Annotated in this window: 40 protein-coding genes and 1 pseudogene (1 of these 41 only partly in view); 30 read left to right on the top strand and 11 right to left on the bottom strand. The window is 41.8% G+C overall.

The window, feature by feature from the left end; genetic code table 11:
- Positions 1-673 precede the first annotated feature (673 nt).
- The 4 genes from MTBBW1_RS20190 (at position 674) to MTBBW1_RS20205 (ending at position 7,932) form a co-directional block, all read left to right on the top strand.
- The gene (locus MTBBW1_RS20190; protein ID WP_080806523.1) at positions 674-1,477 is read left to right on the top strand and encodes a hypothetical protein; all 804 of its coding nucleotides are present in this window, start codon (positions 674-676) and stop codon (positions 1,475-1,477) included.
- A gap of 12 nt (positions 1,478-1,489) precedes the next feature.
- Positions 1,490-5,983 carry a response regulator gene (locus MTBBW1_RS30065; RefSeq protein ID WP_080806525.1) on the top strand — a complete coding sequence of 1,498 codons (4,494 nt, stop codon included), beginning with the start codon at positions 1,490-1,492 and terminating at the stop codon, positions 5,981-5,983.
- A gap of 159 nt (positions 5,984-6,142) precedes the next feature.
- Positions 6,143-6,937, top strand: a complete 795-nt coding sequence (locus tag MTBBW1_RS20200; protein WP_080806528.1) for a cytidylate kinase-like family protein — start codon at positions 6,143-6,145, stop codon at positions 6,935-6,937.
- 287 nt (positions 6,938-7,224) lie between these two features.
- Positions 7,225-7,932, top strand: a complete 708-nt coding sequence (locus MTBBW1_RS20205) for a PilZ domain-containing protein (RefSeq protein WP_080806531.1) — start codon at positions 7,225-7,227, stop codon at positions 7,930-7,932.
- Between the two features lie 129 nt (positions 7,933-8,061).
- Here the strand turns inward: MTBBW1_RS20205 and MTBBW1_RS20210 are convergent, their stop codons facing one another.
- The 4 genes from MTBBW1_RS20210 to MTBBW1_RS20225 all read right to left on the bottom strand — a co-directional run bounded on the left by MTBBW1_RS20210 (position 8,062) and on the right by MTBBW1_RS20225 (position 14,073).
- The gene (locus MTBBW1_RS20210; protein WP_186441558.1) at positions 8,062-9,693 is read right to left on the bottom strand and encodes a sigma-54-dependent Fis family transcriptional regulator; all 1,632 of its coding nucleotides are present in this window, start codon (positions 9,691-9,693) and stop codon (positions 8,062-8,064) included.
- Between the two features lie 308 nt (positions 9,694-10,001).
- Complete coding sequence (locus MTBBW1_RS20215; protein WP_080806535.1) at positions 10,002-11,387, bottom strand: right-handed parallel beta-helix repeat-containing protein; 1,386 nt, start codon at positions 11,385-11,387, stop codon at positions 10,002-10,004.
- Positions 11,388-11,471: 84 nt separating this feature from the next.
- A complete protein-coding gene (locus MTBBW1_RS20220; protein WP_080806538.1) occupies positions 11,472-12,746 on the bottom strand; it encodes a dockerin type I domain-containing protein in 1,275 nt (424 codons plus the stop codon).
- A gap of 226 nt (positions 12,747-12,972) precedes the next feature.
- Complete coding sequence (locus MTBBW1_RS20225; RefSeq protein WP_080806540.1) at positions 12,973-14,073, bottom strand: cohesin domain-containing protein; 1,101 nt, start codon at positions 14,071-14,073, stop codon at positions 12,973-12,975.
- Positions 14,074-15,023: 950 nt separating this feature from the next.
- Here MTBBW1_RS20225 and MTBBW1_RS20230 point away from each other — a divergent pair.
- Positions 15,024-16,895 (top strand): DNRLRE domain-containing protein, encoded by a 1,872-nt coding sequence (locus tag MTBBW1_RS20230; RefSeq protein WP_080806541.1) that lies wholly within the window; start codon positions 15,024-15,026, stop codon positions 16,893-16,895.
- A 65-nt stretch (positions 16,896-16,960) separates the two neighbouring features.
- Here the strand turns inward: MTBBW1_RS20230 and gyrB are convergent.
- From gyrB to rdgC, 4 genes and pseudogenes are all read right to left on the bottom strand, one after another.
- Positions 16,961-19,464 (bottom strand): annotated as a pseudogene (gyrB, locus tag MTBBW1_RS30070) (DNA topoisomerase (ATP-hydrolyzing) subunit B).
- A gap of 283 nt (positions 19,465-19,747) precedes the next feature.
- Positions 19,748-21,055 carry a DNA polymerase III subunit beta gene (dnaN, locus tag MTBBW1_RS20240; RefSeq protein ID WP_245809488.1) on the bottom strand — a complete coding sequence of 436 codons (1,308 nt, stop codon included), beginning with the start codon at positions 21,053-21,055 and terminating at the stop codon, positions 19,748-19,750.
- A gap of 559 nt (positions 21,056-21,614) precedes the next feature.
- The gene (locus tag MTBBW1_RS20245; RefSeq protein ID WP_080806543.1) at positions 21,615-22,148 is read right to left on the bottom strand and encodes a hypothetical protein; all 534 of its coding nucleotides are present in this window, start codon (positions 22,146-22,148) and stop codon (positions 21,615-21,617) included.
- Entirely contained in the window at positions 22,141-22,767 is a 627-nt protein-coding gene (rdgC, locus tag MTBBW1_RS20250; protein WP_080806545.1) for a recombination-associated protein RdgC, read from the bottom strand. The genes MTBBW1_RS20245 and rdgC overlap by 8 nt, the downstream gene beginning before the upstream one ends.
- A gap of 105 nt (positions 22,768-22,872) precedes the next feature.
- Between rdgC and MTBBW1_RS20255 the strand changes: the two genes are divergently transcribed.
- Together MTBBW1_RS20255 and galU are read left to right on the top strand one after the other, a co-directional pair.
- Entirely contained in the window at positions 22,873-26,721 is a 3,849-nt protein-coding gene (locus tag MTBBW1_RS20255) for a UvrD-helicase domain-containing protein (protein WP_080806547.1), read from the top strand.
- A 398-nt stretch (positions 26,722-27,119) separates the two neighbouring features.
- Entirely contained in the window at positions 27,120-27,998 is an 879-nt protein-coding gene (gene galU / locus MTBBW1_RS20260) for a UTP--glucose-1-phosphate uridylyltransferase GalU (protein WP_080806549.1), read from the top strand.
- A gap of 193 nt (positions 27,999-28,191) precedes the next feature.
- Here the strand turns inward: galU and MTBBW1_RS20265 are convergent, their stop codons facing one another.
- Positions 28,192-28,872, bottom strand: a complete 681-nt coding sequence (locus MTBBW1_RS20265) for a small multi-drug export protein (protein WP_080806551.1) — start codon at positions 28,870-28,872, stop codon at positions 28,192-28,194.
- 288 nt (positions 28,873-29,160) lie between these two features.
- Here MTBBW1_RS20265 and MTBBW1_RS20270 point away from each other — a divergent pair, with 288 nt between their 5' ends.
- From MTBBW1_RS20270 to MTBBW1_RS30440, 3 genes are all read left to right on the top strand, one after another.
- On the top strand, positions 29,161-29,541 hold the full coding sequence (locus tag MTBBW1_RS20270; protein WP_080806554.1) for a hypothetical protein: 381 nt from the start codon (positions 29,161-29,163) through the stop codon (positions 29,539-29,541).
- Positions 29,542-29,756: 215 nt separating this feature from the next.
- Positions 29,757-30,338: a lytic transglycosylase domain-containing protein gene (locus MTBBW1_RS20275; RefSeq protein ID WP_080806556.1), complete on the top strand. Its 582-nt coding sequence runs from the start codon at positions 29,757-29,759 to the stop codon at positions 30,336-30,338.
- Positions 30,339-30,473: 135 nt separating this feature from the next.
- Entirely contained in the window at positions 30,474-30,800 is a 327-nt protein-coding gene (locus tag MTBBW1_RS30440) for a Uma2 family endonuclease (RefSeq protein ID WP_080806558.1), read from the top strand.
- On the opposite strand, the gene MTBBW1_RS20285 is transcribed toward MTBBW1_RS30440, so the two are convergent.
- Positions 30,697-31,245, bottom strand: a complete 549-nt coding sequence (locus tag MTBBW1_RS20285; protein ID WP_245809489.1) for a metal-dependent transcriptional regulator — start codon at positions 31,243-31,245, stop codon at positions 30,697-30,699. The two genes, MTBBW1_RS30440 and MTBBW1_RS20285, sit on opposite strands and share 104 nt — an antisense overlap.
- 190 nt (positions 31,246-31,435) lie before the next feature.
- Here MTBBW1_RS20285 and MTBBW1_RS20290 point away from each other — a divergent pair, with 190 nt between their 5' ends.
- The 3 genes from MTBBW1_RS20290 to MTBBW1_RS28590 all read left to right on the top strand — a co-directional run bounded on the left by MTBBW1_RS20290 (position 31,436) and on the right by MTBBW1_RS28590 (position 34,495).
- Positions 31,436-31,672 (top strand): FeoA family protein, encoded by a 237-nt coding sequence (locus MTBBW1_RS20290; RefSeq protein WP_080806560.1) that lies wholly within the window; start codon positions 31,436-31,438, stop codon positions 31,670-31,672.
- 3 nt (positions 31,673-31,675) lie between these two features.
- Positions 31,676-33,964 (top strand): ferrous iron transport protein B, encoded by a 2,289-nt coding sequence (feoB, locus tag MTBBW1_RS20295; protein ID WP_080806562.1) that lies wholly within the window; start codon positions 31,676-31,678, stop codon positions 33,962-33,964.
- Positions 33,965-34,318: 354 nt separating this feature from the next.
- The gene (locus tag MTBBW1_RS28590) at positions 34,319-34,495 is read left to right on the top strand and encodes a hypothetical protein (RefSeq protein WP_186441560.1); all 177 of its coding nucleotides are present in this window, start codon (positions 34,319-34,321) and stop codon (positions 34,493-34,495) included.
- Here MTBBW1_RS28590 and MTBBW1_RS20300 read toward each other — a convergent pair.
- A complete protein-coding gene (locus tag MTBBW1_RS20300; RefSeq protein WP_080806564.1) occupies positions 34,473-34,766 on the bottom strand; it encodes a hypothetical protein in 294 nt (97 codons plus the stop codon). The genes MTBBW1_RS28590 and MTBBW1_RS20300 overlap by 23 nt on opposite strands.
- Positions 34,767-35,188: 422 nt before the next feature.
- On the opposite strand from MTBBW1_RS20300, the gene MTBBW1_RS20305 reads away from it, so the two are divergent.
- From MTBBW1_RS20305 to MTBBW1_RS20385, 17 genes are all read left to right on the top strand, one after another.
- Positions 35,189-35,593 carry a class II glutamine amidotransferase domain-containing protein gene (locus MTBBW1_RS20305; protein ID WP_245809490.1) on the top strand — a complete coding sequence of 135 codons (405 nt, stop codon included), beginning with the start codon at positions 35,189-35,191 and terminating at the stop codon, positions 35,591-35,593.
- A gap of 162 nt (positions 35,594-35,755) precedes the next feature.
- A complete protein-coding gene (locus MTBBW1_RS20310) occupies positions 35,756-35,968 on the top strand; it encodes a helix-turn-helix domain-containing protein (protein ID WP_080806567.1) in 213 nt (70 codons plus the stop codon).
- Positions 35,969-35,993: 25 nt separating this feature from the next.
- Positions 35,994-36,500 carry a BREX-3 system P-loop-containing protein BrxF gene (brxF, locus tag MTBBW1_RS20315; protein WP_080806569.1) on the top strand — a complete coding sequence of 169 codons (507 nt, stop codon included), beginning with the start codon at positions 35,994-35,996 and terminating at the stop codon, positions 36,498-36,500.
- 16 nt (positions 36,501-36,516) lie between these two features.
- Positions 36,517-40,257: a DUF6079 family protein gene (locus MTBBW1_RS20320; protein ID WP_080806571.1), complete on the top strand. Its 3,741-nt coding sequence runs from the start codon at positions 36,517-36,519 to the stop codon at positions 40,255-40,257.
- A gap of 4 nt (positions 40,258-40,261) precedes the next feature.
- A complete protein-coding gene (locus tag MTBBW1_RS20325) occupies positions 40,262-42,103 on the top strand; it encodes an RNA-binding domain-containing protein (RefSeq protein WP_087881809.1) in 1,842 nt (613 codons plus the stop codon).
- Between the two features lie 54 nt (positions 42,104-42,157).
- Positions 42,158-44,977: a DNA methyltransferase gene (locus tag MTBBW1_RS20330; protein ID WP_080806573.1), complete on the top strand. Its 2,820-nt coding sequence runs from the start codon at positions 42,158-42,160 to the stop codon at positions 44,975-44,977.
- Complete coding sequence (locus tag MTBBW1_RS20335) at positions 44,978-45,850, top strand: ATP-binding protein (RefSeq protein ID WP_080806576.1); 873 nt, start codon at positions 44,978-44,980, stop codon at positions 45,848-45,850. It begins immediately after the preceding gene.
- Between the two features lie 16 nt (positions 45,851-45,866).
- Complete coding sequence (locus MTBBW1_RS20340) at positions 45,867-46,223, top strand: STAS-like domain-containing protein (protein ID WP_080806578.1); 357 nt, start codon at positions 45,867-45,869, stop codon at positions 46,221-46,223.
- Positions 46,213-46,764 (top strand): type II toxin-antitoxin system VapC family toxin, encoded by a 552-nt coding sequence (locus MTBBW1_RS20345; RefSeq protein WP_080806580.1) that lies wholly within the window; start codon positions 46,213-46,215, stop codon positions 46,762-46,764. The genes MTBBW1_RS20340 and MTBBW1_RS20345 overlap by 11 nt, the downstream gene beginning before the upstream one ends.
- A 339-nt stretch (positions 46,765-47,103) precedes the next feature.
- Complete coding sequence (locus MTBBW1_RS20350) at positions 47,104-49,959, top strand: DNA methyltransferase (protein WP_080806585.1); 2,856 nt, start codon at positions 47,104-47,106, stop codon at positions 49,957-49,959.
- On the top strand, positions 49,959-51,251 hold the full coding sequence (locus MTBBW1_RS20355) for an AAA family ATPase (protein ID WP_080806588.1): 1,293 nt from the start codon (positions 49,959-49,961) through the stop codon (positions 51,249-51,251). Before MTBBW1_RS20350 ends, MTBBW1_RS20355 begins: the two co-directional genes overlap by 1 nt.
- A gap of 4 nt (positions 51,252-51,255) precedes the next feature.
- Entirely contained in the window at positions 51,256-51,918 is a 663-nt protein-coding gene (locus tag MTBBW1_RS20360; protein WP_080806590.1) for a DUF4276 family protein, read from the top strand.
- Entirely contained in the window at positions 51,918-53,666 is a 1,749-nt protein-coding gene (locus tag MTBBW1_RS20365) for an SNF2-related protein (RefSeq protein WP_222424119.1), read from the top strand. The genes MTBBW1_RS20360 and MTBBW1_RS20365 overlap by 1 nt, the downstream gene beginning before the upstream one ends.
- Positions 53,659-55,680 (top strand): BREX-3 system phosphatase PglZ, encoded by a 2,022-nt coding sequence (gene pglZ / locus MTBBW1_RS20370; RefSeq protein WP_080806592.1) that lies wholly within the window; start codon positions 53,659-53,661, stop codon positions 55,678-55,680. The genes MTBBW1_RS20365 and pglZ overlap by 8 nt, the downstream gene beginning before the upstream one ends.
- 3 nt (positions 55,681-55,683) lie before the next feature.
- On the top strand, positions 55,684-56,439 hold the full coding sequence (locus MTBBW1_RS20375; protein ID WP_080806594.1) for a hypothetical protein: 756 nt from the start codon (positions 55,684-55,686) through the stop codon (positions 56,437-56,439).
- A 16-nt stretch (positions 56,440-56,455) separates the two neighbouring features.
- Positions 56,456-57,274, top strand: a complete 819-nt coding sequence (locus tag MTBBW1_RS20380) for a Hachiman antiphage defense system protein HamA (protein WP_080806596.1) — start codon at positions 56,456-56,458, stop codon at positions 57,272-57,274.
- On the top strand, positions 57,264-57,671 hold the 5' portion of the coding sequence (locus tag MTBBW1_RS20385) for a hypothetical protein (RefSeq protein WP_222424120.1). It continues 165 nt past the right edge of the window; the window shows 408 of its 573 coding nt (coding positions 1-408); its start codon is at positions 57,264-57,266; its stop codon lies off the right edge, out of view. Before MTBBW1_RS20380 ends, MTBBW1_RS20385 begins: the two co-directional genes overlap by 11 nt.

Raw genomic sequence — 57,671 nt, forward strand, 5'->3', positions numbered from 1 at the left:
TGTTCCTTAAGATTCATAATTTTTAATACCGCATTAAGTTAGCCTCCCCCAAAGACAAAATTTGTATCTATTTCCACATTAAACCGTCATGGCCGGAGTCCGGCTACCCTCGATCATGAAAATAATGTATCTATTTCCACGGTAAAAACTGCTCTCTATTATCTATTATATCAATAAGTTACTCTTTATTATTCAGCACAATTAACTTTTTCAATTTTATCAGTAATATAGTATTCCTTTTTTCTTTGATAAGTAATAGAGTAATATAAACTGACATGGGGAGCGTTTCACCACCCCCGAGCATTGAAATAATGTATCCGTTTCCACAGTAAACGGACATGGCGGACGATTAGCCTTCCCCCCGATAATTGAAAAAGCGTATCTATTTCCACAGTAAGCGGACATGGCTGTCATCCAGCCACCCCCGAACATGAAAATTTGTATCCATTTTCACGGTAAAACTGGGGTTGCTTCTAATATCGGCCATTTGTCTGAATCAGGATAACCAGGATAAAAAAGATGTTCAAGATACTTGCTTAATCCTGCCTTATCCTGTTAATCCTGGGTATCCTGATTCAGACAGCCTCACAAAAATTAACATTGGCCGAAATTAGAACCACCCCCGTAAAACTATTAGTGAAAATATAGAAATATGATCAAGGAGGCCATGCCAATGAAAGAAATCAAGACAAAAAAACTCTGCTATTTAAGCATTGTTCAAATAATTTTTGCCATACTATTTTATGCAGAACCCTGCTCTTCATTTGAAGTTGCCTTAAGGATAACAGATCGCGAGATTGTGGAAAGCCTTGCAGAAGTGAAACAGGGACAGCAGGCAATGAACAGGAGAATTGATGACCTTATAACTAACATGAATAAGCGCTTTGAAGAGATGAATACAAACTTTAGCAGCCGGTTTGCAGCAATTGACAAGCGCTTTGAAGACATGAATGCAAACTTTAACAGCCGGTTTGCAGCAATCGACAAGCGCTTTGAAGACATGAATGCAAACTTTAACAGCCGGTTTGCAGCAATCGACAAGCGTTTTGAAGACATGAATGCAAACTTTAACAGCCGGTTTGAAGCGGCTGACAGACGCTTCGAAGACATGAATAAACGATTTGAAGAGATGAATGCAAACTTTAACAACAGATTTGAAGAGATGCACAACACCCTTCTTACCCTATATGCTTCCACAATGGCTCTTTTTGGGGGACTTATGGGATATATGATTTGGGACAGAAAAAAATCCCACCTTCCGCTTGAAAGAAAACTTAATGCAGTTGTTGAAGATATCTCTATAACAAAAACAAATACATCAAGTAGAATAACAAATATAGATATGGAGCTTCAACAGCACCTTGACATTGGAAATCCTTCAGGCCCTGTTATTCCAAGACTGCTGCAAGCCCTTCGTGAACTTGCCAGAACAGACGAAAAGCTTGCAGATGTGCTCAGAAGTTTTTCTTTATTATAAGGACATATTTTCATGTCTAATATTAATAAGACCCAAAAGCCTTCAAAGCAAAATTCTGAAAACCATAATCATAAAAATGATAAAATTGGTCTTTTATATGAAACTGTAGGGGCAGAATCCATTTCTGCCCCAGTTTCAATGTGCGTTGTGCCCACAGGGCATGGCAGTTATAAAAAAACTTCAACATACAATACTTTTAAATTTTTATTGATTCTGATTATTGTGCTTGCTGGATGCACAATGACATATCTCACCGTGGCATGGGTTGAAAAAGATATGAAGCACAAACTTATCCAGCAAGCCAGAATGGTGGCACAGGGTATAAATATTGAACGTTTAACGACCCTTTCCGGTACAGCAAGGGATATTGATACATCACACTACCTTAGAATCAAGGAGCAGCTTGCTGCTGTAGCTTCAGCAACTCCCCATTGTCGATACATTTATCTTATGGGACGCCACTCTGATAACACACTTTTTTTCTTTGTTGACAGTGAACCTGATGACTCTGAGAAGTGTTCTCCGGCAGGGGAAATATATGATAAAGCCCCAGAAAATGCACATCGCATTTTCTATGACAGCTCCGAAGATGTTGTAGGCCCTTACACAGATCAACGAGGTAAATGGGTGACAGCCCTAATACCTGTGTCAGAACCCAGAACCTCCGTGGTGATAGCCGTCCTCGGTATGGATATTGATGCCCGTATATGGCACAAAACGCTTCTTTTTTCAGCAGTTCCGCCTGTTTTGCTGACTATTATGCTACTGATTATATTTCTGCTCACTTCAATTTCTATGAAAAAACGCAGCAGAGAAAATAGATGTGTCAACAAAGAGAGTAACAGCATAATAACGTCTAAAGGAAAATCATTTTATATGCAACATCTTGAAGCTCTTATGTTGCTTGCTGCAGGAGTCTCATTCACAATCTTTTTTGCCTGGATATCATGGAAAACAGAGAGCATGAACCGCAATGAATTTTTCATGCAGCTTGCAGCAAACGAGACAGCATCTATTGCTGAAACAATGAAGGATATCAGGGATACTGAACTAAAAAGCCTTGCTGCCTTCTATTCCGGCAGCCAGAAGGTCACCTTTGATGAGTTCCGGAAATTCACTTCATTTCTGACAAAAAATCCTGCTGTAGCTGCGTGGGAGTGGGTTCCGGAAGTTCCGGAGTCCCAACGAACAGTTGTTGAAAAAGAGGTGGAAAAATCTGGATTTACTGGATTCAGAATATGGGAAAAGGATGAATATGGGCAAAAATTAATGGTACAAAGCCGCCCATTCTATTACCCGGTCATACATGTGGCACCACTTTCCGGAAACGGCCCTGCCCTTGGATATGATGTAGGATCTGAACCTGTCCGCAGGGCAGGACTTGAAAAAGCCATAGCCACGGGCTTGCCAACAGCCACCGACCCTGTAACTCTTGTCCAAGAGATATCCAATCAAAAAGGAATTCTTGTTTTTCAGTCTGTTCAAAAATACAAATATGAAAAAGATACAGAAAATATTAATGGCCTTGTCCTTGCTGTTCTGAGGATGACAACACTGCTGAAGTCAAATGCTTCAGGAAATGGAATATCAATGAAACTATCCCTGCTTGACAGGGAAGCAGAACCAGAATCCCTTGCTGTTACATGGGATGATGGGAAGCCTGATACTTATGCATCGTCAAATCTTTACGCAGTGCGGCCTGTAATGGCTTTTGGCAAGGTCTTCTGGGTCACTGCATATCCAGATCATACATTCATTGATGCATATCCAATAAATGGATGGTGGATTACCATTTTAACGGGATTTGCTCTGACTTCAGCCATTGCAGTTCTGCTCCAGACCATAATACGCCGCAAAGAGAGACTTGAATACCTTGTTTTTGAAAGAACCCAAGAACTGCAAAAAAATGAAGCCCTTCAACGGATGCTGCTTGATACCCTTCCTGCTGGAGTGGTAATTATTGATTCAAAAACCCGTATCATTGAAAGGGCAAACAAGTATGTTGCAACCATGTTTGGTGGATCTTTGGAAAATCTAATAGGCAAAAGATGTCATTCACTTTTATGCCCTGCCAACGAAAATGCCTGTCCTGTAGATGATCTGGGACAGACAATTGATAACTCCGAGCGGGAGATGATCAGGAAAGATGGTACACGACTTCCAATACTCAAAACTGTCACTCCAATAATTCTTGAAAATAAGGAAAAATTTCTGGAATGCTTTGTGGATATATCAAAACTCAAGGAGATCCAGGAAGAGTTGCTGCAGTCAAACAGTCAGCTTGAACAGGCAACCGAACGTGCCAACATCATGGCTGTGGAAGCTGAAATGGCAAGTATTGCAAAAAGCGAGTTCCTTGCAAACATGAGTCACGAGATCCGAACCCCCATGAACGGGGTAATAGGTATGACTGGGCTTCTGCTGGATACAGAACTCAACCCTGAACAGCGTCGTTATACAGAGACAGTAAGAGCAAGCGGAGAGGCACTGCTTGCCATTATCAACGATATTCTTGATTTTTCCAAGATTGAGGCTGGCAAGCTGGAACTTGAGATAATGGATTTTGACCTTCTTGAAATGCTTGATGACTTTACAGCCACCCTTGCTGTTCGTGCTGATGAAAAGGGATTGGAGCTTATCTGTGCTCCTGATCCTTCAACCCCTGTTCTACTGAAGGGAGATCCTGGCAGGCTGCGCCAGATACTTACAAATCTTGTTGGAAATGCCATCAAATTTACCCAATCCGGAGAAGTAGTTGTAAGGGTTTCTCTTTTATCTGGCACAAAAGATTTATTTCTGGCTGATTCTAAAAACATCTCCACTGAACCTTCGTTGCCGAATTCAACTATATCCCAGGACCATGAAAATGGTGATAAAAATTTTAACGATAAAGAAGATAGATGGGTCTATGAAACAGATGATCCTCCTTCATCCCTGGATGACATTGAAGATAGAGTTTTGCTCAAATTTTCCGTGCAGGATACAGGCATAGGTATTCCAGAGGATAAAATAAATCTTCTCTTTGAAAAATTTACTCAGGCAGATACCTCAACAACGCGTCAATATGGAGGCACAGGCCTTGGCCTTGCAATATCAAAGCAGTTATCGGAAATGATGGGAGGAGAGATAGGAGTAAACAGCATTGAGGGTAAAGGTTCTGAATTCTGGTTTACAGCATCTCTTGAAAAACAGCCACGGGAGGCAGGTCAAAAAAAATATACCCGGGATGAACATTTTTCAGAAGAAAACCTTAAAAATATTCGGGTTTTGATAGTTGACGATAATGCAACCAATCGTGAGATTTTGCATATAAGAGTTGCATCCTGGGGTATGCTGCCATTTAATGTTGACAGTGGGCCATCAGCACTGCAAGCAATATATCAGGCTCTATCGGAAAAAGATCCTTTCGGACTTGCCATTATAGATATGCAGATGCCTGACATGGATGGCGAGACCCTTGGAAGGGCAATAAGAGCAGACAAATCACTTGGGGATCTCAAGATGATCATGCTGACTTCCATTGGAGCAAAAGAAGATACACGTTACTTTGAAAATATAGGTTTTTCTGCCTATGCCACCAAACCTGTGCGCCATAATGAATTAAAATCCATGATATGCAGGGTACTTGACAAACAAGTGAAGTCCCATACAGCCAAAAATATGGCTGAACTGCCCCGAGACAGTAATTTAATTCGGAAAAAATTTGACAATATTACAGCACGTATTCTCCTTGCTGAGGACAACATAACCAACCAGCAGGTTGCCATGGGTATTCTAAAAAAACTCGGTTTAAGGGCAGATGCAGTTGCAAACGGGGAGGAGGCTATAAAGGCCCTTGAATCCATTGACTACGACATTGTTCTGATGGATGTACAGATGCCGGTGATGGATGGAATAAAAGCCACGCAGATTATACGAAACAGGAAATCTATGGTTATAAATCATAAAATCCCCATTATTGCCATGACAGCCCACGCAATGCAGGGAGATCGTGAAAAATGCCTGGATGCCGGCATGGATGATTATCTTTCAAAACCTGTTGATCCCCATGCAATGGTTGAAGTTCTGTCAAAATTTCTTCCGGAAAAAAGATCGTCGTCATATGCCGTATCTTCAAATACAATATCCAATATAACCCCTGATTCTTTTATACCCCATGATTCTTTTACAACAGATGAACTTGAAATATTTGATAAAGCTTCCATGATGGATCGTATGATGGATGACCAGAATTTGGTAGATACGGTATTAACGATTTTTTTTGAAGATATCCCTACTCATATCAACACAATAAAAAAACTTGTGGATAGAGGCGATTTGGCTGAAATAGCAAAATATGCACACACAATCAAAGGATCATCTGCAAATATTTCTGCCAATGCAATGAGTGCTGTAGCTCATGAACTTGAAAAAGCCTCTTCTGCCGAAGATCTATCTGAATTAAAAAAATTAACTGCAAAACTGGAATTTGAGCTGGAACGTTTAAGGAATCTACTTGGTAACTGATTAAAATATACCTGGCAACTGATAAAAATGTACCTGGTAACTGATTAAAATGTACTTGGTAACTGATTAATATCCCCCATTGCGGATTTGTGGGGATATAAAGGATGCCTTGTTTTCTTCACTTTTTACGAAACCATCAACTTTTGAAAAGGAGTAATCATGCCTATTGTTACGATATCCAGGGGAAGCTATAACAGGGGCAGAGCAGTGGCTGAAAAACTTGCTCAAAAGATAGGATATACCTGTATCTCCCGTGATGAGGTTATTGAAAATCTGGATGAATTTCATCTGCAGGAGATAAAGCTGGTGCGTGGTCTCAATGATGCTTTTTCAGTGCTGGATCGTTTTCCAAATGGTAAAAAAAGATTTGTGAGTGCCATACGTGCAGCCTTGTTACAGCGTTTCATGGCAGGGAATGTGGTATATCACGGTCTTGTGGGTCATCACTTTGTGAAAACAATATCACATGTGCTAAAGGTGCGGATTATTGCCGATACAGAGAGTCGTGTTGCAGATGAAATGAACAGAGAAGATATCTCGGCTGAAAAAGCAAGGTTTATTCTTAAAAGTGATGACGAAGAGCGCCGGAAATGGTGTATGTTCCTTTACGGAATTGATCTTTTTGATGCAGAAATCTATAATCTTGTAATCAGAGTTGGCCACCTTTCTGAAGATGATGCTGTTGATATTATTACCAATGCAGTAAAACTTCCTTCATTTCAGGAGACAGCACAGTCCAGGGCAGAGCTTGCTGATTCGGCGCTATCAAGCATCGTAACCTATGCGCTTTTTGATTTTCCAAGCGCCTCGGTCTCAGCCCGTGACGGTCACGTCAAGGTGGTACTGAAAGTTCCTGAAGATCAGTGTTCTGTAATAAAAGAGAGAATAGAGGCTAAACTTTCAGCTATTGACGCTGTCAAAGAGCAGTCTATTATTATTGACCCATATTACTAAGTACTCAAAATCGACATCTTATTTCTTTTTGACCAGTTATTGAATTTGTCTAAACCAGGATGAAAAGGATGCTCAGGATAAATAATCCTGCCTTATCCTGTTAATCTTGGGTATCCTGATTCAGACAGTGTTGACAAGGCTCAAAAGATTATAGCTGTCGGTTTTGAGTAAGTAATGGATTAAAAACAACTTACCCATTTAAGAATACATATCCTTTTAATCACGGAAGATGTGATTGTTAAATGGAAGTGTTATTTCGTGCTAATTCCTAAAACTAAAGCATAACCATGTCTATAAATCTTTATGAAAAAAATGACTCCATTTTTGTATGCCACAATTGCGGCTTTAAGCAAGTGACAATTAAAACAACTCCCCCTCCTAAACATGAAAAATCCATTTTCAAATCCAATTTCATATCAATAACCATGACTATGAATGTTTATGAAAAAAAGAATCCTGTTTTTACATGCCCCAATTGTGGCTCTAAACAGTTTACAGATAAAGAGCCCGTAATTTACAAACATGAAGAGTCTATTTTTAAATGTCCTCACTGCCATTTTGAACAAACATTTAATATCGCTCCATTTATAGAAAAAGGCAAAAAAAATATAAGTGTAAAGTGCAGATGCAAGGAAGTCTCTGAAATAACGATAGAATCAAGCAAAGATCCCAACAAAGAGCTAAGAAAAGACTTCAGAAAAGAAGTTTCATTAAAGGGGTCATGCCTGATTGAGAAAACAAACAAAAAATGCGAAATTGTTCTTGTCAGAAATATTTCCCGAAGCGGGCTTCGTATGGATTATTTCATTATGGATAAAAAGTGTATGGCAGAACTGGAACCCGAAGATATTGTAACAATTGAGTTTGAGCTGGATGATTCCAAAAGACACCTTGTTAAAAAAAGATGCATAGTTCGTTTTAAAATGGAAGGTTATATTGGAGTTGAATTTATTGATGACGAGTACGCAAGAGAGATTGGCATGTTTTTGTGGTAAATATATTTGGGTATTATTTATATCTCATGAAAATCATTTTACATTGTTTTAAAAAAGAAGCCCTCAAAATAAAATTTCTTACCTGAAGAGTAAATAAACTGGTAAATGAAGCATACCTAAAATATGATGTTATTTGGAATGGTTTTTAATTTGATATCGTTTGAGCTTTTTGTATAACCCCTGACGTGTAATGCCAAGAAGCCTGGATGTCTGGGCAAGATTACCACCTGCTTCCTTAAGAGCTTTTCCTATAAGACTTGTTTCAAGTATTTTTACCTGTTCCGGAATGGAAAGAGTTGATGGTTCCCTGCATTGTATCTGCGCTTCACAGGATTTCTGAAGTTCGGGAGAGCATTTATCTATAAATATCATTTCCCCTGATGGAGTCAAAGCTATTAATCTTTCAACTTCTCTTCTGAGCTGGCGGATATTTCCAGGCCAGTGAAAAGCTTCAAACAGATTAAGCACCTCTGGAGAAAATCCTGCAAGTTTCTTATTGAACTTTTTGCTTAATTCTTCAAGAAATGACATGGCAAGGGGAATTATATCCTCTTTTCTCTCCCTGAGAGGCGGAATCTGTATTTCAACAGAAAAAAGCCTGAAAAAGAGATCCTCCCTGAATCGTCCTTTTTTTATCTCTGTTCTTAAATCCTTGTTGGTAGCACATATTATGCGAAGATCATATTTAATGACCTTGTTACCCCCAAGCCTGCACCCCTCGCCCTCCTGAATGGCACGAAGGAACTTTGGTTGAATGATAGCAGGCATGTCAGCCACTTCATCAAGAAGAAGAGTTCCTCCGTTGGCCTCTTCAAATCTTCCTTTTTTTCTTTGATCCGCTCCTGTAAATGCCCCTTTTTCATAACCGAAAAATTCACTCTCCATGAGATTTTCAGGAATTGCAGCACAATTTACTGCGACAAGTGATTTATCCCTTCGTTCGCTTCCCTTGTGTATGAGACGGGCAATAAGCTCCTTTCCGGTTCCGTTTTCACCCTGAAGAAGTACATTTACAGGAGTGTTGCAGACAAGTTTCACCATCTCCAGAACATCTTTCATGGCCGAACTTTCAGCAATAAAAGGGGTATCACGGAAATATTCTTTATCAAAACGCTCAACTTCAAAATTGAGCTGGCTTGATATTCTGATGATCTCCTGGTTGAGAATAATGCTTTCTATGGACATGGAAAGAAAGTGTGCCACCTGCTCAAGCATTTCAAGATCCTGCTGGGAAAAAGAGTCCCATTCAGATTCCTTTTCCAAAATATCTTTCTGATCATCTTTGAAAGCTTTTTTTCGTCCTTTTTTGTTAAGTATCTGAATTGCACCTGTTACCCCATAACCTGCAAGGCTTTTTATGGGTACACACACCGTATTTCTTGTAATAAAGCCTGTCTGGGCATCCACCTCTGTATGAAAACCGTGTTGTTTATCAAGATTATTTCTGATAATCGGTACACCTGTTGAGATAACTTCACCTGCAATGCTTCCCTTTCTTGGTGGCTGAATCTGCTTTTTATCAAGACCTGTTCCAAGCATGGAGCAAATTTTATCAGTGCCCATCTCTATTATGTATATTGTACAGCGTTCAGTGCGCATAACCCTGGGGAGTATATCAATATAGAAACCAAGCAGATCTTCATAATTATCAACTGTCCATGCATTGGCAACACGATCCATTCTGACTCGTATTTCGGTCAGACGTTTACGGATCAACACTGATTCAATCAAGTACGATCTTTCATCTTCTGAGATAGACATATTTTCCATTCTGATAAGAAGGGTTAAGTTTTTTTAAACTTTTCAAAATCGACATATTATTGCTTTTTCAGAAGTTATTGCAGTTGTCTGAACCAGGATATCCAGGATGGATAGGATGCTCAGGATAGATAATCCTGCCTTATCCTGTTAATCTTGGATATCCTGATTCAGACAGTGTTGACAAAGCTCAAAAGATAATAGGTGTCGATTTTGAGAAACTTACATGGCTAATACCCGCCACAATCTAAGGAATGAAAGTCATTCCGGCTTGTTCAGTTAAGGAACTCTATCTAAGAAAGGGCTGAATTTCAATAAATTTTTAAATTTGCAGGTAAAGGTAATCCTCCATGAAGCACTTCATTGATTCCAATATCAGTATAGGCTCCATTTGGGCGAACTGTTCCCCAGAAATCATTTGGAACATTGTAGGGTGCATTATCAAGGATGTTTAAGCCTGCATTTATGGCAGGAGAATCCTTCTGTAACTGAAAACCTGATACAATATCCTCCATCAAACCTGTTCCAACATCGGGAACTGTGGGTAAAACAAATCCGGGATTTTCGAAAATACTGTTTTGCTCAATAAGGATATCAACATCATTTTGGTTTTCTGAGGTCTCAACCTGATAGTATATATTGTAATCACTCTGAAAATTTTCAGGAATATAGCTGTAGGCACCATCAGACCACCGCCCTCTGTCCTGATAGACAGGTTTTCCATTGCTTTGCATGAAAATATTATTTATGACATAACAATCTTCGTTTCTGTCAAACCCGCCTGGCTGGGCTGAATAGAACTGAATCATGCAGCGATTTCCCTTATAGTTATAGAAAACATTATTATAAACATGGGCATTTTTTGCACCTGTAAAACCAAAGGCAGCATCGCCTGTACACCCTGCAAAAATATTGTTTCTGGCAATGAAATTTTCACACGAAGGAAATACTGAAGGGCTTGCAGCACCGCATCCAACAGAGACATTTCCGTTGGGTTCCCCTGCAGAAGGTCCAAAGAGATTATTCTCCCAGAGGATATTTTTTGAACCTCCCTTGGCATATATAAGATAATCCCCTTTACGCTCCTGTGTATGGTAAATCCAGCATCCCCTGACAGTAACCCCGTTGGGTGCCGGATCTCCATAGATATCAATGCATTCCTGAAAAGATGTTCCATCTGTACGATGTGCAGGGTTAAATATAATACAGTTTTCAATCAATACATTGTCTGCCCCGACCTTGATGACATCGCAATCGTATGGAGCATTGTAAACCTTGCAGTTTTTTATCCATACATTGTTTGACCATAGCGGCCTTATCAGACCATCTCCGGCAGAACCCTGATTCCAGTCACCATAAATCTCGAACCCATCAATACCGCTGTTATTGTTTGTCAGGCGGACAGCGCTCTTATCACCGCTGTAAATGACAGCCATGTGTATGCCGTCCTCACTTACAAGTTCTGTACCTTCCTTTGGAGTCAGCCATGATTCAGCATAAATACCTGCCCTTACATGGATGGTGTCTCCGCTTGCAGAGCTTTCAATGGCGTGTTTTATTGTCTGATATGGAGAGCCTGATTTTCCTGTATTGCTGTTATCTCCATCTATTGCAACATAGATGTCCCTTGCATAACAGGGGTATGAACATATACATATAATAGCACATATTTGTATAATTATTTTTTGCACGTTCATTGCAATATGCTCCTTAAAAAATCATCCAAGAAAAAATTGCTGACGAATTTTCCCCAGGTACTTGTAAACCTTAATATTTACTATTTATGTTCCAAGTATGGCGTTTATTATGGATATAACATCAAGGATATCAAGTGTGCTGTCGCTGTTCATATCGGCATTGATAAAACCGTCTCCGGTTAGATCATTTATACCTGTAATGTGGTTGATACAGGTTGTAATATCAAGAATATTTACAATGTTATCAAGATTGGCATCACCCGGCATAAGAGGAGGAGTGCCTGAAGGTGTCAGAACAAAGCCTCTTTTTATTCCATTTTCTGTGCCATATCCAACTATCTGGCCTATTTCATTTATATATCTTGCAAATTCCAGAACAGCACCGGATCCAGCCGGAATCATATCATTAAGGTCGCTTAAGCTTCCGTCTGCCTCAAGGATAAATGCGTGATATAAAGGTTCATCAGCATCTGAATCCCACATAGCCCCTACCATGCTTCCGTCGCTGTTTATTCCATATATTTCGCCATATGGAAATGCTGCTGTCATAATAACGGGAGCAGGAACTGCTGTGGAACCGCTCCATATATATGGCAGTGACTTATTTGTTGCTGAAATAACGTGTCCTCCTATCAGACAACTGTCATTAATAACAGTTGCATACCACTCTCCGGATGAAAGTGAAGTGTTTATTTCAAGGGCAACCATGCCATCTGTGCTGCTGTAAATAAATGGACGGTAATTCCATGAGCTGTCATGGGCAATACCTACCACATCGCCATAGTTGTTTATAGAGTAGGCAATACTGTAGCCGTTACCATATGCTCCTGAATTGTTAAGGGTTCCAAGATCCTGAAATCCTGATACAGTATCATATAAAAATGCATGAAAAACATATCCAAGGGAGGTTTCTGGAATATCTGCCATTCCAACAACCCTTCCGGAATCATCCATTCCATAGGCACTGCTGCTGTCGCCGGTGACATTTCCATCATGTATATCAACAAGACTTCCTGTCTCGCTGTCCCATATAATGGCATGTTTATTGTTATCTGCATCTGTTGAGTAGCCGCTGACAAGCCCTTCATCGTTTATGTGCCAGGTGCTGCTTTTGGTTGCATCGGAAATTGGAGGCAATCTGTTGAGAGTTGTTCCGTCCCAGACAAAAGCCTGAATTTTCCCTGAAGAGTCATCCATTCTGCCGACAACCTTGCCGCTGTTGTTGATGCCGTATGCCCGTGTGCTTTCGTAACCTGTATCAGGCTGAATAAACTGAAGTTCATATGTCTGGGCAAAAGCCGTTCCTGCTACCATAAGAAATACAAGGCTTAAAATACTCCTCTTCATGATATTTTTCATTTTTGTTTCCTTTATCTATACTGTTACTGTTAATAACAGTCTGTCCGAAATCACTTGTTAATTCTCTACCCCTCTCCCGACATTCTCCCGACATTGAGTACTTTGGGGACAGATTTTAAATCTGTCCCCGTTGTTGTGTCCCCGTTGTTGAAAAGTGTTCTTGAATGTTGAAAAGCGTTCTTTAAAAGGGAAAATTATATCGCGATTATTCCTTAATGCAAACTTCTTAATCGACAAAACCAAAATTGGTTACCTGAAAAAGAAGATCATCCTCGTCTGCATAAAGATAATCAAAATCAATCCATATCTGCATTGTTCCAAAAAGTGTCTCAAAATTAACCCTTGGAATTTGAAGCTCAAGTGCATCATTGAGAGAGGCTGACTGGCATGATGTATCAAGGTCTTCATCATCAATAATGCCGAAGTTGCTTACCATGAAAACGATGCTGTCCTCAAATTCAGGAACATATTCAAATTCCACCCACAGACCGAAAGCTCCGAAAAGTGTCTGATAAAGAAGCTGTGGTACCTGAAGTAGAAGGTCATCTGTCAAAACCGCAGGGTCACAAAGACTTGCGGAAGTTACAGTTACATTAAGGCTTACTTGATCTCCGTTACTATCTATAACATTGATGATTGTGCTTCCACCGGCAATGCCGTTAACGGTTATCTGCCCTTCTGAAGCAAGCGAAGATGGCTGTACAGACGCTACACTGCTGTTGTTGCTTATAATTGAATAAGGTGCAGTTCCTCCGGAAATCATTGCTGTTTTTGAACTTCCCTGGGCAATGGAAAGAGATGCAGGATTTAAAGAAAGATCAGCCGGAGAATCTCCCTGGACTGTAACAAAACCTGTTGTTACACCGACCGTAACTGACTGGGCATCAATATTTGGAACCATAACCTGCTCAAGTGATATTTCGTAAGCTCCCTGTGCTGCGCCATCCTTTATTCTGAAGCTTAATTCAACGAGGTCACCATCTGCAATGACATTTCGGTTCATTCCCACAATAAGACAGCGTACTGTATCACTTGCTGGAGAAGATGAGCTTAAATCTTTATCCGCAGCATCTGCTGCACTGCCAATGGTTGCAGATTGAAATGTAAGTTTAGAATCATCAAATATTACATCAAACTGGGCACCGGCAACATTGTTGCTGCCTCCACCCTGCAATGAAACTGATACGACAATATCGTCTCCAGGGAAACCACTTACATTTTCTACAACAAGATCTGTTGCATATGCTGAAGCAGATATGCAAAACATCATAATAAAGATAAAAGATATAATTCCCATGAACGATCTGTAATTTCTGCCCTCTTTCATTATTAAATCCTCCTGTTTTTCGTTATTTCCTGAACGGAAGTTTTACCTGCTCCTTAATGGAGACAGGCTCTTGTCCCCTAATAGAATAGAAACTTAAATTTTGTCTCTTCATGGAAAAAGAGATCTTGTCTTCCCATGAAAACAGAATTTTGTCTCCCCATGGAAACAAGAATTGACAATTAACTGGTTCAACATGGGATATGATGAAGAGCAAAGAGTGTGCCGATGAAAAATATCCGTGAATGAATTTATAAAAAAGAAGTTAACAGGAAAATTCCATATTCAAATTAATTTTTACAATGGAGAGCTATTAGTTCGCAACATACTGTTTTTAATATCAATTTTTTCTATTATAGTTCTAAAATAAAAGCATTATAAAATTAATAATATAAATTTATTTTTCATACCCACCATTTTTGATTACATGATTTTTTTACAATACCCATTGAAATCAGTAAACTAACTTTACAGGTAAGTATTTTGTGTTTACATCTATTTTCAAATATTGGGCCAGCTCGTCATTTAACAATGCCTTAGTTCTCCTTTTAACAATGCCTTAGTTTATACTTTTAACAACGACTTAGTTCGTCTTTTAAAAACGACTTAGTTTGTACTTTAAACAAAGCCTTAAACAGTATTTTGAGTTATAGTGATTTTCCATATCAAAAACAGTGGATCAAAAAAATATGTAAATCATGTTTACCCCATAATCTACCATTAAATGCCTCTACTTATCTTTAGACTCCCGTAAAACTCCCATTAATAACAAATTATGATTAAAAAATAACATGGCATATCCTTTGCTGTTAACTCATTCTGTCTCTTGATGCTTCACCTTAAAAGAAGAGAAAAGACCTATTGCTTTATCAATAAGCAGTTAATTTTACATTTAGACTTAAGTTTTGATAAAGCTCCATGCACTTTAATTTCATCGTAAAAAGGAGAAAAAAATGAAAAAAATTGCAACACTCTTAACCATGTGCTTTTTTTCGGTACTCTTCATTATCTCAAATGTTCAGGCAGTTGTTCCTGAAGCCACCATAATTGACCACACATACACCCCAATAGAGCAAATACCGGAATCAGCTATCCTGAACGCAAAACAGAACCTTCATATTGCCTATGGCCATACATCCCATGGCAGCCAGTTAACAACCGGAATGTCAGCCCTTGTGGGTTTCATGAACAATCTGGGATATCCCCAGAACCTTTATGCATATAATTCAGGGGGATCCGGCGGAGCCCTTGACTTAAGGGATTCACCCTTTTCCGGAGCATCTGATCTTGGCAATCCCAACAGGAGTGCATGGGCAACAGCAACAAGAAACTACCTTGATGCAAATCCAGATATAAATGTAATTATATGGTCATGGTGCGGACAGGTAAGCGGCTCTGAATCAGATATTGATCTCTATCTTGATCTTATGAATACCCTGGAAGGAGAGTATCCGGATGTTCGATTTGTATATATGACAGGTCACCTTGACGGCAGTGGAGAGACAGGGACTGTACATCAGCGGAACGAGCAGATACGTGATTACTGCATGTTAAACGGAAAGACTCTTTTTGATTTTGCAGATATTGAAAGTTACGATCCTGACGGTCAGATAAACTACATGTCGCTGATGGCAAATGACAACTGTGACTACGACAGTGACGGCAACGGTTCAAGGGATAGCAACTGGGCACAGGAGTGGCAGAATTCACACGTTGAGGATGTTGAATGGTATTCATGCACTTCCGCCCATTCACAGCCTTTAAATGCAAACCAGAAGGCATATGCAGCCTGGAATCTCTGGGCCAGAATCGCAGGCTGGGACGGCGGAGCTGTAGAAGAGGATTATGAGGCACCTTCTGTACCGGAAATTCTTTCGATTGAAGCAATTTCAGCAACCCAGATTGATCTTTCATGGTCAGCATCAACAGATAACATAAGGGTTGCAGGATATCGCATATACAGGGACGGTAACCTGATCACAGCAGTCAGCTCCGGATATACTGAATACCAGGATACAGACCTTGAACCATCAACCCTTTATACTTATCGTGTTTCAGCATTTGACTCTTCAGGAAACGAATCCGGCCTTTCTGATTCTGCATCTGCGACCACACTTGAAACTTCCCAGGAAACCTTTACTATTAAACTTGAAGGAATAGATGCAATTGACGATGCATTTCTTCTGTCACGCTGCCCTGACACCAATTTTGGAACAACCAAATACACTTCGGGCCCATACGATTTTATTATAAAATTCAATCTGCCTTCAGAGATTCTTTTTAAAAACATAATTGAAGCAAAAGCTTACTTTTATGTTTACAGTCAGTCAGGATATGCCGAGGATCAATATCTTAATTTTTATAAAGTAAACTCTGACTGGGCTGAAAACACAGTTACCTGGAACAATTCCGTTAATAATTATGACAGTTCCGCAACTGTTGCGCAGGTTCTCCACCCAAGCGGCTCTCCAAGCCATGAATATTATCCCCCTGCTGATATTACAGAACAGGTACAGCGCTGGGCAGACGGAATTGACGAAAATTATGGCCTTCGTCTTAAAAATGAAGGTCAGACTTTCATACACCTGAAAGCAAGCGAATATTCTGTGGGACCATATATTGAGATAACCTATTCGGAAATTGAAGAGAATAACATGGATATAAACGGCGATGGAACTGTTGATGTGCTGGATATCATGGCATGTATCAATGTGGTTCTTGGCACAGAGACTTCGCCTGACATTGTGGCTGCTGCAGATGTTAACAATGATGGAAGTGTGAGTATTATTGATGTGATGGAAATCATTGACACTATTCTAGGATAAAAGCTGCTTTTTCCCTGTCCATTGCTGGACAGGGAAAAAATAATACAAAACAGAGAACTAAAAAATCAATAATCAAGAGATGACACCTCAAGTGCATTTGTCTGGATGAAATTTCGTCTTGGTTCAACCTCTTCGCCCATGAGCAGCGTAAAAATATCATCTGCCTGTTCGGCATCTTCAATATTAACCTGAAGCATTATTCTCTTCTCCGGATCCATGGTGGTCTCCCAGAGCTGATCAGGGTTCATCTCACCAAGGCCCTTATAGCGCTGTATGGATATACCCTTTTTCGCTTCTCCCATTATATAGTGAAAAAAAGATGACGTATCTTCGAACAGTATCTCCTTTTCTGTGGAACCTGTAAGAAAAACCTTAAAAGGAGGTTTGTTCATCTCCTGAATTTTGTCATAATTTTTCAGCATAACCTTATAATCAGATGTGGAAATAAGATTTTTACCCACCTTGAAAAGCATTTTACTGTAGGATGAACGGGTTCTGTAAGAGTCAGAATCCTTTATTTCAGGCTTTCTGCCTTCACTGACATCCATTTCGTAAATCTCAAATTCTGAATTATATTCAAGATCACCAGTTAAATAGCCTGCTTCATCAAGCCTATCTTTAAGTGAAAACATCTTCTCCCTGTCCTGAAGAAAAAATTTATCCCTCAGATCCATGCCGATCATGATCAAAAGAAGATCAATATCATACTCTTTTCTGCGAAGACGCTCAACAGCATTGTAATAGTCAGAAAGATCCTTGAGAAAGGTGTAAAGAATATCATCATCAAGGGGGGTATCCCTTCCTTCAATATATACATCCTTTTGCTCGCAAACTCTTCTTACAAGATAATCCCTGTATTCAGATTCATCTTTGAGATAGATACCGCTTTTTCCCTTTCCAACCCGGAAAAGCGGAGGCTGGGCAATATAGAGATATCCCCTGCTTATAAGATCTGGCATCTGACGATAAAAAAAGGTCAACAAAAGGGTTCTTATGTGGGAACCGTCAACATCTGCATCGGTCATGATCACTACCTTATGGTAGCGAATTTTTTCAATATCGTACTCTTCCTTGCCCGCACCTGTACCAAGAACAGTGAATATATTTTTTATTTCGTCGCTTCTGAGAATCTTGTCAAACCTGGCTTTTTCAACATTGAGGATTTTACCTTTAAGGGGCAAAATAGCCTGAAATCTTCTGTCACGCCCCTGCTTGGCACTGCCGCCTGCAGAGTCACCCTCAACAAGAAAAAGCTCTCTCTCTTTTGGATCAGCAAACTGGCATTCTGCAAGTTTACCAGGCAGTGTGGAATCAATTAAGGTTCCTTTTTTCTTGCAAGTTCCCTGGCCCTTTTTGCAGCATCCCTTGCCCTTGCAGCATCAACGGCCTTCATCAGTATCTTTTTTGCAGTAGCAGGATTTTCTTCAAGGAAAATTGCTATCTTTTCGTTAACCAGAGATTCAACAATACCCTTAACTTCGCTGTTGCCAAGCTTTGTTTTTGTCTGTCCCTCAAACTGAGGATCCATAACCTTGACACTTACGATTGCCGTTAATCCCTCACGTACATCATCGCCACTGATCTTGACAGCCTGCTTGTTTTTGGGAAGGTTGCCTGATGCAGCATAACTATTAAGGCTTCGTGTTAAAGCACCCTTGAATCCTGAAAGATGAAAACCACCTTCAATGGTATTGATGTTATTTGCAAAAGAGTACAATTTTTCCTTAAAAGTTTCGTTGTATTGAATGGCAACTTCCACATTGACATCATTTTTTTCACCCTCAATCAGAATTGGATCATGCAATGGGGTCAGATTGCGATTAAGATATTCAACAAATGATATAAGGCCGCCTTCATAGCAGAACTCATCTTTTTCTGCTGAACGTTCATCCTCAATCATAATTTTGACGCCTTTGTTCAGGAAAGCAAGTTCCCTCATACGGCGCGATAGTTTTTCATACTCAAAGTCGTTTTCATTCATGACAGTATAATCAGGGATAAAAGTGATTCTGGTGCCACGTTTATCAGTTGGTTCTTCTTTAACTGTCAATTCGCACTGCTTTACTCCTTTTGAATATCTCTGGTAGTAAATCTTGCCATCCTTGAACACCTCCATCTCAAGAGACTCTGAAAGTGCATTTACAACAGAAATTCCAACTCCGTGAAGACCTCCTGAAACCTTGTAGGAGTCCTTATCAAACTTTCCGCCGGCATGGAGTTTTGTCATAACCACCTCGGCGGCAGGCATATTCTCTGTCTCGTGCATTCCAACAGGAATACCGCGACCGTTATCCTCCACACTGACACTCATGTCAGTATGAATAGTTACAGTTACAGCATCGCAATAACCGGCCATTGCTTCGTCAATGCTGTTGTCAACCACCTCATATACAAGGTGATGAAGTCCCTCTGTACCTATATTTCCAATGTACATTGAAGGACGTTTACGGACAGCCTCAAGCCCTTCAAGTATCTTGATATTACCTGCACCATAATCTTTTTCCGGTTGAACAGGTTTATCAATATGTTTCTGATTTGATTCCTGATCTATATTATCAATATTTTCCATTAAACACCTTTATGACTGACGAGTAAATAAGCAACAGGACATAAATTTATAGTATAGGAATTTCCATTTTATCTCCTGCAAAAGCAAGTGGTTATGGAAAAGCCCGCCCGAAGGGCGCTAAGTTCATAGTATGGGAATTTCAATCTTATCCAGTGCAGAAGCAATAGATATTTGTATCCATTTCCATGGTAAACAGGCATGATTGATTACGTATCAATAACCCCAAATATAAAAATGATGACATAAATCAACTTTTGTCCTTATACTTAAAACGGGTGCAAAATTAAACTGACATGGCCATGATGGCACATACAAAACCTTTATCATCATGCCCCTTTAATATGCAGGGATTACGGTTATCCTTGATATGCACAACAACATCGTCACCCTTGACAGCATTTAACGCGTCAATGAAATATTTTGGATTAAAGGCGCTCTCAATATGATTTCCTGTATATCCCACGGCAATCTGTTCTTTTGATTCACCGATTTCAGGATTTGTTATGGTTACAACAAGTTCATTTTCCCTGAAATTAAAAATAACGCTCTTGTAATCATCAGATACAAGGATGGACATTCTCTTCATCATCATCATGAACATTATTCTGTTCATAATAATGGGTGTAAATCCTGTGGTACTCAATACACGCCTGTAATCAGGATACTCTCCCTCAAGAAGTTTAACCATCATTGTTTCGTTATCTATTTTCACTATAAAATGGTTATTTTTTACACCTATAAGAGCTTTTCCGCTTGTACTTAAAAATTTACCAAGTTCAGACAAGCCCTTCTTTGGAATAATAATTCCCTCTTCGGGAATCTCAAGATTTCCTGAAACAGGTATATCAAAGGCATATAATCTTTTTGAATCTGTTGATACCATCCTGAGTATAGCAGATTTAGTTTCCTTATCTTTGTTGTCTGCAGAAGCTAAAGAGTTTTCTGTATCGTGATCTTCTGAAGGGTTATCATCGGAAACTGTTGATGAACTCTTCTGTGACGATGAAGATTTACCGGAAGATGCCTTTTTTTCGGAAACATCAGATGATGAAGATGTTTGATAAGCCATCTCCAGGGCAACAGAATCAACCGAGGCGTCAGAGACATATTCGAGCAAAGCGCCAAGAACATAAGGGCGCTTCTCCTCCTTGCTGTAGGTAATGGATGCTGAAATTTCAACCATTTTTTTAAGAAGAGATGTATCTATTTCTATAAATGGAACATCTTCAATAACCGGATGTTCAGGAAAATTCTCATGGTCAGATGAGACAATATGATACTGAATATTTCCTTCACCAATTTCTATCCACCGGTTTTCGATCTCATTAACAGGGAAAATATTTTCCGGATATTCCCTGACAATTTCATAAAGTTTTCTGGCGTTAATTGAAATAATACCGTCAGATTCAACGTCTGCATCATATTGACCCTGAAATACGGTTTCAAGGTCATTTGCTGTCACAGTGATTTGAGAGTCTTCTGCTTTAATCAATACATCAGATGTAATTGCAAGAGTTGTTGTCCTGTTTGTCACTCCCTGGATCAGTGAAAGCACGTCAGAGATACTTTTTCTGTCAATTGAAAATTTCATTTCAATACCTTATAAATTGTTTTTAAAATAAAATATTTATCACTGTTGTGCCGAACTGTTATTTATATCATTTCAGTGAATTTTATCAATACAAATCTTAAATCTTTCAAATACTATGGTTGATGGGAAGCAAGAAAATTTATAATACAATTGTGTCTAACAAATCAACAACTATTTGATATCATGCTAAAAAATTGAAAATCCTATACTATGAACTTATGGATGATAAAATTAGATTATATAAATTTCCATTGTATATCCTGTAAAAGCAGATAGTGAAGGAAAAGCCTTCCAAAAATGTGATAAATTCTCTTGATGGATTAAATATTATTTTAAAAATTTATTTAAATAATAATAAAATTAAGGCCTGTTCATAAGTTAATAATAAGAATAACTAACTGAAATTTTAATATAAAATAGAATTTCAAAAGGGTTTGTAACTTTATCATAACTGTTTTATAACCATGATGTTATGCACATACTTTAAATTATGTGTTTATAACCTTAATTTTATAAACATTTTACTGACAATTGATTGTTCATTAAATTAGCCGTGGATTTAAAGGGATGCCCATGTCCTGATTGCAGGTAGATCAACGGTTTTCCACTCATCAGAAATTCTTTTTTTGATAAATGTTTTAAACAGGGTGTCAATAACTTCAAAAACTGTATTGATAAGGTATATCCTTTCAAGAACAGCGCCTTCTATCTCATCTTTCTCTTCAATTTTCTCTGTTGAAGGAACTTTAAGGGATGTTATATTCATGCTCTCTCCCTTTATGCTGAAACGCCATTCGTTTTCATCCATACGAAGAACAAGATTTATATCTGTTACCACTCCGCCTTTTTTCAATGCAGTTCGACCCTCTTCAAGGCCTGCATCATCACCTCTGATGGATATTTTTTCAACAGCATCATCACCAAGGGAGTTTTCAAGTCCGATGCAGTTACCTGTTTCCAATACAAGGGTATTGCACTCAATTTGTGTCATATCTTTTATATTGACATCTGTCTCAATGAGATACCATAGCCATGTGAGAAATTCATTTCCCAGGAATTTGTATTTGTCATAGGATACAGCGATATCAAGCATCTATTTTTCCTTTAAGATTAAGTGTTGTCAGGTTCATCACCTTGTCACGCTCTTCATCCTTCCACTCATCTGAATACTCAATCATGGTAAATGGGAAAAGTTTCACAAGTTTTAATTTAAATGATCTTGAAAAAAAAGTTTCAAACTCTTCATTTGCAGCTTTCTGTGTTGAGAAGAGCATGACGCTTGAATTCTCATTATCCCATAATACATTATATATATTAGGTGTGGAAGGTATCTGACGCATAAGTTTTTCGGTAACAGCATCCCTGATATCGGTTTTTTCATTTTTTGACAGAAATTCCCGACCATCTTCCTTTAGTTTTTTTGCAATTTCAATGGCAACATATTTTTTGATTATTTTTGATGGAACACTTTTTTTGTCTATTCTCATGGAAAATATAAAATAATGTCCATATGTAAAGGTAAACTTGTCAAAATCAGGTTCAAAGTCACTTTCAAAAGGTGTCCATCCAATTGTGATCTCTGCATATTCATCTTCTATGGTTGTGATGGCATTTTTTTTTAACCCTTCCGCCACTGTCTCCATAACCGGGTCTTCGATTTTTCCTGCCACTTTGTATCTTGCCACAGAGAGGCTTGATGATAATAAACTCATAGATTGCTCCGTTTTGGGTTTTGATTGAATTCATTTCTGCATTGTGCAAATATGCAGTGGAGTAAAATTATTTATTTATCAGGGAAAAGCAAGGAAAAATAATTTATGGAATTTATAGCTGATCTTCATCTTCATTCCAGATATTCAAGGGCAACTGCTAAAAATCTTGATCTTGAACATATTTACAAAGCAGCACAATTTAAAGGTATTCTTCTTGTGGGAACCGGTGATTTTACCCATCCTGAATGGTTTGAAGAGCTTGGTGCAAAACTTGAACCTGCTGAAGATGGTCTTTTCAGGCTTAAAAAATCAATAACTGACAATATAGATAATGATGTTCCTGTGACATGCCGAAAAGATGTGAGGTTTATCCTTCAATGCGAGATAAGTTCCATATATAAAAAAGACGGTAGGGTAAGAAAAAATCATAACCTTATCTATTTTCCTGATCTCAATACTGTTAGAAAATTCAATGAAACACTTGATAAGATAGGTAATATTACATCTGATGGTCGTCCTATTCTGGGGCTTTCTGCTGAAAATCTTCTTGAGATCATGCTTGAAACCTCTGAGGAAGGCTTTCTTGTGCCTGCTCATATCTGGACACCCTGGTTCTCAATGCTTGGCTCAAAGTCAGGATTTGATTCCATTGAAGAGTGTTTCGGAAAGTTGTCAGAGCATATTTTTGCCGTGGAGACAGGTCTTTCATCAGATCCACCCATGAACTGGCAGGTTGCTGATCTTGATAATATTACACTAATTTCCTGTTCAGATGCCCATTCCCCCATGTTTATGGGCAGGAATGCATCACTTTTTGATACTGAGTTGAGTTATTTCAGTGTACGGGATGCGTTAAAAAAAGGTAAAGCTTCTTACAGGCAGGATTTGCAGGATTCATCAGAATCAGAAAAATCCTATTCAAACAAATTTTCAGATATTTCAAAAAAAGGATATCTTGGAACCATTGATATGTATCCTGAAGAGGGAAAGTACCATTATGACGGCCATAGAAACTGTAATGTGGTTATGCATCCTTCAGAATCCAGAGCCTGCGGAGGAATATGCCCAAAATGTTCAAAACCATTGACAATCGGAGTTCTTTACAGGGTACAGGAGCTTGCATCAAGGCAGGAGGGATACATACCAGATAAATGTCATGGTTTTCAGCGAATTATTCCACTTGCTGAGATTCTTTCTGAAATATGTGGAGTTGGACCTAAATCAAAGAAAGTCATGTCGCTTTATAATAAAGCTCTTGAAAAACTTGGACCTGAACTGGACATTTTGTTGAAACAGACACCTGATGAAATTGAAAAAGCAGCCATTCCACTTTTTTCCATTGCAATGGAGAGGTTAAAGAGCGGTAAGATTCATCTCAATCCTGGATTTGATGGAGAGTTCGGCTCAGTTAAACTTTTTACGCCGGAAGAGATTGGTAAACTTAAAGGAGAAATGAGTATATTTCCTGTTTCCGGAAAGAACCATAAAAAAATTCCTTCAATTTCCTCTGAAAGTAAGAAAAACACTCCATCACCTTCCTCTGAAAGTAAGAAAAACACTCCATCACCTTCCTCTGAAAGCAAGAAAAGCACTCCATCATCTTCCTCTGCAAGTAAGAAAATCATTCCTTCATCTTCCTCTCAAAATAAGAAACAAAATGAAAAATTAAAAAATCAATATAAGTATGACAATATAAGAAAAATTTCTTTAAATCCTGAACAACAGCGGGCAATTGATATCCATGATCGTCCACTTTTGATGGAGGCAGGGCCAGGAACAGGAAAAACACGAACTCTTACCGAGAAAATAGCCTCTATTATAATGGATTCCAATGTCAAACCAGAGTCAGTTCTTGCCCTTACATTTACAAACAAGGCAGCAGAAGAGATGAGAACCAGGATAAAAGAGAGGCTCTCTGTCCGGCTCAATAAAAATTATTATGAAAAAGATGGTGTTGTGGCTACTACCTTTCATGGTTTCTGTCTGATGGTTTTAAAAGAATATTCAGGATTTAACTTTTCCATTGTTGACCCAACCATTAAAAAATCTGTCATGGAAGATGCTTTAGAAATAATATGTACAGGGTCTATATTTAACAAGGGTAACCATTCAATATATTCAGTCAAAAAATACTCTCATAAAATCGGGGATATTATTTCATTATTAAAACAGTCTGGTAAAGGGCCAGACACTTTTTTCCATGGAGACAATTGTGGTATTAATGAGATATTTAAAAACAGAATGATCAGCAGTATCATGGATGAGCTTCCAGGTATTGACCCCTTTACAATCTTTAGAGTATGGGAAACTTATCAGGCAATACTTGCACGTTACCGGCTTGCTGATTTCGAGGATCTGATGTTTATGGTACTGAAGCTGTTCAAGGAAGATAAAAAGGTTCTTGATTCTGTTAAAAGAGAGTTTCAATATGTTTTTGTTGATGAGTATCAGGATATCAACCAGGCACAGTATAAATTGATACGCTATCTTGCTGGTGATGGTCGAAGATTGTGTGTGATAGGAGATCCTGACCAATCCATTTATGGCTTCAGGGGCTCTGACAACAGATATTTTAAAAGTTTTCAGTCAGACTATCAGGATGTGGAAAAAATTGTATTCATTAGAAATTACAGATCCACAGAAATTATTCTCAAAGCATCATGCCAACTTATCGAACAACCCTCAATGGGCAAGGAAAAGCTTTTTTCCGCTATTGGTGGGGGACAGCAGATCAATATTTTAAAAGCAGCATCAGAAAAAGCCGAAGCTGTAATGATAGGTAAAACAATTGAGAGGCTTACAGGTGGATTTTCAATGTTTTCAATGGATGCAGAAAAAGCAGACCCAACCATTGAAGATGAGTACTCTTTTTCCGATATTGCAGTGCTTTACCGCACTGGAAAGCAGGGGGAAATTTTTGCCGAAGTTTTTGAAAAAGCGGGAATTCCCTTTCAGATGGCAGACAGGGAGAATCTGTATCTTAAACCAGGTATAAAAGAGCTGATATCATTTATCAGGATACTCATAAACAGGGCAACATTTTATGATCTGGAAATTCTGATGAAAAACAGGGCTACCTGTTTTGGTGGCAAGATTGATTCCGGAAAAACAAGGCAGCTTAAAAAGTGGTTTTACAGTAACAATTTTTCTTGCCTGGATGCAATATCTCTTCTTGCAGGAGAGATGCTTTCACAGCCTACTTTAGAAGAAAATCAAGGAAATAACATAATATCATTGTATGAAAGGGCCATCTCTGACATTCCACCGGCAATCAAAGATGATCTCAAAATAGCTGATTATGCTGCATCCATACTGAGTATTATATCCGATTGTGCAGATAATGAGTCATTGCACGTAAGAGATTTGTCAATAAACAGCTCTTTAAATGATGATGAAAATAAGTGCCGTTTATTATCTCAAGGTGTAAAAATCGGTGATATTATTCTCTATGCTGTTGAAAAACTTGGTGTGAAAGATATTATTGATGAAAATCAAACAAGTTGTGATCTTGTTAACAGTATGATTAAAGAGAGTGAAAAATTTGAAGACCTTGCAGGTTTTTACGAAATGACAGCTATGAAGAGTGATTCAGATGTTGTGGATAACAGAATTGAAAAGGTCTCTTTAATGACTCTTCATGCATCAAAGGGACTTGAATTTAAGGTTGTATTTGTTGCAGGTTGTGAGAATGGACTTATTCCATTTAATCGTCCAGGAAAGCCATGCATTGATATTGAAGAGGAGCGGCGTCTTTTTTATGTGGCAATGACAAGGGCAGAAAGAGTTCTTTATCTCAGTTTTTCAAAAAAACGAAAACAGTATGGTAAACTAATTGAAACAGAAAAATCACTATTTCTGGAGGATATTGAAGAGACATTGAAATTGTATTTACATAGTGATTATAAAAAAACTGTAAAAAACAGTAAGAATAAACAACTCTCTTTGTTCTCGTGAGCAGCAGCACATTGCCAGAACTTGATTTTTGTTTTTTCCGTGGGAATTAGGGCATCCTTCATATCAGCTTAAAAGTAGTTTACACTTTTCTTTAATTATCTGAATCACGGATTGCCACAGATTACGCTGATTACACAGATTTTTTCAATCAGTGTATTCTTTTACCGTGAAAATGACTATCATTTTTATATTTGGGGGTGATTGATACGTAATCAATCATGCCTGTTTAATCCGTTTAATCCGTGATTCAGACAAAAGAATAAGCCACAAAAAGTGTGAACCGATAAATGAAAGATGCCGGAATTAGATATAAATTTGAATTTTTTAGGGGACTTCATCTTACCCATTTCCGTTTATTTCGATCATTTTTGTTTATAAGACTTTTGTGAGGAGTATTTATGAAAATTAAAAAAGCAGTATTTCCAGTGGCGGGACTTGGAACCCGTTTTTTACCGGCAACAAAGGCAATGGCCAAGGAGATGCTGACAGTTGTTGATAAACCGATCATACAGTATGCTGTGGAAGAGGCTTTTGATGCAGGTATAGAGCAGATTATTTTTGTTACAGGCAGGGGAAAAAAGGCCCTTGAAGATCATTTTGACAGATCCTTTGAACTTGAACTCACTCTTGAAAAAAAGAAAAAGATGGACACCCTCAAAATGATACAGGAACTTGTACCAAGAACCGGTACAATTATATATACCCGTCAAAATGAACCAAGGGGGCTTGGCCATGCAATCTGGTGCGCAAGGGATATTGTGGGAGATGAGCCATTTGCAGTGCTTCTTGCTGATGATCTTATCAAGTCATCCACACCTGTACTTTCCCAGATGATCAGAAGGTTTGATCGTCTCAGATCAAGCATTGCCGCTGTAATGGAAGTTGACAGGGATCAGACTGATAAATACGGTATTCTTGATGCAGAAGAGATTGAAGACAATGTGGTAAGGGTCAAGGGAATGATTGAAAAACCATCCCCTGATAAAGCCCCTTCCAATCTTGCAATTATCGGAAGATATATTCTGACACCGCGGATTTTCGATTTTCTGGGACAGAAAAAAACAGGAGCCGGCGGTGAAATTCAGTTGACTGATGCCATGGAGCAGTTGCTGGAAATTCAACCTGTATTTGGCTACAAGTTCGAGGGCACAAGATTTGATTGTGGAGACAAGGCAGGATTTCAAATGGCAAACCTTGCATTTGCCATGGAGAGACCTGATTTGAAGGAGCGTCTTTCAAAATTTATCATGGATATGGGTAAAAGTGTTTGTGGGTGATTATTCATATAATCGCAGTTATATTTGGCATTTTTCATATCAACTCAAAAGTTAGTTTACACTTTTGGGGAAATATTGAATCCTGATTAAAGGATTTAAGGATTAACATGATTTAAAAATCAGGTTAATCCCTTAATCATGAAAATCATGGTTCAGAAAAAGTGTAAACAGATAAATGAAACATACCTTGTATTTAATGTTTTTTTAGTTCAATAAGCCATTTTCTTATGGTTTTTAAGTGTGAAAAAACTACAAATGCAATAATAGCCATAAAAATATATTGAATTGCATGGAGATGCTGCTCCAGGAAATCAAAAGCCAGCACCCATATTACAACAGCAGAGAGAGTACCCAGAAACACAGATGTAAAATTTCGCCATACTGGTATATTGAGAAGATATCCAAGTATGGAACCCATGACAGGCCCTGTTACAGGAAGCGGAATCATAACAAAAATAAAGAGACCAATGCATCCGTAAGTTCTTATTTTTTCTTTATGCCGTTCAGCTTTTTGCATCATTTTTTTTGCAAAACAGTCAATCCACTTAACGTTAAAAGAATTGTTTACAGAAAAAACAAAGAGAGAATATGCTATAAATACTATCTGCACCTCAAGAAAAAAATTGTATAATATGGTGTATAAAATTCCTAATTCCTCCATAATACACAACCCAATTCCGGCAGCTCTTCCTCCAAAACTGTGGGCAAAAAAAGCCAGACCCAACACTCTGGCTTTTTCCGGTTCGCTGATACTGTAATAAATAAGTATAACCAGAAGTACCAAAGTCATAATAATACCGATCTGGAAAACCTTTCCCTCGGTTGTATTAAACAATGCTTTGTATTTGTTTTCACTAAATTTCAGTATAGCCATCCATTGATAATCTAAGTTAATAATCCAGAAATTACAAAATTGGGTATCATTATCGGGAATTACATAAAGAAAGTTAAAAGTGTTATCGGGATTATGTGAAGGGTACCGAATAAGATTTATGAATATTCAAACTTCCTATAAATGTCAAGCTAAACACTTTTAGCCATCTCCATAAGTCATGACTGACATAAGGAAAGGGTTTCATACACCTTGTTTGATTTGACTTTTAAAAAAAACTATGGCAATTTTCTATAACATATAATCATGATAAAGGAATGAAGGAATAAAGTGAAAAATTCAATTGCCATGAAAGAAAAATTCATTAAAGAGATGGAACTTGATAATCGACAGAGTGTAAAGATTTTTGATATATCAAGAAAAATAAGTGTGGATGCATACCTTGTTGCAATGGTTGCTCGTATTAATATTGCAATTGATAATGAGCTGTTTACAGAAGAACAGTTACAAAATATTTCTTTTGATGATATTATAAATAAACTTGGCAGTCATGTTCAGTTTGAATATAAAAAAGAGCGTAATTTTATCATGGCAAAAGATAAGGACGCTGTTTTTCAGGATCTTGTGGACACATTTACCGATAATATGATCGAATATCTGTCCAAGGACTCTTTTCCTGTAAAATTCATTTTAAAAAAATATGCTGAATGAAAAAAAGATTTAAGCAAACATAATAAACGATCATGGCGGCATTCAGCCACCCCCGAATATGGAAATTTGTATCCATTTCCACGGTAAAAAGGTTGTCCCCCTGAACTTAGTGTCACTCGGGTGGACTTTTTTCATAATTACCTGCTTTTGCAGGATAAACATTGTAATTTATATACCATTAAATTAGAAAACTCAAACAGGTGAAGGTTGAAAAAATGTTAAATTTAATAAATGTCATTATTTTATTGATCTTTTTGACGCCATCATTTGCTCTGGCTGAAATTTACTCCTATACTGATAAAAATGGTGTTCGACATTTTACCAATGTTCCCACAAGCTCAAACTTCAAATTATATATGAAGGAGGGCAAAAGAAGAAGATCCGGCAGATCGTACAAGGCTGTTGATCACTCAACATATGATGCCATAATACACAGGGCATCCCGAAAATATGGTCTTGATACTGCTCTAATAAAGGCTATCATATACGCAGAGTCATCATTTAATGCAAGGGCGGTCTCCCCAAAGGGTGCCAAAGGTCTTATGCAGATAATGCCGCAGAACTACAGTAGCCTTAACATTTCAGACCCTTTTAATCCTTTCCAGAATATAATGGGAGGAAGCAAGTATTTAAGACAAATGTTGCAAAATTACAAAGGTCGTGTAAAACTTGCCCTTGCAGCCTATAATGCAGGTCCCTATGCAGTTGAAAAATACAGGGGAATCCCGCCCTATGAAGAGACCCAAAATTATGTAATAAAAGTAATGGATCTCTATCGCCAGTATAAAAATATGTAATTTTGGCATCCTTCATATCAGATTAAAGTACTTTACACTTCTCGTCTGGAGTAGAGACGCAATGCATTCCGTCTCTACCGTTGGGTTATTTTGCCATTGAAAAAGTGTAAACCGGCAAATTAAGGATGCCAAATAATGATTGATACTGCAAAAAAAATTAAAATAGCTCCCGAAGATTATCTTGAGTTTGAAAAAAACTCAGAATTTAAGCATGAGTATTTAGATGGAGAGCTGTTTGCCATGGTAAGGGCAAGTAAAAATCATAACTGGATTAATTCAAATATTGTCAGGGAATTGGGTAACCATCTTAAAGAAACCTCATGTATGGTCTTTGCAAGTGATATGAGGGTTAAGGCTGTTACGCAGAGTCGCTTCTCTTCTCCATATGACGATTTTCGCACTCCTTTATACATGCAAAACAGCCACTCCAATCCTTTTCCCCAGCGATACAGAAATTTTTGAAAGAGTCAATCCACTCCTTTCCTGTTCTGGGACATTTATCTATAAATTCAATAAATCGGGTCAGTTTTTCAAGAGAGTCCCGATCAACACTGTGTTCCATCTTACAGGCCATCACATCTGCCTTTTCAGAATCAATCTGAACCACCCTTGTAAAAAAATCCTTTAATAAAGCATGCCTTTTTGTGATCTCCCTTGCAATGTTTTTGCCCTCTGGTGTGAGGGTTATATAACCGTATGGCTCATAATTTATAAGCTCTTTTTCAGCAAGATTTTTCAGCATGCTTGTTACAGAACCTCTCTGAATACCCATGTTTGCGGCAATATCCCTGGATCTTGCAACATGGTTTGCCTCCTCAAGCATCAGGATTGTTTCAAGGTAATCTTCAAGGCTTTCCGTTAAATCAACTCTCTTATGCATCATTTCACCTTTTGTTTTTTTATTCATACTATACAACTACAGTATGCTGGTTTTTGAGTCAAGACAGCATTGTTTGGACTCCATTTCTCTTTTCAGCCATTATTGAAGGGTTTCTATGAAAAATAGTTGTTGACATGATATAAAGTTTGGTATATCAAACTTTATCTTTTCTGAATTAAAAAGTGACTGTGGAAAAATAAAAACTGGAGAGAGAAACATGAAATGTATGTCATTGCGTTGTATGAGGAAGAATCAGCGGGGCGTTATCAAGGCAATAAGAGCCAACGGTGAGATGGGCAGGCGTCTTCGGGACATGGGGCTTGTTCCTGGTGCACCACTTTCGATTAAGGGACGGGCACCTCTTTATGATCCTGTGGCCCTCCGAATCATGGGATTTACATTGACCTTAAGAAACAATGAAGCAGATCACATAGAGATGGAGGTGGAAGATTAGAATATGATATCTTCAACCATAGCTCTTGCCGGTAATCCCAATTCCGGAAAAACAACTCTTTTCAATGCCCTTACAGGTGCAAGGCAGCAAGTTGGAAATTATCCTGGCGTTACTGTTGAAAAAAAGCAGGGAACTTTCAGTTTAAATGGTCGGGAATTTAATGTAATTGATCTTCCCGGAACATATTCTCTTTCTGCATATTCCCTTGAAGAGATGGTGGCAAGGGACTACCTTGCCCTTGAAAAACCTGACATGGTTGTCAATATCGTGGATGCCTCAAATCTTGAAAGAAACCTATATCTCTCCCTGCAATTTATGGAGATGGGACTTCCTGTCTGCATAGCACTTAATATGATGGATGTGGCAGATAAACGGGGCATATCAATTGATATTGAAAAACTCTCATCACTTCTTGGTGTACCGGTTGTGCCCATAGTTGCCAGGAACGGTAAAAATGGAGTAAAGGCACTGCTTGAATCATTTTCTGGCGCTTCTCCACAATTGCCTCCGGTAAGTGACCGGAAACAGGGTGCAGATCTCCTGAATCCTCTTGTCTCAATTTCCTACGGCAATGATGTTGATGAAGCTCTAATGGAAATTGAAAAAATTGTTGTTGAAAACAGATTTTTAACAGACAGATATCCAGCCCGATGGATAGCATTGAAATTTCTTGAAAATGATGAACAGATCCTGAAACTTGCATTGGAATATGGTCATGGAACAGATAATGGATGTCCATGCAGGGATTGTGAACATCGCATGCTTCCATGCGGAGTTGAGCAGAGAGAATCAGATCTGTGCAGACATCCTTTCTTTCAGAAAATTGATCAAATTCTTTTCACTTTGACACAGCATCTTGAAGACACAATTGAAAGTGACCCTGAAGCTGTTATTGCAGATCACAGATATGGCTATATACGCTCCATTCTGAAACAGGGGGTAGTATCCCGTAATTACAATGAGGAGCGACTCCAGATATCTGACAGAATGGACATGATCCTGACTCACAGATTGATGGGACCTGTTATTATGGGGTTTATAATCTATGCCCTCTATTATTTTACATTTAACTACAGCGAAAGACCTGTTGCCTGGCTTGATTTTCTGTTTGGCTGGCTTGGTGGCACTGTTGACACTCTTTTGCCCGATGGACAATTGAAATCACTTGTTATATCAGGTGTAATTGATGGTGTGGGCGGGGTGCTCGGCTTTGTTCCTCTTATCATGTATATGTTTTTCTTTATCTCCATTCTTGAGGATTCAGGATATCTTGCAAGGGTAGCTTTTATGCTGGACAGGGTCTTCAGGGTTTTTGGCCTTCATGGCAGTTCTGTGATGCCTTTTATCCTGTCAGGCGGCATTGCCGGAGGGTGTGCAGTACCAGGTATCATGGCCACAAGAACCCTGAAATCGCCAAGGGAACGCATGGCAACCCTTCTTACTGTGCCTTTCATGAATTGTGGTGCAAAATTGCCGGTGTTCATGCTTTTGATTGCGGCATTTTTTGAAGCACACAGGGCTTTTTTTATGTTTATGGTAACTTTTATATCCTGGCTTGGTGCTCTTCTTGTGGCAAAGTTTTTTCGTGCAACAATTGTCCGTGGAGAATCAACTCCCTTTATCATGGAACTGCCTCCATACCGTCTTCCAACAGTCAGAGGTGTACTTATCCATACCTTTGAGAGAACATGGCAATATATAAAAAAGGCAGGTACTGTGATACTTGGAATATCAGTGCTTTTGTGGGCAATGATGACATTTCCCGGGCTTCCTGATGAGAAAGCTGACATGTTTGAAAATCAGAAAAGGGAAATTATTGAATCATCACCTGATGAAGATTCTCTATTTTTTGCCCTGGATACACTGGAGAAAAGTCGGGCACAGGCGATCTTACAACACTCATTTGCCGGCAGGGCAGGGAAGGCAATGGAGAGTGTATCAGAATATGCAGGATTTGACTGGCGCATAAACATTGCCCTTGTTGGCGGTTTTGCAGCAAAGGAGGTAATTGTATCTACCCTCGGAACAGCCTGTTCACTTGGTGAAACAGATGCTGAAGAACCGGAGTCACTTGCCAAGAAACTATCTGAAACTCCGGGTTGGCGACCATTAACGGCTATCTCCCTGATGATATTTACAATGTTTTATGCCCCGTGCTTTGTCTCTGTAGTTTGTCTTTCCAAGGAAGCTGGCTCCTGGAAATGGGGAGTTTTTACGGTTGTATTTAATACTCTTTTTGCTTTTATGCTTGCAGTGTTAATTTATCAGGCAGGGAGTATGATGGGGTTTTAGATTTTATGTAAACGGGCATGATTGATTACGTATCAATCACCCCCAAATATAAAAATGATAGTCATTTTCACGGTAAAATACTCATCAGTCATAAGTTCTTCCAATGATCACTAAATATAGTACTTTCAAGCAATTAAAAAACACAATATATGGTGACGGATTTGAGAATTTACGACTCTTGAGTAATATATTATGTGTGGTGTTAACTTAAGAAAACTTATGACTTACGAGCTAAGGAATTGATTTTGAATAACTTGCCCATTCACCTATCCCCCAGCCACATCCTACAGACTTGAGAGGGGGAGTTTTGGTAAGTTAAGTAAACAGAATTAATAAGTTACAGGAGTGAAAAAAATGTTTGACTCAATTTTTGTTGTTATAATTATTGGTGCAGCAGTTATCCACTGCACCATCTATCTTAAAAAGGTGTTTTCAGGTGAAAAGCAGTCCGGTTGTAATTCACTTGAGTGCCGAAATTGTAGTTGCAGCTCCGGCATTATTGATTCTGTTACCAATATCCAAAATCGGTGATGTTGAACAAAAAGGTCTCAAATCCTTGTATAAAGCTGAGTTTTGTCCATATATTGGTGCTTGCTGTTTTAAAAAAGCCTGCAAAATCAGAAGCGGCCATAAGCTCAAGTTCCCCAAGCCTGAACTGCTCATCCCCTCCGTGGTCAATCATGAAAACTACAAGGTTTTCAGCTCTTTTTGCCCATGATTCAAGAGCGTATTTGATGTTTATTACAGAAGGTTCTCCATCAACATCATCGGCAAGGGAGTTTCCGTCAAGATCAAGATCCATGTCCCAAGATAGAAAATAGATATTCTCCTTTGTAAATCCTCAAAATCGACACCTTATTGCTTTTTGAGCAGTTATTGAGTTTGTCTGAATCAGGATAACCAGGATGAAAAGGATGCTCAGGATAAATAATCCTGCCTTATCTTCTCAAAATCGACATCTTATTGCTTTTTCAGAAGTTATTGCAGTTGTCTGAACCAGGATAACCAGGATGGATAGGATGCTCAGGATAGATAATCCTGCCTTATCTTGTTAATCTTGGACATCCTGATTCAGACAATGTTGACAAGGCTCAAAAGATCATAGGTGTTGGCTTTGAGTAAATCCCTGATAGAGAAGATTCCTGTAAGCCATATTTGCACATATCTGTGTCGCATCCCACAGTGTAATCCTCATGGGCCACACCCGCTGGCGCACCCGGGGAAGTGAATCCAACAGCCGCAACAATCATCCGCTCCGGCATCATCATCGGCACCCATAACGGCACCATCTACAACGCGAACTATCTGTTCCGCAGGCTCGGTCTGCCGCGCTATGCCGAGGTGGACAGTGAGCTGCTTGTCCGGCTGGCCGACCGCTTCGCACCCGACGGAACCATCGACGGTCGTGGCTTCCGCAAGGCCCTGTGCCTGTGTCGCTGCCAAATGAACGCCGTGCTGCCCTCACGGCTCGATCCCGGGGCCATTACCGTCATCAAGGGGAACATTTATAAGCGAGTTCTGGTGGCGGTGGAGACCAACGACTTGATCCGGTCCGTTTGGTTGTACAATTACAATATCGGCCATAATACGGAGAGGATAGCCTCTGGACGCTGGTATCCATCAGAATAGAATTAAATCGGCTTAAATCGGCAAAGAACATTTGACTTCCGGCTTTCATCTCAGTATATTTGCAAGGTGAATTAAATTGGAAGTGTTGTCTTTACAACATTCCTTAACTGCCTCTGTTGAGGTCATGACAAAAAGCAATAGCCCCCAAGAGGAGTATGAGACATGGCAGAAATAGATGATCGCTGGTTGTCAGTGGAAGAAATATGCAAATACCTTGGAATCGGTAAGGATACCGTCTATAAGTGGATCGATAAGCACGGAATGCCCGCTCATCGAATGGGCCGCCTGTGGAAATTCAAAAAAGATCAGGTAGATGCATGGGTTGAGGCTGGCGGCGCGGCTACTCATACCACCGATGAGAAACCGGACAAATAATGATGGCCGCAGATAGGAGCAACTAATGGCAGAGCCAATAGAAAATAAAGTGACACGATCACTCAAATCAGCGGAAGAGCTGTACCACCGTCTTGTGTTGATAGTCGGTAAAGGTGGTTCAGGTAAAACTTCTGTTGTTCAAAATTTGGCAAAACTACATGGCGTCGAGCCTATCAATATCAATCTGTGCCTTTCAAAAGAGCTGCTTGAATTAACAGAAAAACAAAGGCAATTGAAGTTGGCTGAGATTTTAGCACAGGCAGTAAACGGTAACGGGGACAAGGTTTTTCTGGATAACATTGATATCCTTTTTGATGTTGAGCTTAAGCAGGACCCTTTGCGACTGCTGCAGGGACTATCCCGAAATTTAACCGTTGTAGCCTCTTGGAACGGCACCTTTGAAAAAGGCAAGCTGACCTATGCAGAGCCGGGCCACCGCGAATATAGAAGTTACGATTTAACAGACACTCTGGTTGTCAGCATGAGCGGCGAGGCAACAGTAGATTTTAAAGACACTTCGTGTCGTTTTTAAAAAGAGGATTATGAATATGAAATACGGTGAACTAATCCGATTTGATCCGATAGAATCGGTGGTTCAGCTGCGCGATGCTGACAAAACAAGTGCCGCCCATCAGCTGGTTAACACCTATGTGGTATCTGATGAAATGGCAGAACGAATGGTTCGCCTTGTCATTCCTCAGCTTCAGTTTGAGCAACCACTCGATAACAAAGGCATCTTGGTGGTCGGTAATTACGGTACCGGTAAGTCGCACTTGATGTCTGTCGTTTCCAGTGTTGCCGCCGATGCCTCCCTGATTGACAGTTTAAATCATGAAAGCGTTAAAGCACAAGCAGACAAAATTGCCGGTAAATTCAAGGTGATCCGAACCGAGATCGGAGCAACGACCATGTCACTCAGGGATATTTTGGTGGCAGAACTGGAAGAGCATCTTGAGAACATGGGCGTGAATTACCTCTTCCCGGACTCGGGAACGATTACCAGCCATAAACGGGCTTTTGAAGACATGATGGCCAAGTTTGGCGAGGTGTTTCCTGAGCAAGGTCTCCTGCTGGTGGTCGATGAGCTGCTGGATTATCTGAGGACTCGAAAGGATCAGGAGCTTATTCTTGATTTGAACTTCCTCCGCGAGGTCGGTGAAGTCTGTAAGGATCTTCGTTTCCGCTTCATGGCCGGTGTGCAGGAAGCCATATTTGACAGCCCGAGATTTGCCTTTGTAGCCGACAGTATCCGCCGGGTAAAAGACCGGTTCGAACAGATCCTGATTGCCCGCAGCGATGTTAAGTTTGTGGTTGCGGAGCGTTTACTAAAGAAAACCACGGAGCAACAGGCCAAGATCAGAGAATACCTCACGACCTTTGCCAAATATTATGGTGGCCTTAACGAGCGTATGGACGAATTCGTCCGGCTGTTTCCGGTACACCCTGATTACATAGACACATTTGAAAGAGTGACCGTTGTCGAAAAGCGTGAAGTCCTTAAAACCCTCTCCATGGGCATGAAGGGCGTTTTGGATAAAGATGTCCCGGACAACCAACCCGGCCTGATCGCCTTTGATAGCTACTGGAGTACCTTAAAACAAAATGCATCCTTCCGTGCGATTCCAGAAATCCGGGCGGTGATTGATTGTAGTCAAGTGCTGGAATCACGCATCGAAAACGCCATCACCCGCAAGCAATACAAGCCGATGGCACTGCGCCTGATCCACGCGTTATCCTTACACCGCTTGACGACTGGTGATATCTACGCACCAATGGGAGCCAGTGCCGAAGAATTGCGAGACCGTCTATGTCTGTTTGATCCATTGATTGCAGAACTGGGTAGTGACGAACCCGACAAGGATCTGCAAACCCACGTTGAAACCGTTCTTCGGGAAATACATAAAACCGTCAGCGGGCAGTTCATCTCCTTTAACGCGGATAACCGCCAGTTTTATCTCGACCTGAAAAAAACCGATGACTTTGACGCCTTGATTGACAAACGGGCCGAGAGCCTGGGTGATGCCCAGCTCGACCGCTTCTATTACGAAGCCTTGAAACGAGTCATGGAATGTCAGGACTCGACCTATGTGACCGGCTATAAAATCTGGCAGCATGAACTGGTATGGCAGGATCACAAGGCTGCCCGCTCCGGCTATCTCTTTTTCGGTGCACCCAATGAGAGATCTACTGCCGTACCGACGCGGGACTTTTACATCTACTTCATTCAGCCAAACGACCCGCCGCGTTTTAAAGACGACAAGGTTAGCGATGAGGTCTTCTTCCGCTTAAAGCCCTTAAAAGAGACCGGCGAAGAATTCCAGACATCACTGAAAAGCTATGCTGCAGCACTCGATTTAGCGGGCACCTCTTCAGGTCATGCCAAGGCCACCTATGAAGCCAAAGCGAACGGGTTTCTGAAAAAACTGGTTCTGTGGTTACAGAAGCATATGGGGAATGCGTTTGAACTGACCTATCAGGGCAGGAGAAAGCCCATGACTGATTGGGCAAAGGGGAAATCAATACGCGATTTAACTGGCCTATCACCCCATGAAACCGTGAACTTTCGAGATTTGATCAACACCATTGCCGGCATCTGCCTGGCACCGCATTTTGAGAACCAGGCGCCGGATTATCCTTTTTTCCCGGTGTTGATCACCGGAAGAAACAGGGCCCAGGCGGCACAGGATGCACTCCGGGCGATCGGCGGTCAGAACCGAACGAAACAGGCAACTGCGGTGCTGGATGCCTTGGAACTTCTGGATGGTGAAAAAATAGAGGCTTACAAGTCCAAATACACCCGCTTTATCCTTGATATTGTAAAAGCCAAAGGTCATGGACAGGTCATCAATCGAAATGAAATCATTCAGGACGACCACGGCCTGGAATATATGAATCCGGGCGGCTCCCGACTTGAGCCGGAATGGATAACGGTATTGATCGCTGCTCTGGTTTACTCCGGTGACATTGTCCTGTCTATCCCGGGTAAAAAATTCGACGCCACCGGCCTTGCGCAGCTTGCGGCAACCGGCATGGATGAACTGATCCGATTCAAGCACCTTGAGCAGCCCAAGGAATGGAATATCCCGGCACTCAAGGCCATGTTCGAGCTTCTCGGCATGACACCGGGCATGGCTCAATTGGTCACTCAAGGGAATGATGAACCTATTCAAAATCTTCAGCAGTCCGTTGGCAAGATTGTTAAACGGATTGTGATGACACAGCAGACCTTGCGTGAAGGTCTTTCGTTTTGGGGACTGAATCTTCTTGGTGGTACAGATCTGGCAAATCAGGCATCAGGACTGGATGGTGCCAAGACCTTCTTTGAGTCGCTTCAAGCCTATACATCTCCCGGTAAATTGAAAAATTTTCGTTACAGCATGGATGAAGTAAAAGCCCATGAAAAGGCTGTAAAGGCACTGGATGATCTGGATGCCCTGCGTGAATTTGTTATGGATCACAGCCCGACAGCCTCTTGGTTATCAACAGCCGAAGGTGTTTTACCGCCAGAGCATGACTGGGTCGATCGCATGAAAACGACCCGTCAGGATGTGTTGGAAATGCTAAAGCAAGCAGATTTGACTGAACTGGCCAGCCAGTCCCAGAATGTCGGAGCAAAGCTTCAGCAGCTCAAGAAAGATTATATCGTTGTTTATATCGGTCTGCATACCAAAGCCCGGCTGGGTGTTAATGACGACAAACGCAAAGCAGCCTTGATGGGAGACCACCGACTGCAGACGCTACTGAAACTTGCAGGCATTGATTTAATGCCAAGACAGCAGCTCACGGATTACCAGAACCGACTGGCCGGACTGAAAAGCTGTTTTGCCCTGACCGAACAGAATCTGGAAACCACACCGGCCTGTCCTCACTGCGGATTCCGTCCGTCGCTGGAAACTGGATCAGCCCAAGGTTCGCAGATGATTGAGCAGATGGACAATGATCTCGATGCCATGGTGGGCAACTGGACATCAACACTTCTGGGCAATCTGGAAGACCCGATAACCCAAGCTAATATGGATCTGCTGAAAGTGGATGACCGTGAGCCGCTGGAAGCGTTTATCAAATCCAGGGAGCTCCCGGTTCCGTTGGATACCAACTTTGTCCATGCCCTGAAAGAGGTGCTGTCAGGATTGGTAAAAGTATCGGTTAAAGCGCAGGAGCTGCAGAAAGCATTGCAGATTGAAAGTGGTCCGGCAACACCTGCCGAAATCAAGAAGCGGTTTGATGATTTTATCGACCAGCTGACCAAAGGCAAGGACCCGGCGAAGGTCCGTATCGTCCTGGAGTAGATCTATGATAAGCAAAGAAGATTTAATAAAACGCTTGAAAAAATATGAGTGGAATGACTTTGAGTGCAAAAAAGCTCAACGAGGCGTTCCTGAAGATGCCTATAAAACAGTTTCTGCGTTTGCGAACACTACTGGTGGGTATCTTGTCTTTGGCGTAAAGGATGAGAAAGGGAATCTGGATATTGTTGGCGTACTTGATGTGGATAAGGTTCAAAACGATTTTCTCAGCACACTTCGTGGCGGAAAGTTGAACCGTATCATTGCCGTTCAGGAAGATAAAATTGAGCATGACGGCAACACTTTGCTCACCTTTTTTGTGCCCGAAGCGAATCGAAATGAAAAACCAGTTTATCTGAAGGGAGACATCAGGCAAAGCTATATCCGGAGAGGCGCTGGTGATGAACAATGTACTCAAAATGAAATTGAGCAATTTATCCGTGATGCTTCACAAGAAAGATATGACTCACAGGTCATGTATCAAATCAATGCAGATAAGTGTTTTGATGAAAACACGGTTAGCTGGTACCGTGACTTATTCAACAGGCACCAACCTGATCGACACGCAGCATTAAATCATATCGAGTTTCTGCATGAATGGGGTTTTATCTCTGAAGACCAGAACAAAATATATCCTACAAGAGCAGGTGTTTTATTGTTTGGTAAAGCAATGTATGTACGCCAGATTCTCCCCCGACCTGTTCTTGATTACCAACGTATAGATTTTGATTTCCATGACTGGATGCCGGAAAAACGCTGGCATGACCGGGTGGTGTTTGAGGAAAACATTTTTCAAACATGGATGGGGCTATTTGGCAAATATATGCGTGTTGCCGATAGACCTTTTTCTGTTGATAGTGAAACGTTGCGTCGAAATGATGACCCTCCTGACTACATCTCATTCAGAGAATCGGCGATCAACCTGCTGATCCATCAGGATTACGGAGACCATACCCGCAAACCAAGTATTCGATTATTTAAGGACCGAACTATTTTCTGGAATCCAGGCGATGCTTTTGCAACTTTCGATGAACTTCTATCACCGAAAGAAAAAGAAGTTAGAAATCCTTCCATTGTAAGCGCCTTCCGCCGAATTGGCTTAAGTGATCAGGCAGGTACTGGTATCAGAACAATTTACCGGAATTGGCATGCTCTGGGACATGTTCCCCCCAAAATAAGCAATAACAAATCCGGGAAAGATTTTCAGATTGCGTTACTCAAACAAATTCTCTTATCCGAAGAACAAATCCTTATACAAAGTAGAATCGGAGCACATTTATCTGAAGAACAAGCAGCTGTTTTTGCCTTTGCATGCAGATCGGAATCTCTTACGATCACAATCCAGAACATTAAAGCTATCACAGCAAAGAGAAATTCAGAATGTGAGGCAATTGCAGATCATCTTGTCGTCCAAAGCTTACTCCATAAGTTCAGCTCAGGATTATATTCCGTGGCTGAACACCTGAAGCCAATAATAAAGAGAGTGTTATTTCCAGAAAATGAAGATGAAAACATAGATAGTACGGCCAGTGTACAAGTTAAGAGTTATTCAGCGGGCAATATCGTAGATTCAAGTGCACAAGTTAATAAGATCACAGATACACAAAAAGATATTCTTGACTATTGTGAAGTGGCACGTTCTCTTACGGAATTGCTTGAGAAAGCAGGTTTTACAAATCGGGGCTACTTTAAAAAGAACCACATCAACCCTTTGATTAATAGTGGTTTATTGGCAATGACAAAACCGGATAAACCCCGTGCAAAGAACCAGAAATATATTCTGACTGAACCCGGATTACAACTTGTGCTTTTGTGGAAAAAAGAGAGTGCACAAGTTGAGGATAAGTAGGGCTTAACATATGCACTATTTGATCCGAGTCAGATCAAGAAAAAGGAATTTGATATGAGTAAAGAATCAATTTTGCCGGGTTTTGAAGATCAGCCTGAAACCGTAAGCCAAGGCCCTGTAACTTGTTTAGGACAAGCATTCGAAAATGATGAAGCCCGGCGAGCCCATTTTACCGAGGAGCTGCGCAAAAAACTGCAGGACCCGGAATTCCGCAAGATTGAAGGCTTTCCGATCGGTGAAGATGAAGACATCCTCAAACTGAGCGATCCGCCATATTATACTGCCTGTCCAAATCCATGGATCGCGGACTTCATTGAGGAATGGGAAAGCCAGAAGCCGAAAAAGCCAGCGGATTATCATTACCACCGGGAGCCTTTTGCTGCGGATGTAAGTGAAGGGAAAAACGACCCAATTTATGGTGCTCACTCTTATCATACCAAGGTACCGCACAAGGCGATTATGCGCTACATCCTTCATTACACTGAACCGGGTGATATTGTCTTCGACGGATTTTGTGGAACAGGTATGACGGCTGTGGCTGCTCAGATGTGTGCTAACAGAGAAATCGTTGAATCTTTGGGTTACACTGTTGATTCCTCTGGTGGCATATATAGCGAAGAACTGGATAATGAAGGGAAAAAGCGTAAAGTTTTAATTTCCAAGCTTGGTCCCAGAAAAGTTGTGCTTAATGACCTGTCTCCCGCCGCCACATTTATCGCATACAATTACAACACGCCTATTGATGTTGCGTGTTTTGAGAAAGAGGCCAAACGCATCCTCAAAGAAGTCGAAAAAGAATGCGGTTGGATGTATGAAACGTTTCATACCGACGGTAAAACAAAAGGGAAAATAAATTATACGGTTTGGTCAGATGTGTTTATCTGTCCAGAGTGCATGGGGGAAGTTGTTTTTTCAAAAGCTGCCGTTGATCAAGAATCAAACAGGGTGAACAAAGAGTTTTCTTGTCCAGCTTGTGATGCGCCTCTATCGAAAAAAAATATGGATCGAGCATGGATAACTCATTACGACACCCACCTCAAAGATTCAATCAAGCAGGCAAAGCAAGTTCCAGTTTTAATAAATTACTCGATAGGCAAGCAGAAATTTACCAAAGAGCCTGATAAGACGGACTTTGAAATATTGGACAAAATAGAGTCCTCAGCTATTCCATATAGCTTTCCCACCAATCGTCTAATGGAAGGCAAAGAAACTCGCCGAAATGATGTGATTGGCATTACTCATATGCATCATTTTTATTCCAAGCGAGGATTGTGGGTACTTGGTTGCGCATATCAAAAAACTTACGAGTTACCTGAAAACATTAAGCGATACATCCTATTCACAGTGCAACAGGCTGTGCAGGGATTCGCAAAAATTTCTCGGTATGTCCCAACACATTTTTCCCAAGTAAATCAGTATTTGAGTGGAACTCTCTACATCGGCTCTCAGGTTGTAGATATCTCTTTACCATATATTCTGGATGGTAAAATAAAGCGTTTGGCGAACCTCCTTAAAAAAGCCAACTCGAGTTTGAACACAGTTATTACAACTCAAGACTCATCCCTCTTCAAGAAATCTGAAAATTCTTACGACTACGTTTTCATTGATCCTCCATTTGGAGCTAATTTGAACTATTCAGAACTTAACTTTCTGTGGGAATCATGGTTGAAAGTATGGACGAATAACGAACCAGAGGCTATTGAAAACTCCGTTCAAGGCAAGGGCGCTACAGAGTATCGAACCTTAATGGCTGCCTGCTTCAAAGAAGCCTATCGAGTGCTTAAGCCCGGGCGCTGGATGACAGTAGAGTTTTCAAACACCAAAGCATCGGTTTGGAACAGCATTCAGACAGCTCTTACTGAGGCAGGGTTTATTGTGGCAAATGTATCAGCCTTGGACAAAAAACAAGGCAGCTTCAAAGCGGTGACAACACCTACAGCCGTCAAACAAGACCTCGTTATTTCCGCCTATAAACCAAACGGCGGCTTCGAAGAACGTTTCAAACAGGAAGCTCAGACCGAGGAAGGTGTCTGGGATTTTATACGAACCCATTTGAAATACCTTCCGGTGACTAAAAAACTGGGATTAGATCTTGTTGCTATCCCTGAACGTGATCCGAGAATCCTTTACGATCAGGTAATTGCCTACTATGTACGTAAAGGCTACAGCGTACCCATTGACAGTCAGGATTTCCAGCTTGGATTGTCCCAGCGCTTTTCCGAGCGTGACGGCATGTACTTCCTGCCGGAGCAGGTAGCGGAATACGATCGCAAAAAGATGATCAGTGGCGGCAGACCGCTACAGCAGTCGCTGTTTATTTCCGATGAAGCCTCGGCCATTGAATGGCTGCGCAGTCTGTTGCGTGATAAGCCGCAAAGTTTTCAGGATATTAATCCGTTATTCATGAAAGAGATCAGTGGCTGGAGTAAAAATGAGGTTGGCCTGGAACTCTCCACCCTTCTCGAACAGAATTTCCTCTGTTATGACGGGAAATCAGCTGTTCCAAGTCAAATACATGGACACTTATCCACATGGTATAAAGAACTGCGCAACCTTACCAAAAATGATCCAGCTCTGATCGCCAAAGCCAAAGGCCGCTGGTATGTGCCCGATCCGAATAAAGCCGGTGACCTGGAAAAACTCCGTGAAAAAGCGTTGCTCAAGGAGTTTGAAGAATACAAGCAGGTCAAGAAAAAGCTCAAGATATTCCGTCTGGAGGCCGTCCGGGTAGGATTCAAAAAAGCATGGCAGGAACGGGACTATAAAGTGATTATCACCGTCGCCGAAAAAATCCCGAACAACGTACTCGAGGAAGATCCCAAGCTGCTCATGTGGTACGACCAGGCGGTTACGAGACTCGGAGAGGATAATTAGATGAAGCTCAATGTTGGCACAATAAGAAGCAATTGCGGAGGCTTTGATACCATCGCTGAGATTGCCGTCAGAACGAAGGATGTTCGGTTGGATTCTGTTGAATTCGATCTTTCATTCTGCAGTTTTTTCGAAGCCAATATGGCGGCACCGCTATATGCCGTAATTGCGAGACTTCGTGATGAGCTGAATGATGTGATCATTACCAATGTGCCAGCAGGAGTAAGTAACATTCTACGGAAAAACAAATTTCTGAGCGTATTCAATCAGCCTGAGTTAACGGATACAAACCAGACAACACTGCCGTTCAAAATCCTCAAGCTTACCGCTGGAGATCAGTTTAGCGATTATCTTGATACTTATATGCGAGGAAGAGGTATCCCAACCATGTCGGTAGCATTGACCAAACGCTTTAGGCAAAGTCTGTTCGAAATATTTCTCAATGCGACCATTCATTCTCAATCGAAAACCGGAATTTTTGTCTGCGGGCAATTTTATCCAAAAAAACATCGACTGGACTTTACCATTGCTGATGCTGGAGTCGGGATTCGGGAAAACGTTCGAAGATATACTCGGAAACCAAAACTCAATTCCTGTAAGGCCATTGAATGGGCTATGACAGAGGGCAATACCACGAAAACTGGGAATCAGCCAGGTGGGCTTGGGTTGAAGCTGATTAAAGATTTTATTGAAATGAACCGCGGAAAAATTCAGGTTGTGTCCAGATTTGGATACTACGAATTTTCTGCAAACGGTGAGTCTATTCAAAAAATGAACAACGATTTTCCCGGAACCTGCGTAAATATTGAAATTAACACCGAGGATACAAGCAGTTACTGTTTGAAGTCTGAACTGAAAAGTGAAGATATCTTTTGAAATCTAAGGAGTTATTATGAGTGATCAAGTCAAAATAAAGGTAGCGGATTTGATAGGCAGTCCGCTCTGCATATCCGCTGAGGACGGCCAGAAAGTATTCGGCAAGGTAGAGCAGCTCGTTAAAGCCGGGAAAAAAGTTACTATCTCATTTGAGAATGTAACCATGCTGATCTCGCTCTTTCTCAATGTCGCAATTGGACAGCTCTACGGCTCTTTTAGCGAGGATGCGATTCGAACTCAGTTGAGAGTTGAGGGACTTTCCTCTGATGACATGGAGTTGCTCAAGCGTGTTGTGGACAACGCGAAGAAGTATTATTCCAACAAAAAATCTTATGATGACGCATGGCTGGAGGAAGATAACAATGAAGAATAAGGCTTATGATCTGTCTTCCTATTCCTTCAGTTCAGATGAACAGGTTCTTGTGGACACAAATATCTGGCTTTACCTGTTTCCGGCGCCAACTGACCCGTCAAATAGGTTTGCAACTCAATACTCGACTGCTTTCTCAAGCCTTATTTCCGCTAAAGCTCAACCGGTTCTTGATCCGATGGTATTAAGCGAATATTTGAATCGCTATATAAGAATTGAGTGGGAAGGAAACTACAAATCCCAGTATACGAAATTTAAAGATTTCAGAAACTCCTCTGATTTCTCAGCAATTGCATCAGCGACAGAAACATTTGCCAAAAGAATCCTAAGTTTCTGTCAAATCCACTCCATCCCAGCCAATGAATTGGATCTGAATCAGGCGCTCTCTGCTTTTTCAGCAGGAGGTGAAGATTTTAATGATGCCCTCTTGGTGGACATCTGCAAAAAAAGAAATCTTAAGTTGATGACCAATGACGGTGATTTTCAGGACGGTGGCATTGAGGTTTTAACCACAAATCCGCGACTTTTAAGAGCTTGTCCATAAAGATGAGAAAAATTTTGTTAATCCCCTTATTTCCAATGGATTGCTATCCATGACTAAGCCGGATAAACCCCGTGAAAAAGGGCATGCTTCATTCATCCTTTTACACTTTTTAGAGACATATCCTCATTTTTTGGAGATATTATCTCAAAAGTGTAAAATTTTTTCGGGATCATGTGAAGGATGCTTGAAAAAGATCAAAAATATTTATTAACCGAAGCCGGGTTGCGTCTTGTGCACTTATGGAAAAAGAACAGTGCACAAGTTGAAGATAAGTTGGGGATAACTTGTGCACTGTAATGCAGATTTTCAAGAAATTGGATTGTTGGAGACACGATCAATATGAAACAACAGGAACTGTTTAAGGCAAAGGTCGTTCCCGGCAAACCGGGCAGCGAAAACCTTTTTGATGAAGAGATTGTTTCCAATGACGGGCCGGTGAAATGCCTTGGTCTGGAATTTGAGAACGACGACGCCCGGCGTACACACTTTACGGAGGAGCTGCGCAAAAAGCTGCGGGACCCCGAATTCCGCAAGATTGAAGGCTTTCCGATCGGTGAAGATGAAGACATTCTCAAACTGAGCGATCCACCATATTACACCGCCTGTCCGAATCCATGGATCGCAGACTTTATTGATGAATGGGAAAGCCAGAAACCTGAAAAACCAGCGGACTATCATTACCATAGGGAGCCCTTTGCCGCGGATGTCAGCGAAGGAAAAAACGACCCGATTTACAATGCGCACTCTTACCATACCAAGGTGCCGCATAAAGCCATTATGCGTTACATCCTCCACTACACCGAACCGGGTGACATTGTCTTCGACGGCTTCTGCGGCACCGGAATGACAGGTGTGGCCGCTCAAATGTGTGGTGACCGGGATGTGGTCGTGTCGCTTGGTTATCAAGTGAAACCGGATGGAACAATCCTTCAGGAAGAGACTGATGAGGATGGCAAAAAGATCTGGAAACCATTCTCGAAACTTGGCGCTCGCAAGGCCATATTAAATGACCTGTCTCCTGCCGCTACATTTATTGCTTACAACTATAATACGCCTGTCGATATTTCGGTTTTTGAGAAAGAGGCAAAGCGCGTTCTAAAGAAAGTCGAGAAAGAATGCGGTTGGATGTATGAAACGCTCCATACGGATGGGAAAGCCAAAGCTAAGATCAACTATACGGTTTGGTCTGATGTCTTTGTTTGTCCAGAATGTACTGGCGAAGTGACTTTTTGGAATACCGCAGTCGATCATCAAAAAAAGGAAGTGCTAAAAGAATTTCCATGCCCACATTGTAGCGCAAAATTAACCAAGCGAAGCATGGATAGGGCTTGGGTAACCAAGTTCGATAGTGCTATCAACTCGTCAGTTCGGCAGGCGAAGCAGCTACCTGTTGCAATAAATTATTCAATTCCTGGCGAGAGAGGACGATTTGAAAAAGAACCTGATGACTTCGATTTCGAGGTCCTAAGTAAAATTGATAATAGCCAAATTGAGTATTGGTATCCGACATCGGTTATACCGGAAGGCGATAAGACTGGAGAACCAATCAGAATTGGTTTCACCTCTGCGCATCACCTTTTTACAAAGCGAAATTTGTGGGTTTTAGCTGCGACTTGGGAGCGGGCAATCAGTAATGGTGGGCGTCTCCCATTCTTAATTACTGCTAGTCAGCGTGTTCTTTCTAAAATGGCCAGCATCGCATTTTCATATTATTTCCACGGTGGTGGAGGCTTTGTGAATGCTGGCACAAAAGGTACTTTGTACATTTCAAGCACTAATCCAGAAGTATCCGTATTCAATAGCTTGGAGTCTCGGATACGATCACTGCTATTTGACATTAATGCAGTTTCGGGTTCGACCCTTATTGAAACAAAAAGTGCAACCAGTCCATTTGCTTCTCATGAAAACTCGATTGACTACATTTTTATTGATCCACCTTTCGGTGCAAACATTAACTACTCCGAATTAAATATTCTTTGGGAGCCTTGGCTTTCAGTGGGAACAAACAATTCATTAGAGGCAATTGAAAGCAAGAAGCAGGGAAAGTCCTCTGAAGATTATCGTACCTTGATGAAGGAAGGCTTTCGGCAGGCATTCAATTTGTTGAAGCCCGGACGGTGGATGACAGTTGAGTTTTCAAATACAAATGCTGCCGTCTGGAATAATATACAGACTGCAATTTATGAGGCTGGCTTTATAGTCGCTAATGTTTCCGCTCTGGACAAAAAGCAGGGCAGCTTCAATGCTTACACAACCCCAACAGCTGTAAAACAAGATCTTGTCATCTCAGCTTATAAACCCAATGGCGGCTTTGAGGAGCGTTTCGAACAGGAAGCCCAAACCGAAGAAGGTGTCTGGGACTTTATTCGCACTCATTTGAAATATCTCCCAGTGACTAAAAAACTGGGATTGGATCTTGTTGCCATTCCAGAACGTGACCCACGTATCCTCTACGATCAGGTGATCGCCTATTATGTGCGCAAAGGCTACAACGTCCCCATTGACAGTCAGGATTTCCAGCTTGGATTGTCCCAGCGTTTTTCCGAGCGGGATGGCATGTACTTCCTGCCGGAGCAGGTAGCAGAATACGATCGCAAAAAGATGATTGGTGGCGGAAGACCGATCCAGCAATCGCTATTTATTTCCGATGAAACCTCGGCCATTGAGTGGCTGCGCAGTCTGCTTCGTGACAAACCGCAGCGTTTTCAGGATATCAATCCTCTATTTATGAAGGAGATCGGCGGTTGGAGTAAAAATGAGGTCGGCCTGGAACTCTCCACTCTGCTGGAACAGAACTTCCTTCCTTACGACGGCAAAGGCCCGGTTCCTGAACAGATCCATAGATATCTCTCTACCAACTGGAAAGATATGCGCAACCTCACCAAGGAGGATCCGGCATTGGTCGCCAAGGCCAAAGGCCGCTGGTACGTGCCCGATCCAAACAAAGCGGGAGACTTGGAAAAACTGCGTGAGAAATCCCTGCTGAAAGAGTTTGAAGAGTACAAGCAGGCCAAGAAAGAGCTCAAGATATTCCGACTTGAAGCAGTTCGTGCCGGGTTCAAAAAAGCATGGCAGGAACGGGACTACAAAGTGATTATCACCGTAGCCGAAAAAATCCCGAACAAAATCCTTGAGGAAGATCCCAAGCTGCTCATGTGGTATGATCAGGCGGTAACAAGAATGGAAGGTGAATAATGGCAAAGATAGAAGGTTTTCGAATAAAAAATTTCAGGGCGTTAAAGGACGTCACGCTTGGGCGCCTTTGGAATCAACAAAAGGAAGTGCCGCTGACACCGATGACAGCCGTCATTGGCAAAAATGGCGTTGGCAAAAGTACACTTTTTGATGCGTTTGGTTTCTTGGCCGATTGTTTGAAATCAGGTGTAGAAGAGGCTTGTTATACAAGAGGTCGTGGCGGTTTTGAAAGAATTCGTTCACAAGAGGAAGATGAGCCTATTGAATTTGAGGTGTACTACAAAGAGAATGGAAATGCCCGCCCTATTACTTACGAACTTGCAATAGACGTTGACTCGTCTGGAAGACCGTATGTCTTGAGCGAGCGACTTAGGCAGCGAAGGAAAGGCCAAAAACACGGTTGGCCATTTTCTTTTTTGATTTTGAATAGTGGGAAAGGTGTTGCCTGGAAGGGAGAACAAGAAGGCCGTCAGATTGATGAAGCCAAGGGTGATTTCGACCTTCTAAGTCTGATGGAATCTCTGAAGTCTGGTGAGGACAAAGAGGAGCCAAAAGAGACAGAAATTGTAGAGCTGGAGGATCGACGTAAGCTGGGCATTGCCACTTTAGGCTCCCTGAAACAGCATCCGAGGATTTCCGCTTTCCGGCGATTTATTGAAGGCTGGTACCTCAGCTATTTCACGCCTGATGCGGCACGAAGTTTACCGCTGGCCGGTCCACAAAAGCATCTCAATATCCACGGGGATAATATAGGTAACGTCGTCCAGTTCATGAAGCGCGAACATCCCAAACGTTTTCAGAATATTCTGAACAGGATTGCCGATAAGATTCCTGGAATTGAAAAGATAGATACCGAGAAGACTAATGATGGACGACTGTTACTCCGGTTCAACGACAAAGGTTTCCATGACCCCTTTTACGCTCAACAGATGTCTGATGGCACCTTAAAGGTTTTTGCATATTTGCTGTTGCTGGAAGACCCGACTCCACCGCCGTTTTTGTGTATTGAAGAACCAGAAAATGGCTTGTATCACAAGCTGCTTGAATCCTTGGCCAAGGAATTCCGGGAGCATGCCACTGGGCGGAAAGGCGGCTCGCAGGTCTTCATTACGACTCACCAGCCCTATTTTGTTGACGCTTTCGAACCCGACGAAGTTTGGATTCTTGAGAAAGGTAAGGATGGTTTTTCCGCCATACGCAGGGCAAGTGACGATGCCATCGTCAAGAACATGGTGGCCGAAGGCTTGCCGCTGGGCGGGCTTTGGTACAGCGATTATTTGGACGCGAGGTGATCGGATGCATTTTGAGATTCTCGTTGAAGACCAGTCTGGCAAGAAAGCGCTCGATATCCTTGTCCCCAAAATCATCGGCGATGACCATACGTTCACTATTCATCCCTATAAAGGCATAGGCCGCATCCCGAAAAACCTCGGCAACGGTGGAGATGCCAGCAAGCGTATTTTGCTTAACCAGCTCCCAAAACTTCTTCGCGGTTATGGCAATGCCTTCGCCAATTATCCAGAAGATTACCCAGCGGCCGTCATCCTTGTCTGCGATCTTGATGACAAGTGCCTGAAAGCGTTTCGTAAAGAGCTTTCCAATATTCTGAACGCCTGCAACCCCCAACCAGAAACCCGTTTTTGCATCGCCATTGAAGAAGGTGAAGCTTGGTTTCTTGGCGATATCCCGGCAGTCAAATCTGCCTATCCGGAAGCCAAAGACGCTGTCCTGAACGCGTACGTGAATGATTCCATTTGCGGCACCTGGGAGCACTTGGCAGATGCATTATATAACGGAAGTTCAGCCGCACTTTCGGCAAAAGGTTGGCAAGCTATCGGTGCTGAAAAGTCACAGTGGGCTGAAAAAATCAGTCCGCACATGGATGTAACCAACAATGCATCTCCAAGTTTCAGGTATTTCCGCCAAAAATTGCTTGAACTCGCTGGAGCGTCAGATTGATGGAGTCACCCTGGCAATACAGCACAATACACAAAAGCGCCTGCAAGGTTATTGATGAACAGACCTTGTGGGGACAGACGGTATGTCGTGTCTGGCTGTTGAATCAGGATGCGGTTGTGCGTGTGCCCCAGTCGGATTTACAACCGTTGTCAAGCAACCAACGTCCGGAGATTGAAACACACCGAATCGCCTATATTTCGGCTGCAGCAAAGGTGGCTGAGGTTTTGGAAGGCTCATCAAGCGCATCCAACGGGCATGTATTGCTGGCTCCCATGGAGTCCAATGTAATTCCACTGCCGCACCAGATTCACGCACTCTCCCGGGCCATATCCGGCGATCGTGTCCGCTACCTGCTGGCTGATGAGGTCGGCCTTGGAAAGACAATCGAAGCCGGTCTCGTGATGCGTGAGTTGAAATTACGCGGGCTTGTACGTCGAACCTTGGTAGTAACTCCAAAGAGTCTGGCCATGCAATGGGTGGCTGAAATGGACACCCATTTCAATGAATCCTTTTCTCTGGTTAACCCGGGCGATCTGGATGCCTTGGAGCGACTGGAAAGGCCGGGTCAGTACGTCAGCGGGAAAACAGACCACACAAGTGATTACAACCCATGGATGCGGTTTCCTCAGGCCATCGTAACGCTGGATGCCGTTAAACCGCTGACCCGTCGCAGAGGCTGGTCAAAAGAAAAGATTCAGGCGTACAACCGGAATCGCTACGAGAGACTGGTCCAGGGTCAATGGGATTTAATTGTGGTGGACGAGTCCCACCGAATGGGTGGCAGTACCGATCAGGTGGCCCGCTACAAACTTGGCCAAGGACTCGCCGAGGCAGCACCGTATCTCCTGCTTTTGTCGGCAACACCTCACCAAGGCAAATCCGATGCCTTTCAGAGTCTGATGAGTTTACTTGATCCAATGGCTTTCCCTGACTTGGAAAGCGTGACCCGTGACAGGGTTTCTAATTTTGTAATACGAACTGAAAAGCGCAAAGCGGTGACGGCAGACGGAAAACCGCTCTTCCGGCCGCGCACCACACAGACGCTGGGTGTGGATCTGGAGAAAAATCCGGCACAGGTGGCATTGTACGAAGCAGTTACTGACTATGTGAAAGAAGGCTATAACCGTGCGGTAAAGGATCGCAAGCCGCATATCGTTTTCTTGATGGTTCTTCTGCAGCGAATTGTCACTTCAAGCTCTCACGCCATCCGCTGTACGCTGGAGCGAAGGCTGCAGGCACTGGAAAATTTGCGAGAGACTCGCACCTCCCTCGGCGAAGAAGAGTTGGAGGACTTCACAGACCTTGACGGCCAGATGCAGCTGGACCTGCTGGTTAAAGTGGATGAACCCGGCAGAACCACTGAGATGGCGGAAGTCAACGCTCTGTTGGATCTCGCCCGGGCCGCTGAAATGGCCGGGCCTGATATCAAAACCGAAGCGCTGATGAACCTCATCTTTCAGCTGCAGGGAGAGGAAAATGATGATCAACTGAAACTGCTGATTTTCACCGAATTTGTTCCAACGCAGGCAATGCTGCGAACCTATCTTGAGGAACGAGGCATCCCATGCGCCATTCTGAATGGTTCCATCGACCGACTGGGGCTTCCTGAGGTTAGGCAGTTCAGATTGGCCCGTCTGGATGAAGATGAATCACAATGGCGCAGTGAGCTTAAATCTGCCCGGCAGATAGTGCCGGAAATGCGGCCGCTGTTGATGCTGAATGTTGGACATGGAGGTGTTTGTGAGTAGCTGGCCAAACACCATTCTTAAAGATTTTATACCTAATGTTGCCAAACTAACACTGGTATCTGATCCGGATTGCCTTTTGACCGAAGAAAAACTGGTAATGGAACTGAGGAATCGAGGGTTTGATCTCATCGAGTTTAATGACCCGATTGAGTTCAGATATGCCTATGAATCGAAATATCGATCCATCTGGGATCGGGGCGAACATACCGACCTTGTTGTGATCCTGAGATTACAGGATGCGGAATTGGCAACCTTGCCTTATGATCTGCTTCAAGCCGGAAGAAAGCTGTCTTTCAGTTTGGGCGATCTTTTCCCCAACATGAGCTATCCAGTTGTGGAGCAGCTTGATCGCAGCCTGCTGGATTCGCTGTTTGATGCCCAAAAGAAAACATCTCCCGACCGCATGGGCGAGAACGCCACTAAGGATTTTATCCTTCGGCATGTATTTGGAGTGGCAGCAGAACTCTCTTCCACAGAAGTTGAGCTTCTCCGCTTTCTGTTGCGCATACACTACGGGAGTCTGGCAATCCCCTCGATGCTGGCAGACAGGTTGGTTGAGATATTTGAAAACAGTGGCAGTTTTAAAGGCTGGAGTCTGTCTCAAATCATCCCGGATGCGGAACAGTTCTTTGCCTTCATTCAGGAACGCTGGCCAATATTCCTTGAAAATCTCAATCAAGCAAATCAGGTCAAAGAAGATTCTGACGCCTATGGTTTAAAGGTCCAAGGGCCTGTGGCACTTCCATTCGACCATCAGGACATACGCGTTTATATCGATAATTTATTTGTAGAGGGAAAACTTACTCCGGTTGACTTGCCCGGCATAGATATCGAAAAAGACTCTTGGATTTTAAGCGGCATTTCAGCAGCCAAATCAGACGGTGAGGATCTCAGGGTTTCCCGACTTTTTGATCTCGTTGAAGCAGCCGACTTATCAATGGATTCGATATACACTGACTGGATTGCGTTCGCCATGAAATGGGCGGAGCTTTCGGCTCTTATACACACAGCAAATAATGCTGATCATAAGAAACGCTATAGTGAAACCGGTCAAAAATTGAATAGCCTCTTTGCCGATTGGTTGGAAACGCATTATGCCAGTCTGATAAACCTGCCTCCTTCAACTCCGGCAATGTTGCATCACGTACCGCGACACCTGGCTCGATATATTGAAGACCTGCCTGCCGAAGCGTCGGCGCAGGCAGGTCAAAAGAGCAAAAAGGTCGCGTTGGTCGTAATTGACGGGCTTTCGCTGGATCAGTGGGTCACGGTTCGGAACATAATCCAGAAACAAAATAGCGATCTTGTTTTGCGAGAATCTGCAACGTTCGCGTGGATACCAACGCTCACGTCTGTTTCACGACAAGCCATATTTTCAGGCAAATCGCCGATCTATTTCCCATCTTCCATCAACTCCACAAACAGCGAAGAAAAGCTGTGGAAGCAATTTTGGCAAGGCCATGACATCTCAAAGCTGGATATCGCTTATAAACGCAGTCTTGGAGATGGTGATGCTGAAGCCGCGATGGATAGCTTAATCAATCCAGCGAAGACAAAAGTTGTCGGGCTGGTGATCGATAAAGTGGACAAGATCATGCATGGGATGCAGCTCGGAGCCGCAGGCATGCATAACCAGATAGATCAATGGTGCCGAGGTGAATACCTGACTTCTCTGCTTAATTACCTGAGCAGCCATGACTATGAAACCTGGATAACTTCAGACCACGGCAACATAGAATCGATCGGCAAAGGACGGCCAACTGAGGGGGCGATTGCAGAAAGTCGTGGAGAAAGAGTTCGAATATATCCGACACCGGAACTGCGCTCACAGATATCTTCGACCTTTACCTTTGCGCGTGAATGGCAGCCATCGGGCCTGCCTGATGATTATTTCCCATTAGTTGCTACCAGGAGTGATGCATTTGTTAATGAGGGCGACTCAATTGTCGGCCATGGAGGTGTTGCTATCGAAGAAGTTATCGTGCCTCTGATAAAAGTAGAAAGGAGGACTTAGGTAATGAGCAAGCGACACGACAAACTGGGCATCAAGCAGACCATTCAAAAACACTGGATGGACCATGTCGTCAAAATGATGTTAGCCGGTCTCAATGAAAAAGAGATTCGAGCTGAATTGGACGAGTTTCTATCAACTCAAAAACAAAGCGGCGGCACTGGTGAGCGAGGGAAAAAAACGTATGGCATGGCCATCAGTATTCTCGCATCGTGGTTTGCTCCGGAAAAAGATTTAATTCCCTTCAGGGATCATGCTCTTGCACTTATTCGGCATGAGAATCCCCGAAACTGGCTTCCGTACCACTGGGCGGTGATCTCTGCATCATATCCCTTCTGGTTTAATGTCGCAAAACAGACAGGGAGGCTTTTCAACCTGCAAGATCAGATCACACAGGTCCAAGTGTTCTCCCGGCTCAAAGAGCAGTACGGCGACAGGGAAACGGTGGCCAGGAATGCCCGGTACGCAATCCGTTCTTTTGTTGCATGGGGCGTGTTAGAGGATTCCAAGGTCAAGGGTTGCTATGAACAATGCAAACCGATGGGAATTAGTGAACCGAACCTCACAATACTTTTATATGAAGCCGCTCTGTATGCTGATAAAGAGGGAAAAGCCGCTCTTGGATTATTAAAAAACAACCCGGCATTCTTCCCGTTTCAATTGCCCGTATTGACAGGCGACTACATCGCGCAGCAGAGCAATACCATCGATGTTGTTCGATACGGACTGGATGATGAGCTTTTGAAATTGAAGGATTTGTAAAAGGGATGACAAAGGAATGCCTTGGACTTCGGAACATACAAAATGGCTAGTTGATACCGGCGAACGGTTGAAAACCGCAGATGGCAAAGATGTCGAGGTCTGGGAATTCTGTCATGTACAAGATGATACAGTGCTCTCTGCATGGGCGAAACACTTTCGAAATCATTACTGCTTTGATAGTGAAATCGATTATTGGCGCAGAGGGTACAAATGCTCCCGCTCAGAATATCTCCATAGCATAAAGTTTCCTGACCCAAAAGCTGCACCAGGCCCCAGCATACGAGCTGGCGATTTCGGTGAAGTGCTGGTAGCCGATTTTCTTGAATACTTGAACGGGTACTGGGTTCCACGTACTCGCTATGGTGACAAAACCATCCGGAATGAGTCGACAAAAGGCAGTGACATTATCGGCTTTCATGTCGTCAAGGATGGCAACGCCTCTTCGAAAGATAAGCTGGCAATCTTTGAAGCGAAGGCGCAATTCTCAGGAAAGAAAGCCAAGGCGAGACTTCAAGATGCGGTAGATGGCTCGGAAAAAGACATCGCGCGGAAGGCGGAGTCTTTAAATGCCATCAAGCAAAGACTGCATGGCCGAAATGAGCTTGATGATGCCGAAAAAATTGAGCGCTTCCAGAACGAAGTTGATCACCCATACAAGGAAGTTTATGGAGCCGTCGCGCTTTTTGAGAATCCGCTTTTTGACAGCGAGCTGACATCCTCGACTGATGCCTCCTCTCATCCGCATTCAGGTGACCTTGCGTTGGTGGTCATCAAAGGGAATCAGATGATGACACTCGTCCATGAGCTCTACAGGAGGGCTGCGGATGAGGCCTGAACAGAAATCCCAACTTCTACTTGGCGTTACCCGGTCAAAGGCCAAGATGCTCGAGTACAGTGTTCCAGAAGAACATCACATCAAAATCACCCAAGATCCAGCCAAGCTCCTCACCCTCTCCATTGGACTTCTGGGTGACCTCGCCGCCACCATCAACCGGGATGAGTCAGATTCCGATACCCTCGCGGAGCTGAAAACCAATCTGTTATTTTCCGCCCGCTTTTTCGACTCCTACCTCCAGTCAAAGCTGAACGAGACACTTGATCCATACCTCGTGCTGCTGGGCTCCGCTTCCTATTATCTGTGTGATCTCCCCGGAAGCGCGTCGGTATTAGCCAAGCGTATCGATGGTGACTGTCCAGATCTGGATGGCGATGGTTTGGAAGACCTGTTGCTC

Origin of the sequence: Desulfamplus magnetovallimortis, from assembly GCF_900170035.1 — a bacterium.
Lineage (GTDB): Bacteria > Desulfobacterota > Desulfobacteria > Desulfobacterales > Desulfobacteraceae > Desulfamplus > Desulfamplus magnetovallimortis.

Excerpts from the sequence above, each read along its gene's own strand:
- MTBBW1_RS20285 (WP_245809489.1), bottom strand. The coding sequence starts at position 31,245 with ATGAATAAAAAAACAAAAGGTGAAATGATGCATAAGAGAGTTGATTTA.
- MTBBW1_RS20365 (WP_222424119.1), top strand. The coding sequence starts at position 51,918 with ATGGAGTCACCCTGGCAATACAGCACAATACACAAAAGCGCCTGCAAG.
- MTBBW1_RS20345 (WP_080806580.1), top strand. The coding sequence starts at position 46,213 with ATGAAGAATAAGGCTTATGATCTGTCTTCCTATTCCTTCAGTTCAGAT.
- rdgC (WP_080806545.1), bottom strand. The coding sequence starts at position 22,767 with ATGAGTTTATTATCATCAAGCCTCTCTGTGGCAAGATACAAAGTGGCA.
- MTBBW1_RS20320 (WP_080806571.1), top strand. The coding sequence starts at position 36,517 with ATGAAATACGGTGAACTAATCCGATTTGATCCGATAGAATCGGTGGTT.
- galU (WP_080806549.1), top strand. The coding sequence starts at position 27,120 with ATGAAAATTAAAAAAGCAGTATTTCCAGTGGCGGGACTTGGAACCCGT.
- MTBBW1_RS28590 (WP_186441560.1), top strand. The coding sequence starts at position 34,319 with ATGTTTGACTCAATTTTTGTTGTTATAATTATTGGTGCAGCAGTTATC.
- MTBBW1_RS20290 (WP_080806560.1), top strand. The coding sequence starts at position 31,436 with ATGAAATGTATGTCATTGCGTTGTATGAGGAAGAATCAGCGGGGCGTT.
- MTBBW1_RS20275 (WP_080806556.1), top strand. The coding sequence starts at position 29,757 with ATGTTAAATTTAATAAATGTCATTATTTTATTGATCTTTTTGACGCCA.
- MTBBW1_RS20300 (WP_080806564.1), bottom strand. The coding sequence starts at position 34,766 with ATGGATCTTGATCTTGACGGAAACTCCCTTGCCGATGATGTTGATGGA.
- feoB (WP_080806562.1), top strand. The coding sequence starts at position 31,676 with ATGATATCTTCAACCATAGCTCTTGCCGGTAATCCCAATTCCGGAAAA.
- MTBBW1_RS20245 (WP_080806543.1), bottom strand. The coding sequence starts at position 22,148 with ATGCTTGATATCGCTGTATCCTATGACAAATACAAATTCCTGGGAAAT.
- MTBBW1_RS20220 (WP_080806538.1), bottom strand. The coding sequence starts at position 12,746 with ATGAAAAATATCATGAAGAGGAGTATTTTAAGCCTTGTATTTCTTATG.
- MTBBW1_RS20210 (WP_186441558.1), bottom strand. The coding sequence starts at position 9,693 with ATGTCTATCTCAGAAGATGAAAGATCGTACTTGATTGAATCAGTGTTG.
- MTBBW1_RS20350 (WP_080806585.1), top strand. The coding sequence starts at position 47,104 with ATGAAACAACAGGAACTGTTTAAGGCAAAGGTCGTTCCCGGCAAACCG.
- MTBBW1_RS20230 (WP_080806541.1), top strand. The coding sequence starts at position 15,024 with ATGAAAAAAATTGCAACACTCTTAACCATGTGCTTTTTTTCGGTACTC.
- MTBBW1_RS20360 (WP_080806590.1), top strand. The coding sequence starts at position 51,256 with ATGCATTTTGAGATTCTCGTTGAAGACCAGTCTGGCAAGAAAGCGCTC.
- MTBBW1_RS20340 (WP_080806578.1), top strand. The coding sequence starts at position 45,867 with ATGAGTGATCAAGTCAAAATAAAGGTAGCGGATTTGATAGGCAGTCCG.
- MTBBW1_RS20265 (WP_080806551.1), bottom strand. The coding sequence starts at position 28,872 with ATGGCTATACTGAAATTTAGTGAAAACAAATACAAAGCATTGTTTAAT.
- MTBBW1_RS20310 (WP_080806567.1), top strand. The coding sequence starts at position 35,756 with ATGGCAGAAATAGATGATCGCTGGTTGTCAGTGGAAGAAATATGCAAA.
- MTBBW1_RS20190 (WP_080806523.1), top strand. The coding sequence starts at position 674 with ATGAAAGAAATCAAGACAAAAAAACTCTGCTATTTAAGCATTGTTCAA.
- MTBBW1_RS20330 (WP_080806573.1), top strand. The coding sequence starts at position 42,158 with ATGAGTAAAGAATCAATTTTGCCGGGTTTTGAAGATCAGCCTGAAACC.
- dnaN (WP_245809488.1), bottom strand. The coding sequence starts at position 21,055 with ATGAAATTTTCAATTGACAGAAAAAGTATCTCTGACGTGCTTTCACTG.
- MTBBW1_RS20325 (WP_087881809.1), top strand. The coding sequence starts at position 40,262 with ATGATAAGCAAAGAAGATTTAATAAAACGCTTGAAAAAATATGAGTGG.
- MTBBW1_RS20225 (WP_080806540.1), bottom strand. The coding sequence starts at position 14,073 with ATGAAAGAGGGCAGAAATTACAGATCGTTCATGGGAATTATATCTTTT.
- MTBBW1_RS20335 (WP_080806576.1), top strand. The coding sequence starts at position 44,978 with ATGAAGCTCAATGTTGGCACAATAAGAAGCAATTGCGGAGGCTTTGAT.
- MTBBW1_RS30440 (WP_080806558.1), top strand. The coding sequence starts at position 30,474 with ATGATTGATACTGCAAAAAAAATTAAAATAGCTCCCGAAGATTATCTT.
- MTBBW1_RS20255 (WP_080806547.1), top strand. The coding sequence starts at position 22,873 with ATGGAATTTATAGCTGATCTTCATCTTCATTCCAGATATTCAAGGGCA.
- MTBBW1_RS20205 (WP_080806531.1), top strand. The coding sequence starts at position 7,225 with ATGTCTATAAATCTTTATGAAAAAAATGACTCCATTTTTGTATGCCAC.
- MTBBW1_RS20355 (WP_080806588.1), top strand. The coding sequence starts at position 49,959 with ATGGCAAAGATAGAAGGTTTTCGAATAAAAAATTTCAGGGCGTTAAAG.
- MTBBW1_RS30065 (WP_080806525.1), top strand. The coding sequence starts at position 1,490 with ATGTCTAATATTAATAAGACCCAAAAGCCTTCAAAGCAAAATTCTGAA.
- MTBBW1_RS20380 (WP_080806596.1), top strand. The coding sequence starts at position 56,456 with ATGCCTTGGACTTCGGAACATACAAAATGGCTAGTTGATACCGGCGAA.
- MTBBW1_RS20215 (WP_080806535.1), bottom strand. The coding sequence starts at position 11,387 with ATGAACGTGCAAAAAATAATTATACAAATATGTGCTATTATATGTATA.
- MTBBW1_RS20200 (WP_080806528.1), top strand. The coding sequence starts at position 6,143 with ATGCCTATTGTTACGATATCCAGGGGAAGCTATAACAGGGGCAGAGCA.
- MTBBW1_RS20375 (WP_080806594.1), top strand. The coding sequence starts at position 55,684 with ATGAGCAAGCGACACGACAAACTGGGCATCAAGCAGACCATTCAAAAA.
- brxF (WP_080806569.1), top strand. The coding sequence starts at position 35,994 with ATGGCAGAGCCAATAGAAAATAAAGTGACACGATCACTCAAATCAGCG.